This is a genomic window from Pseudomonas sp. PICF141 (genome assembly GCF_002286815.1).
Classification (GTDB): domain Bacteria; phylum Pseudomonadota; class Gammaproteobacteria; order Pseudomonadales; family Pseudomonadaceae; genus Aquipseudomonas.
This window is the reverse complement of record NZ_MUNM01000041.1, coordinates 1-52480: the sequence shown is the minus strand read 5'-3', so window position 1 is coordinate 52480 and position 52480 is coordinate 1. Positions and strand designations below refer to the sequence as shown.

The window sequence follows — 52480 nt, the reverse complement described above, 5'->3', positions numbered from 1 at the left end:
CTGGTAGGCCTTGAACTCAGGCTGCAGCGCTTCCTTGAAGCAGATCGCCTTGGCAGCGATCACGTGTTCCAGCGGGCCACCCTGGGCGCCCGGGAATACCGCGGAGTTCAGTTTCTTCTCGATGTCGGCGTTGGCGCGAGCCAGGATCAGGCCGCCACGTGGACCGCGCAGGGTCTTGTGGGTGGTGGTGGTGACCACGTCGGCGAATGGAACCGGGTTCGGGTAGACGCCAGCGGCGACCAGACCGGCCACGTGAGCCATGTCGACGAACAAGTAGGCACCGACTTTGTCAGCGATTTCGCGGAAACGCGGGAAATCCAGAATCTGCGAGTAGGCAGAGAAACCGGCCACGATCATTTTCGGCTTGTGCTCAAGCGCCAGACGCTCGACTTCGTCGTAGTCGATCAGGCCGTTGGCGTCGATGCCGTATTGAACAGCGTTGTACAGCTTGCCGGAGGACGAAACGCTGGCACCGTGGGTCAGGTGACCGCCATGGGCCAGGCTCATGCCCAGGATGGTGTCGCCCGCTTGCAGCAGGGCCAGGTAAACGGCGCTGTTGGCTTGGGAGCCGGCGTGTGGCTGAACGTTGGCGTAATCGGCACCGAACAGTTCTTTGGCGCGGTCGATGGCCAGTTGCTCAACCACGTCGACGAACTCGCAACCACCGTAGTAGCGCTTGCCCGGGTAGCCTTCGGCGTATTTGTTGGTCAGTACCGAGCCTTGAGCTTCCATCACCGCTGGGCTGGTGTAGTTTTCCGAAGCGATCAGCTCGATGTGTTCTTCCTGGCGCTGAGCTTCTTGCTCCATGGCGGCAAAAAGGTCGGCGTCGTACTTGGCAATAGTCAAATCACGGCTGAACATGGCGGTCCTCAAGGATCGGGGCAGAAAAGGGGGGCATTCTAACCCAACCGCTTTTAGATGGCATATGAAAGGACATCATGTCGCAGACAAGTGGTGTTCATGGCGCAGGATTTTCGGTGTCTGGGCGGACGCCTTCGCGGGCAAGCCTCGCTCCTACAGACGTTGATATCCGTAGGAGCGAGGCTTGCCCGCGAAGGGGGCGCCCGCCTCACTACTAAATCAGTCAAACATGAACAGCGCATCATTGCTGAACTGCGCCTCAAACCGGTTCGCCGGCATCGGCCGCCCAAACAGATACCCCTGAACCTCATCGCAACCATGCTCACGCAGGAAGTCGAGTTGCTCATGGGTTTCCACGCCCTCGGCGATCACCGCCAGATTGAGGCTGTGGGCCATGGCGATGATCGCCCGGGCAATTTGCGCGTCCTGTTCACCCGAGGGCAGGCCATCGACGAAGGTACGGTCGATTTTCAGCACATCGATCGGGAATTGCTTGAGGTAGTTGAGCGATGAATAACCGGTGCCGAAGTCGTCGACCGCAATGCTCAGGCCGAGGTTTTTCAACCCGGCGAGGATCTGCATCGCCTCGCTGACTTCGCGCATCAGAATACTTTCAGTCAACTCCAGCTCCAGGCACGCCGGCGGCAGGCCGGTTTCCTTGAGGATGGTGGCGATCCGCGTGCCGAGCTGACCGTCGGAGAACTGCCGGGCCGAAATGTTCACCGAAACCTTCGGCACCCGCACTTTGGTTTGATGCCAGGTCTTGAGCTGACGGCAGGCCTCGCTGATCACCCAGTCGCCGACGTCCACCACCAGCCCGAGCTCTTCGAGCACCGGAATGAAATCCCCCGGCGGCACCAGGCCGCGGCGTGGGTGACGCCAGCGCAGCAGGGCTTCGGCACCGGTCAGGCGTTTGCCATCGCCGCTGAATTGCGGCTGGTAGTACAGGACGAATTCATTTTGCTCCAGGGCATGGCGCAAGTCGCTTTCCAGTTCCAGGCGCTCCAGGGCACTGGCGTTCATGTCGGCCTGATAGAACTGGAAGTTGTTTTTGCCACGCTCCTTGGCGTGGTACATCGCGGTGTCGGCGTTTTTCATCAACTGACTGAGTTCGCTGCCGTCTTGAGGGCTCAGCGCGATGCCGATGCTGGCGGTGACAAAGAACTCGCGGCCTTCCAGCACGAACGGTTTCACCAGGCTGGCGAGGATCTGTTCGGCCACATGAATCGCCCGGTTTAGTGCGATCTCCCGGTTGACCCGGGGCTGCAGCAGCAATGTGAACTCATCGCCACCCATGCGCGCCACGGTGTCGTCATCATCGACACAACCGAGCAGGCGCGTGGCCATTTCCTTGAGCATGCGATCACCGGCGGCATGGCCCAGGGAGTCATTGATCGGCTTGAACCGGTCAAGGTCGAGGAACATCAGCACCACCCAGGCCTTCTGCCGCTCAGCCGATTGCAGCGCGGTGTGCAGGCGATCCTGGAACAGTGTGCGGTTGGGCAGGTGGGTCAAGGCGTCGTAATAGGCCAGGCGATGAATCCGTTGCTCACTGGCCTTGCGCTCGCTGATGTCGCTGAAGAAACACACGTAGCTGGCCAGATCGCCTTCATCGTCGAGCACCGCGGTAATCCCGACCCAGGCCGGGTAATGCTCGCCGTTGCGCCGCTTGAGCCAGACTTCGCCTTCCCAGGTGCTGTGCTGATGCAATTGCTTAAGCACATAGCGCAGATGGGCTTCCTGCTGCTCATCGACGGTGAGCATGTTCGGCAACTGGTCGAGGACCTGGGCCACCGCATAGCCGCTGACGCGACTGAACGCTTCGTTGGCCTGGACGATGTAGCCCGCCGGGTCAGTGATCAGAATCGCCGAGGTTGAGTGCTCGAATACCGTGGCCGCCATCCGTAGGTCTTTTTCGGCCCGGCGTTGCTGGCTGATGTCGCGGCCGACCCCCAGCACACCTTCAAAGGCGCCGTGTTCGTCCCAGACCAGCACCAGACGCAACTCGATGGGAATCTTGCGCCCGTCGGCCCGCAGGCAGTCGAACAGAAACAGCTGGGTCTGCACCTGACTGCGCAGCAGCGCCAGTTGTTCGGGTTTATTCAGCGCTTTGCTGACCCGGTCCATCAGGCTGTAGATGCCGGTCAGTTGTTGCGGATTGGCGATGGTCGTTTGCCAGCCGTTCTGGAATATCCAGTCGGCGTCGAAACCCAGCACGGCTTGCACCGAGGGGCTGACGTAGTTGAGCGACATTTTGCTGTCGGTGGAGAAAATCACATCGCTGATGCTTTCGGCGAGCATCCGGTAACGCTGCTCGCTGTCGCGCAGGGACTCGCTGGCTTCAATCTGGTCGGTGATGTCTTTGGCCACGCCGATGATGCGCGTGACCTGATTGTGTTTGTCCCGCGCCAGGGCCTGTTCGCGAATGTCGAAACGCCGCCATTTGCCATCGCGATGGCGGAAGCGCAGCTGGCATTGCATCAGTTGGGTGTAACCCGCGTGCCGTTGGGACTGGCGTGATCGGTGGTAGTAATCGGCATCTTCGGGGTGCAGGAGGATTTCCCAGAAGTATTCGCCCATCTGGTGCAGTTCTGTGCGGTTGTAACCCAGCGTTTGCCCCAGGTGATGGTTGCTGAAGATCATCCGCTGGCTGATTACATCCTGCACATACAGATGATCCGGCACGGTGCGCACCACATCGGACCAGAACCCTTCACGCTCCAGCAGCGACAATTCGATGAGCTTGCGACTGGTGATGTCGCTGATGCTCAGGATCACCGCTTTATAGTCGGCCTGATCTTCCGGCAAGCGCAGCACCAGCCACAAATGCTGGTCGCGGCCATTGGCGTCCTGGAGTTTGATTTCCAGTTCAAGCTGTTTTTGCTGGTGCAGCACTGTTTCAAGTACTTGATTGCCGATGGCCGTACAGTCCGATGGGCAGCCGTCGATCAGCAGTTTCCAGGCCTGGTCGCAGGAATTGACGTTGAGCAATTGCAGGGCAACCTGGTTGACCTCGGTAATGCGTAATTCCTGCAGCAGTTGCTGACGTTGTTCCGGTGTCTGGAGCCAACTCTGCAACTGTTCACTGCTGTTGAGCTGAGCCTTGTCGAAGATACTGTTGAGCCCGGAGAGGTCCAGCACGCACAGGGCAACGCCGGTGCCTTCGAAAATGTCCTGATAACGTCGGCGGCCCTCATGCAACTGGCGTTGACGGCGACGAATGTTCAGCAGGGCGATGAACGGCAACAACGAAAAGGCCAGGCCCAGCAGGCATTTGCCGATGAACGCCGGCAGCAGTTGTTCGATCACCCGTTGCCGGTCGAACAGCCCACGCAATTGCCAATCGCTACTGCTCAGCGGAACGGTCAGCACACTGTTGGCCAGCTCGTCGGCTGTCAGCCTGGCCGGCTTGGCCGAGGGCTGGGTGTCATCGCGGCTGATGATCTGATGATTGATACGGTTTTCCACCAGCCACAGGGGGCGGATGCCGGCATCGCCCTGTTTGGTCAGTGAGGAGAAAAACGTCGGTGTCAGGCGCAGGGCCCAATAACCGCGACTGCTGCCGCTGGCCTGATGCAGGAGCAGGTGCACCATCGAGCCGTCATCGGCATTGCTGAAATAATGGGCCTGGGCGCGGCTACGCTGAACCAGTTCGCCAAGGTAACTGGCGTCCTGGCTGTCGGCAGCGCTGTCGCTGAGGATTTTTCCGGAGGGACTGAGCAACGCCAGGCTGCGCAGATCGGGCAGCGATTGTTGCAGTTTGCGCAATAACGCCTGTTGTTCGTCGGCGCTTTGCGGTTGTTCGATGATCGGTAGCAGATTAAGGGCGATCTGCGCATTGAGCGCCATGTTAAGGCTGACTTGCGCAGCCAGGTCGGCGGAGTAGTCGATGGTGTACTGGCGCTGGTTTTTCTGGGTTTCGCGAAACTGATCCAGAAGCTGCCAGAACAGCAGTGCGAGCAGCAACAGCACGAGGGTTGCCAGCGCGCCTTTCAAGGTTCCGCGCAGGGGCGAGCCGGTCGCAGGATTGAGCGCGCTCACGGACGATGGCGGAGAGACATTAGACAAACTGTAATCCTGCGGTTTGGCTGGACTGACGCGACGTGCACTATAAGCCGGACGCCCGAAGGGCGGCTAGCATGCCTTGAGTTGTGGCGAAGTGCCAGTCCCCGCTCGGCTGGACTGCTTTCTATCAATAAGGTAGCTTTGCCGGTTACGCGGGAGCGTTCCAGCTCCCAAACAGCGCGCACGCCTTGATACCATCAAACGAACGACGCGCATGGCCTGGCCGGGCATTGCCTGCGCTCCAATCATTCATCAGTCACTGACCCAAGGTTCTCCATGGCTCAATACGTCTTCACCATGCATCGGCTGGGCAAAGTTGTTCCGCCGAAGCGGGAAATCCTGAAAAACATTTCGCTGTCGTTCTTTCCTGGCGCCAAGATCGGCGTACTCGGCCTCAACGGTTCGGGTAAATCCACGCTCCTGAAAATCATGGCGGGCGTCGATAAAGAGTTCGACGGTGAAGCCCGTCCGATGCCGGACCTGAACATTGGCTACCTGCCGCAAGAACCGATCCTGGATCCGACCAAGACCGTGCGTGAAGTGGTCGAGGAAGCGGTCAGCGTGATCAAGGACGCTCAGGCGCGCCTGGACGAGGTTTACGCGGCTTACGCTGAACCGGATGCAGACTTCGACAAACTGGCGGCAGAGCAGGCCAAGCTTGAAGCCATCCTGCAAGCCAGCGACGGTCACAACCTGGATCGCCAACTGGAAGTCGCCGCCGATGCGCTGCGCCTGCCTGCATGGGATGCCAAGGTCGAATTCCTGTCCGGTGGTGAAAAACGTCGCGTGGCCCTGTGCCGTTTGCTGCTGTCTGCGCCGGACATGCTGCTGCTCGACGAACCGACCAACCACCTGGACGCCGATTCCGTCGCCTGGCTGGAGCACTTCCTGCACGATTTCCCGGGTACCGTGGTTGCGATCACGCACGACCGTTACTTCCTGGACAACGTCGCTGGCTGGATCCTCGAGCTCGACCGTGGCGCCGGTATCCCGTACGAGGGCAACTATTCGGGCTGGCTCGAAGCCAAATCCGATCGTCTGGCGGCCGAATCCAAGCAGCAATCGGCTCACGAAAAGGCCATGAAGGAAGAGCTGGAGTGGGTGCGCAAAGGCGCCAAGGCCCGTCAATCCAAATCCAAGGCGCGTCTGCAACGCTTCGAAGAAATGCAATCGCAGGAATTCCAGAAGCGCAGCGAAACCAACGAGATCTACATCCCGGCCGGTCCGCGCCTGGGCGACAAGGTCATCGAGTTCAAGAACGTTTCCAAGGGTTACGGCGATCGCGTGTTGATCGACAACCTGTCGTTCTCCATGCCTAAAGGCGCCATTGTTGGCGTGATCGGCGGTAACGGTGCCGGTAAATCGACCCTGTTCCGTATGTTGATGGGCAAGGAAACGCCGGACTCGGGCACCATCGAAGTCGGCGAAACCGTGCAACTGGCGTGTGTTGACCAGAGCCGTGAAGACCTGGATGGCAGCAAGACTGTGTTCCAGCAGATCTCCGACGGTTCCGATCAGATTCGCATCGGCAACTACGAGATCCCGTCGCGCACCTACGTCGGTCGTTTCAACTTCAAGGGTGGCGATCAGCAGAAGTTCGTCAAAGACCTGTCCGGCGGTGAGCGTGGTCGCTTGCACCTGGCCCTGACTCTGAAAGAGGGCGGCAACGTCCTGCTGCTCGACGAACCGTCCAACGACCTCGACGTTGAAACCCTGCGTTCCCTGGAAGAAGCCTTGCTCGACTTCCCGGGCGCCGCCATTGTGATCTCTCACGATCGGTGGTTCCTGGACCGCGTCGCGACTCACATCCTGGCGTATGAAGACGACTCGCAAGCGGTGTTCTTCGAAGGCAACTACACCGAATACGAAGCCGATCGCAAGAAGCGCCTCGGCGAAGCGGCTTCCCAGCCGCACCGTGTACGGCACAAGAAACTGGCCTGATACAGACTGTGTGAAAACGCACTGATGGTGGTTCCAGCAAACGCCCCGACTTGTCCGGGGCGTTTGCTTTTGTGCTCACAGCAGACGAAAAAAGCTTTTCAGCCCATCAACGCCATCAACTGACGTGCGCCAAGCACGTTAATCGCTCTTTTCAGGTTATAGGCGTTCACCGCCAGGGCCATTTCAGCCCTCGTGCCCTCAAGCTGTCGCAGCAAGAAGCGAGCGTTACCAAATAACCACTGTTTAAGATTGCCGAAGGGATGCTCGACGATGGATCTTCGGCTGACCATCATTTCGGGATGCGCCTGCATTCGCTGTTCCATTCGCTCAAATGCCTTTTCGTGCAGGTGGCGTGAGATATATCGGCGTTGGGCGTCGGTGCATTGCGCTTTTAACGGGCAGCTTGAGCAGTCGCTGACCGCCGCTTGGTAGATCCGGCCTTTCTTGCTGATCTGTTTAAAGATCAGCCATTTTCCGGCAGGGCATTTATATCGATCTTGCGACGTATCGTAGGCAAATGCTGTTCGATCGAAAAATGCCTGTTCCTTACCGCAGGAGTTGAGTGATCGCGCCACAGGTACATAAGCCGTGATGTTCTCATCCTCACATGCCTGGAACTGCTTGCCATTGGAGTAGCCCGCATCCGCGGTGACCGTTAGTTCATCCTGCGAAAGTTGTTCCTTGGCGGCTTTGGCCATCGGTTCAAGTTGCTTGCGATCATCGCTGTCCTGAGTCACTTCATGATGCACGATCATGCAGTTCTCAGCGTCCACAGCTGTCTGCACGTTGTACCCGACCCGAGGTCCTTTGTGCGTTCGCAACATTCGCGCATCGCTTTCGTGGGTATTGAATTGCTCAAGCTCCATGGATTCCATCAGCGCCTGGCACGTCAGGTTATTGGAATGCCTGACCTCAAGTTGCGCCAAAGTCGTCTTGATCGCACTGCGGTCAATCTTCTCGCCGGCTTCGGTTTTATCTGCCTCGTCCAGCTCGGCCAAATAGTGGGCGATGCGCTTCTCCAGCTTCTTTTCTTGATGTTGGAGCCGCTTCAAATTCATATGACGCCGTGAAGAGGCGACCGCCTGAAATTTGCTGCCATCAATGGCCACCAACTCGCCGGTTATCAGCCCCGCTGTGCGGCAAAACTGCACGAAGGCCCGGCACGTCGCGATGAAAGCGGCTTTGTTGTCTTTACGGAAATCAGCGATGGTCTTGAAATCAGGCTTGAGTCGATTGATCAGCCATATCACTTCGACGTTGCGCTGGCACTCGGCTTCGAGCCGACGTGATGAGCGAATCCGCTGGAAATAGCCGTAGAGGTAGAGTTTGAGCTGATCCGCTGGATCGTAAGAGGGACGGCCGGTGCTTTTGGGAAGTGCTTTATCAAAGCCCAGTCGGGCCAGATCCAGCTTGGCAACGTAAAGGTCGATAACGCGAACGAGGTGATCCTCGGGGATCAACTCTTCCAGCGAGACCGGAAACAGACTGGTCTGGCTGCGGGACTGTCCCTGGATGTAGGCCATAACGAAAAATGCTCCGTATCTTTCGATACGGAGCACTACGCAGATTGCTAGGTTTCCACACAGTCTGTGATAGGCCGGTTATATGAAAAACGGAGCCTTCGGGCTCCGTTTTTTTGTGCGCCTAATATGGGCTCAATCTTGCGGGTAAAAGTCCAGTCGTCAGCTGACCACCGCTAACGAAATGAAGCACCTCTGCACGAGGGCGTGTGGATAGGAGGCGATGGATACGGCGCTGACGCAGGACGATTCAACTCAATCAGTGGAAGCGGGGAACGACGGCTAATTACCCTCCCAACCACGACCATACTTTTTAATGTTTTCATCGCGCATTGCAATGCTCGATGATGGGGTAGTTGTTGCGTTCAGCGTTGCAAAGTCCGTTATATAATGACGGGACCATAGTCTGGGCCCGACCTCAAGTCCCGGTCTGAAAGATCCCATTTGGAAGTGGCTGCGTTAAAAATAAATGAATAAACGTGGTGGTCAGAAAGCCATCTTTCGCCCCCAGGTACGCCCCCGAGCTTGGCCTGAGGTGAAATGTTAATATTTTTATCCACAAAGGACCCACTTTCAGCGTGTTGCGTGACAATTCTGACGGTTGCGCCATCTGGGGCAGTAGCAGGAAAGTTGAATGGGCCACATCTCATTGTGTACACCAACATGATGTATTGTTCGGGGGCGCTGCCTGAGATATTAAATCCGCTATCTACTTGGTTTCCAAATGTTGAGGCCATGATGAGTCATCCTTATTGAAAATTATAATATTTCGGTGTTTTTTAAGAGTGTCGTTTTCAGGTTGGTGCATTTAGAAATTAGCTTTCATTGTTTGCTTTAGAAACTGGTAGATTTAACAGTTCGCTATACTCGTTAGCTATATTAAATGTGCTTTTAGCAACGAGTGCCTGTGTTGCGTCGGTGGGCGCGTACTGGTTGGTCTCGCCAGGCTTGGTAGGGTGAATGCTTTTGATCGATATGCTCCTTTTAGGAGCAGAAAATCTCCTTTTGTCTGCTTTTTTATATCTAGCGCGCCATTTAAATTCAAAAAAGGCGACATTTTGCCCTGTCGCGGTGTGACATGAATTGCTAAGGTCCGGCTCAATTTCCTTTAAAAACAATCAATTTGCCGAGACTTTTTCAGGATCGAATCCGTTGAATCTTTCCTCGCCTGCCTCAGAAAACGCGACCCCGACCAGCCGGAATTCCACCAAACCGTAGAAGAAGTCCTACGCAGCCTGTGGCCGTTTCTTGAAGCCAACCCCCACTACTTGACCTCGGGCATTCTGGAGCGGATCTGCGAGCCGGAACGCGCGATTACCTTCCGGGTGTCGTGGGTGGATGATCAAGGCAAAGTGCAGGTCAATCGCGGTTTCCGTATCCAGATGAACAGCGCGATCGGTCCCTACAAGGGCGGGCTGCGTTTCCATCCTTCGGTGAACCTCGGGGTGTTGAAGTTCCTCGCCTCCGAACAGACGTTCAAAAACTCGCTAACGTCGCTGCCCATGGGCGGAGGCAAGGGTGGTTCGGACTTCGATCCCAAGGGCAAGAGCGACGCTGAATCATGCGCTTCTGCCAGGCCTTCATGAGCGAGTTGTACCGTCACATCGGCGCGGACGTTGACGTGCCAGCCGGTGATATCGGCGTCGGTGCCCGCGAAATCGGTTTCCTGTTCGGGCAATACAAGCGCCTGAGCAACCAGTTCACCAGCGTGCTGACCGGCAAGGGCCCCAGCTATGGCGGCAGCCTGATTCGTCCAGAAGCCACTGGTTTTGGCTGTGTGTACTTCGCCGAGGAAATGCTCAAGCGCAGCGGTGACACCGTCGAAGGCAAGCGCGTGGCGATCTCGGGCTCCGGTAACGTCGCGCAATATGCGGCGCGCAAGGTCATGGATTTGGGGGGCGTAGTGGTTTCGCTGTCCGACTCCGAAGGCACGCTCTACCGCGAAAGCGGTTTGACCGAAGAGCAATGGCTGGCAGTCTGGAGCTGAAAAATGTCCAGCGCGGACGCATCAGTGGACTGGCTGGCCGTTTTGGTCTGGAGTTCCTGCCGGGCCATCACCCGTGGGCGCTGAGCTGCGATATCGCGCTGCCATGCGCGACACAAAACGAACTGGACGCCGAGGCGGCGCGTACGTTGCTACGCAACGGCTGTATCTGTGTGGCGGAAGGGGCAAACATGCCGACCACCCTGGAGGCCGTGGACCTGTTTATCGAAGCGGGGATTTTGTTCGCGCCGGGCAAGGCTTCCAACGCGGGTGGTGTGGCGGTGAGCGGGCTGGAGATGTCGCAGAATGCCATGCGCCTGCTGTGGACCGGTGGTGAAGTTGACAACAAGCTCCACGCGATCATGCAGTCGATTCACCATGCTTGCGTGCATTACGGTGAAGAGAACGGCCGGATCCACTATGTCAAAGGCGCGAACATCGCCGGCTTCGTCAAAGTCGCCGACGCCATGCTCGCCCAAGGCGTGGTTTAAGCCGGTTCGATGCGGATGATTTTGATCAACTGATCACCGGCCGGTCGCTGCCAGAGCACTTCGTCGTTCAGCTGTGCGCCGAGCAGCGCCCGCCCCAGTGGTGAGCTCCAGTTGATCAGGCCTTTGGCGGCATTGGCCTGATCTTCGCCAACCAGTTGCACGCGTTGCTGATGATCGTGTTCGTCGGCAAAGGTCACCCAGTTGCCGATCTGCACTTTGTCGGTCGAGGAGGCCTGGGTGACCAGCTGCGCACTTTGCAGGCGATGCTTGAAATAGCGCCAGTCGCGATCGAGGTCGGCCTGGCGCTGCTTGTCGGCCAGGTCACCTTTGGCGCTTTCCTGATCCAGCAGCTTTTGCAGCTCGGCCACTTTTGCCTGAAGCTGGGCCAGGCCCGCTGGCGTGACGTAATTGGGCTGCGCACTGACCTGCCGTTCAACTGGCAGGTCGGCTTGCGCGGCGGCGTTATCTTCATTGACGAAGGCGCGACTCATGCTTTTCTCCCATTAATAGGGTTTGGGCCATGGTCGCAGGCTTTAAGTTTCAACGAATGTCTGTAAACGACTTATGGCGAGCGATAGGCTTGCGCGGCGTCCCGGTTTTTCTCTTGTTGCCCGGCCCGTTTCGCGCTCGACCGTTCAACGGCCTATAAGGAAAGTCTAGAAGCGGATTTGTCGGCTGGGAGTGAAAGAGGTCAAAAGATCAATAGTGATACCACTTCACTTCAAGCATCACTTCGTTTTCGGGTGAGGCGATGTGGCTGAATTCGCGTTGGGCGCTCAGGCGCACGCCCAGATTGCGCGACAGTTCCCATTGCTGATTCAGGCTCATGCTGCGGCGCACTTCGCCATTGGTGAAGTAATCACCCTTGGCTTCCAGGCTGAAATTGCCCAGCGGGTTTTTCCACAGCAGGCCGCTGTTGAAACCCGCCGCCGGAGCGATGAAACCCGCGAAGTCGTTGTTATGCTCCACACGCACCGTGCCCAAGGCGAAACCGAGCATGTCGTCACCCAGTTGCCAGGTTCCGCCGCCACCGCCGTTGACATGGCTGACCAGGGTTTCGTCATCATGCTTGCCCGGTACGCGCTCCAGGCCGCCGGTGACTTGCCACGACAGCGGCTGCAACAACTCATTGCGCGGCGTCAGCGAGCGGATGGTCGCCAGGTCCAGTTGCTGCAACTGCCAGTCATTGCCTTCGTATTGACGCAGCTTCATCTGCAGAATTTCGATCTGCGCACCATGGGGGAAGCTTTCCATGTTGTCATTGAGGTCGTGATAGGCCATGCGCAGGCCATATTCGCCGAAGGCCTTGTCGCCTCGAGTGCCGATGCCGGCCTGCCAGGTGCGGGATTGGTGACCGTCCTCGGGCAAGCCGGGTTGCGGGATTTGCAGTTCCGGAGGCGGGTTTCGATTGATTGCGCGCAGCAATTCGAAACTGCGTTGGGCTCGTTGCGGGTCGCGTTCCTGACCATTGGCGCGATAACGCTCCAGACGATAAGCCGCATCGATGATCAATGCCTGACGGGCGCGAGGTAGAGCCTTGAATGCCGGAGTCTGCAATTGCTTCTGGTCGGCGCTGACGTTCAACACCCATTCCTGTTCTTCAACAGTTAATGGCTCGGCACGGCTCAGCAGTTCACGCTCGCGGGAGGGGCGATATTCGATCGATTGCACCAGCCCGGCTTCTTTTACCGCTTTGACCGTGTCGGTGGGGATAGCGGTCAACGGGAATTGCTCGGTCAGATTCAGGTTCGGTCGTGCCACTTGCAGCAGCTCAAGCAGGCGGTAAGAGCAGTTTTCGTCGAAGAAAAAGTAGTCGAACTGGATCTGCTTGAGTTCCCAGACGTGTTCGACCATGCGCTCGGTTTCCTGCTGCGTCAGGTTCAGGCGGTATTCCCACAGGTCGCGGTTCTCGAGGCTACGGTATTCCGAAAGCTTTTCCTGGTATGGCACCAGCGCAAACAGCCCGGGATAACCGCCCATCAGGCCTTTCCAGGCATACAGAATGCTGTTGTCCGAACCTTCGATGTAGGCGCCGAAGTTGATCGCATAACTGAGTAGCGAGGTCTTGTCGCTCTGCACATTGGCCTGATCGATGCGCAGCAAGGTGTGGCCAAACATCGACGATGGACTGTTCAGGTAGGCCGCCGGGAAAATCATTACCGCGCTGTGGGGCGCAACATCCTTGAACCATTGCTTGAACTCGGCGCAGTCCGGCGATGGCAGATCCGCCAGCTCAAGTTGCGCCTTGAGCCAGCGGGTGCGGGCCGGGTAAACGCATTGGGCATGCTGCTCACCGGCGCTGGCCGGGGCATACAGTGCCTGCACGGTCGCCGTCAGTTCACGGTCGGGGTGTTCGTTGCCATCGGGGGCGAGAAAGAACTTCTTGTCGCTGATATAGCTGCGCCAGCCAGCACCGAGCTTGGCGGTTTCGTAATGACCCAGGGAAATCCAGAAGGGGTCATTGGCCAGTTGCTGCAAACGTTGATTGTCGATAAGTGGCGCGGCGGACAGCGGGGCGCAGACACAGAGCGCCAGCCAGGCAAGGCGTTTGAGCATAGTGGGCAACTTAAGCCGAAAGAAACAAAGACCCGGAGGGGCAGGCCAAAAGGGTCAGGTTCAAAAAATAAAACCCGCTCCCCAACGAGAGCGGGCCGGTCGAGCTTAAGCTTGAGTGGCGTACTTGGCCAGACGTGGGTCGCTTTTCAGCACGGCCAAGGTGTTGGTATGCACGTCATCAGCGGTCACGTCAGCATTGCTGAAGATCTGCTGGAAGTGCTGATGAGTCACGGCGGCGAAGTGCGCACGATCTTCCGGCGCCACGCCCAGTACCACGGCGTAAGTGGTCAGCGCTTCGCCCTGACCTTTAGCCATGTCTTCGGACAGCTCGTTCATCATGCCATTCATGGCAATCCAGGATTTGCCGCCATAGGTCAGCGCCGAATTGGTCGAGCAACCATTGGTGCCGGAGGTCATGCCGAAGGTTGCGTTACCGGAAGTGCCGTTGGTGGTGGATGCCAGGAAGTGTGCCGGGGTGCCACGCTGACCTTCGAACAGCATGTTGCCCCAACCACAGTCCGGACCGCCTGGCGCCTGAGCCATGGCGTTGATGGATACAGCGGTGAAGAGAGTACCGAGAAGAATCCGTTTCATAGCTATGTTCTCTTTGTGTGCATACCAATGGACAAGGTGCTGGCCCCCTAATGGTGCCAGTGGGCCGGTTATCATCCAGCCGCGCAGTTTGGAGTTTAGGCAGGTTCGGCGGGTTCCGTTACTTTTTGCGAAACATTAGTTGAAAACACCGATTTTGAGCCTCCAGGGCGAAGGCGCAGGGATTGTCAGAGCTTTGGCTCGAGGCGCGCCTTGCCAGTGAGGTGCGGGCAGCGCCAGAATGCCGCTATCTGCCCCGCCTGATGTAAGGAAGCCCGATGCCTGATCCTGTTGCTGCCAGCTTGCGTTTAGCGCCTGAAGCGCTGACCCGTCCGTTTTCCGCTGAACAGTTCAGCTTCTCTACCACCAATGATCTGGAGCCCTTCCGCGGTGTGCTTGGCCAGGAACGTGCGGTCGAAGCCTTGCAGTTCGGTGTGGCCATGCCACGCCCCGGTTACAACGTATTCGTCATGGGCGAGCCCGGCACTGGCCGGTTTTCGTTCGTCAAACGCTACCTCAAGGCTGAAGGCAAACGCCTGCAGACCCCGGCGGATTGGGTTTACGTCAATAATTTCGATGAGCCGCGCGAGCCGCGTGCATTGGAATTGCCGTCTGGCACCGCCGGTGCCTTCATCGGCGACATCAACGGTTTGATCGACAACCTGTTGGCGACCTTTCCGGCTGTATTCGAACACCCGTCCTATCAGCAGAAGAAAAGCGCCATCGACCGCGCTTTCAATCAGCGTTATGACCGTGCCCTGGATGTGATCGAGCGTCTGGCGCTGGAGAAAGAGGTCGCGCTCTACCGCGACAGCAGCAACATCGCCTTCACCCCGATGAGCGAAGGCAAGGCACTGGATGAGGCGGAATTCGCCCAGTTGCCGGAAGCCGAGCGCGAACGTTTCCATGATGACATTGCCGGGCTGGAAGAGCGGTTGAACGAAGAACTCGCCAGCTTGCCGCAATGGAAGCGCGAGTCGAGCAATCAACTGCGTCAGCTCAACGAAGAAACCATCACCCTGGCCTTGCAGCCATTGCTGGCGCCACTGTCGGAAAAGTACGCGGAAAACGCAGGCGTTTGCGGTTACCTGCAAGCGATGCAGGTGTACCTGCTCAAGACGGTGGTCGAGCAACTGGTCGACGACAGCAAGACCGACGCCATCGCCCGCAAATTGCTCGAAGAGCAATACGCCCCAAGCCTGGTGGTCGGTCATCCGTTCAGCGGCGGCGCGCCGGTGGTGTTCGAACCGCACCCGACCTATGACAACCTGTTTGGCCGCATCGAATACAGCACCGATCAGGGCGCGCTCTACACCACCTATCGGCAGCTGCGACCGGGTGCGCTGCACCGGGCCAACGGCGGTTTCCTGATCCTCGAAGCGGAAAAAATGCTCAGTGAGCCGTTCGTCTGGGATGCGCTCAAGCGTGCCCTGCAATCGCGCAAGCTGAAAATGGAATCGCCGCTGGGTGAATTGGGCCGGCTGGCCACTGTGACGCTGACACCACAACACATTCCGTTGCAGGTCAAAGTCGTGATCATCGGCGCCCGGCAGTTGTATTACACGTTGCAAGATCTCGATCCGGACTTCCAGGAGATGTTCCGTGTCCTGGTGGATTTCGACGAAGACATCCCGATGGTCGACGAGAGCCTGGAGCAGTTCGCTCAGTTGCTCAAAACCCGTACATCCGAGGAAGGCATGGCGCCGCTGACCGCCGATGCGGTGGCGCGTCTGGCGACTTACAGCGCGCGTCTGGCCGAACACCAGGGGCGATTGTCGGCGCGGATCGGCGATTTGTTCCAACTGGTCAGCGAAGCGGATTTCATTCGCGACCTGGCGGGTGACAACATGACCGACGCCGGGCACATCGAGCGTGCGCTCAAGGCCAAGGCCACTCGCACCGGGCGCGTTTCAGCGCGGATTCTCGATGACATGCTGGCAGGGATCATCCTGATCGACACTGACGGCGCGGCTGTCGGCAAGTGCAACGGGCTGACGGTACTGGAAGTCGGCGATTCGGCTTTCGGGATACCGGCGCGGATTTCTGCCACGGTTTATCCAGGAGGCAGCGGCATCGTCGACATCGAGCGCGAGGTCAACCTTGGCCAGCCGATCCACTCCAAAGGCGTGATGATCCTGACCGGGTATCTGGGCAGCCGTTATGCCCAGGAATTCCCGCTGGCGATTTCCGCGAGCATCGCCCTGGAGCAATCTTACGGTTACGTCGACGGTGATAGCGCGTCTCTTGGCGAAGCGTGCACGCTGATCTCGGCCTTGTCGAAAACCCCGCTCAAGCAGTGTTTCGCAATTACCGGTTCGATCAATCAGTTCGGTGAAGTGCAGGCGGTGGGAGGGGTCAACGAAAAAATCGAAGGTTTCTTCCGGCTCTGCGAAGCCCGTGGTTTGACCGGTGAGCAAGGGGCAATCATTCCTCAGGCCAACGTCGCTACGCTGATGCTCGACGAGAAGGTGCTGGCGGCGGTGCGCGCTGGGCAGTTTCATGTCTATGCGGTGCGCCAGGCCGACGAGGCGCTGAGCCTGTTGGTCGGCGAGCCAGCCGGCGCGCCGGATGAGAATGGCGCATTCCCTGAAGGCAGCATCAACGCGCGGGTAGTGGAGCGCTTGCGGGTGATTGCGGAAATGATCAGTGAGGAAGACCTCAAGGAAGCCGAAAAGGAATTGGCGCAGGAAGCGATGCTGGAAATCAAACCGGCCTGAGTTGTCCGCCAAAAGTGGTAAGCTCCCTGTGGCGAGGGGGCTTGCCCCCGTTCGGCTGCGAGGCAGTCGTAAAATCGATTGATACGGTCTTTCTGATAAACCGCTTCACGCTTTCCGGGCCGCTTGCCGGCCCAACGGCGGTAAGTCCGCTTGCCATAATTCTGGCGTCAATATTTGCGCAGTGACCACTCGGCACCTTCTGATGCCGGTTCGCGTGCGAGCCAGACTTTTCTTCTATTATCTGCTCAAGGATATCGACAGTAATCACTGGATCGAGACAGCCTTCCCGTGGAGGCTGAATACCGGATCTACCGAGGGTCGCCGCCATGTCGCGCAACCTCTGTCTCACCCGTCAATGCCTGGGCCTTGTGACCCGTATCGAATGCGCTATCCGCCCGCTGGCGGGAGATACGGGGATGTGGACCTTGCTCTTCGCCGCCGGCATGGCCGGCGAGCAGCCTTCTGCCATCAAGGCCCAAGGCCCGTTTCGTGGGCCGGTCGTGGCGGAATCGATCCTCGACACCATCGTTGAAAGCCTGACTCTGCATGGTTACGAGCTCGCCGATGATCCGCAAATCTGGTGCCTGCATTTGCAAGCCCAGTTGCGAGAGATCAATGGAGGCCGTTACCGCAACCTTAGCGGACCCGAGTTTCGGCCTGATCACTGAACAGGCTATTGCCCAGGGTTGCCTGGCTCAGCCTTCTCGAGTTTGACCTCAAACCCATATTGCACGGTGGTGAGGTTGGTTCGCTGATAAGTTTCCAGACGTGTGGGCTGGCCATAGAAGTAATGCACTGAAAATAACGCCGGGCCTTGCGCGCTCGCGTCGTGGCTGACTGACAGAATTTCTTTCAGATAATTGCCGCTGTCGTCTTTGGCAAAAAAACGCCAGTCCTGAGCGGGAAACAGTTTCAAATCCACCACCAACGCATTCCCTTTGAGCACCAGGCCTTTGGGTAACTGGCGGGCGTCGTATGTTTGCGGGTCGATGGTCGCCAGAAAGTGCGGCATGGAACCCACGGCATAGGCCGGTGTTTGTGCAAAAAGGGTCAGATCATAGGTGATGACGCCGCGTATCGGATCGACCTGATACGCCTGCGGCGGCAGCTCGATCGGCCCATCGCGCTGGCCCTTGCGGTCTTGGGTAAAGAACGTCACCGGGCTTTCGCCGGGATTGAAAGAGGTGCCGAGCAGTTCGTCATTGAAGCTTCTGGGGTGATTGAATTCGATGCGCGCGGCACTTGGGTCATCGACCGACTGACTGATGCTGATGCTTTTTTTCAGTTGCTCCTCGCTCAACGTTGCGCCCTTGAGCCAGGTCGCAGCCTGGTCGTCATACACCACCACTGGCAAGGTCAGCGGCTGAATGGTTTTTTTCGTGGTGTGCGGGTCGAAGCGGCGTATTGGCAGGTCCAGTTCCTTGCGGGTTACCGCGACCGCCGAGAAGTCCAGCAAGGTGGCTTCGACGGTGTCGATCGGGCCGTTGAAGTAGACCTTGGTGTAATGCCGGGTTTGTTGTTGTTCAAACGCACGCTGTTCGTCATCGAGCTGTTTTTCGAACGCTTCGCTCCAGGCCTTCTGCTGTTGCATCTGCGCCAGTTGTTGTTGATAAAACGCAATTTGCGCGGCGGTTTCGTTGATCGCACCTGAGCGAGAGAGGTATTGCCCGGTGACATCCCTGGCCTGAACGATCAGTGGGTTGAGTGAGATGTCGCGTAACTCGGGAGCCAACGGCGCGCTGTTGCTGAATTCGATCTCAGCGTAGTTCTGGGTCAGTTTCAGCAGGGTGACACTCAGATTGTCGTGAGTGCGAGACTGGCCAATGTCCTTCTTCGTCAGGTAGAAGCTGTAGAGCCGGCGCGGGGCGATGACTTCCACCTTGCCTTGCAGGCTCACCGGTTGTGGCTGGCTCTTCTTGTCCGCCGTCAGGTCTTCAATGAAGGGGTAGGTCACCGTCAAATCATCGGGCTGGTTCAGGTTGGAGCTCGACGGGCTCAGCTGAATGCCGGGATCGGTTTCCGACCATTCGGGCTGGAACGGGATAACGCGCTTGTTGCTCAGGGTTACCGATTGCCATTCCAGGCCGTGAGGAAAAAAGAACATGCCCGGAATGTTGAAGTTGAAGGGGAATACCGGTTGCAAGTCGATCAGGTAATCCGAGCTGGTCTCCTTGTGCAGCACGAACAGGCCGTTGATGTAGGTGTCGACCAGCGCCTGGGGCACGGGATAGTGCTTGAGCACGGCGAGGGCGTCTTCGCCGTATTCGGTGAGCGCTGGTTTGGTATCGAGCTTGAGTTGCGCGCGCTCGAGTAACAATAGGGAGCCGCCTAACTCGGCCACGGCATTCTTGAGTTTGGGGTCCTCGATCATCTCCAGGGATTGTTCGAACTGTACGATCTTTTCTTCGAGGCTGACCTGGCGTTTCTCATCGCTGGGAGAGCAGCCGCCGAGCAATAATGCGAAGCAAAGTCCGGCACTCGTTAACGGCAATCGCCCATCCATTTCCAGTCTTCCTGTCCGATGTCGCTGACCTGTCAATCATCTGGACACTAGCAGAAAAAATTTGTCACACACACGCAGGTTACGGATTTTTCGGCGGTTTCTGGGTGTAACAGGTGGCTGTTATACTCGCCGCCATTTCCAGCCGCTTGTGTGAGATTCAATGGAACGCTTTATCGAAAATGCAATGTACGCCTCCCGCTGGTTACTGGCGCCGATCTATTTCGGTTTGTCCCTGGGCTTGCTGGCATTGGCACTGAAATTCTTCCAGGAAGTCTTCCACGTCATCCCTAACGTATTCTCGATGGCCGAATCGGATCTGATTCTGGTACTGCTGTCGCTGATCGACATGGCGCTGGTGGGCGGCTTGCTGGTGATGGTGATGATTTCCGGTTACGAGAATTTCGTGTCTCAGCTGGATATCGACGACAGCAAGGAAAAGCTCAACTGGCTAGGCACCATGGATTCGTCCTCGTTAAAGATGAAGGTTGCGGCGTCCATCGTGGCGATTTCGTCGATTCACCTGCTACGGATCTTCATGGACGCCAAGAACGTCGATCCCGAGCATTTGAAGTGGTACGTGGTCATTCACATGACGTTCGTGGTGTCGGCGTTCGCCATGGGCTATCTGGACAAGCTGACCAAGCACTGATCTGCACATCCTTTGCAGGAGCGAGGCTTGCCCGCGAAGAGGCCGTGTCAGTCGACAGAAGTGTTGCCTGTTACGCCGCCTACGCGGGCAAACCTCGCTCCTGCAAAGGGGGGGGAAACAGACGGGCGGTGTTGTTTGTAGCTTGTGCTTTGGCGCGTCGAGGCATATCCATGTAGAAATACTGGCTCGTCACTGCGTGAGGTGCGCTTATGACTTTGCAAGAATTGAATGCATATGCCGTCGCCGGAAAGGTTGATGAGCTGAACCTGATCTCGATGGAAGGCGTGTTCTACGTGCTGGAGGCCCGGGTGCATGGCGCGTCGCATCGATTGCTCGATGCCCACGGGCAAACATTGCAGCTGCGCTCGGTCGAGCATGCACGTGATGTACTTCACGCCTTTCCCAAGTTGTCGTTCAACGTTGTGCATACCTCGGTCCATGACGAAATGTGCGGTGCCAGCACCGAGGAAAGCCTGAAAGTACCGATCACCTTCCGTTCCGTGTGACAGCGCTGATGCCGTTCATCAATGTGACGGCATCTGTGCTAGTCTGCTCGCCCTTTTTTATGAAGGGCTCTTCTGAAAGTGCTGTAAGAATATTTACCTTTCAGGCGTGCCCCACAGCGGAGCAGTGTCATGTCCGAAGTAAATCTGTCCACCGACGAAACCCGCGTCAGCTACGGCATCGGCCGTCAGTTGGGCGACCAGCTGCGTGACAATCCGCCGCCGGGCGTCAGCCTGGACGCGATCCTGGCTGGCCTGACCGACGCGTTCGGCGGCAAGCCAAGCCGTGTGGGTCAGGAAGAAATGTCCGCCAGCTTCAAGGTGATCCGCGAAATCATGCAAGCCGAAGCTGCAGCCAAGGCTGAAGCCGCTGCTGGCGAAGGCCTGGCTTTCCTGGCAGAAAACGCCAAGCGCGAAGGCATCACCACGCTGGCTTCCGGCCTGCAATTCGAAGTGCTGACCCAAGGTGAAGGCGCCAAGCCAACCCGTGAAGATCAAGTGCGCACTCATTACCATGGCACGCTGATCGACGGCACCGTGTTCGACAGCTCTTACGATCGTGGCCAGCCTGCAGAATTCCCGGTGGGCGGCGTCATCGCTGGCTGGACCGAAGCCCTGCAACTGATGAACGCCGGCAGCAAATGGCGCCTGTACGTGCCGAGCGAACTGGCTTACGGCGCTCAAGGCGTTGGCAGCATTCCGCCGCATAGCGTATTGGTATTCGACGTCGAACTGCTCGACGTTCTGTAACGCCCGGCCTGTCGTTATGACGGGCTAATGTGGGAGCGAGCCTGCTCGCGATGCAGTCAACCCGGTTTTTCTGTGAAACCGAGGTGATGCCATCGCGAGCAGGCTCGCTCCCACAGTTTTTTGCGTTGTCTCATAGTTCGATCTTATGGTTCAGATCGCTGGTCGGGCGCAACGCCCGGGCATAGCAGAACAGAAACAGGTTACGCACCAGTTCCTTGAGCACCACCGGCTCGCTGGAACTCAGGCCGTTGACGTCCAGATCCCCCTGATCCTGCAGCTCGTTCAACGCTTCTTCTTCAAGCACCGCACAGACTTCCCCGGTTTCCCGATGCAGGATTCTGAGATAGGGATGTGGGCGGTCCAGCCAGGCATCGATCAAATAAGTCATGAGTCTCATCTCCATTGACAGGGTTCAATGAGAATAATTCTTATTCGTCAAATAGCAAGGGCCTATTGGCGGTTTGTGTTTTTTTCTGCGGGGAAATGGTTGGGCTGTCAAAGCGACTGGACTTTGGTGACCCGCGCGGGAAATACTTGGTGATGGGGGAGGGGAAAGCACCATCCCACGCTAAGCGCGGGATGGAATACGGCAGATTCAGACTTTTCTGACAAACTCGGATTTGAGTTTCATCGGACCGATGCCATCGATCTTGCAGTCGATGTCGTGGTCGCCATCGCAAAGACGGATGTTCTTGACCTTAGTGCCGACCTTGACCACCAACGACGTGCCTTTGACCTTGAGATCCTTGATCACGGTGATGGTATCGCCGTCCTGCAGCACATTGCCGACCGAATCCTTTTTTACAGTGTCATCGGAAGCCACTTCAGCTTCGCCGCTGGCGGACCACTCGTGGGCGCACTCCGGGCAGATCAGCAGTGCGCCGTCTTCATAGGTGTATTCGGAATTGCATTTCGGGCAGGGTGGCAAAGTGCTCACTAAAGCTCCTTGGGTTCAGGATGGCTAAAAAGCGCACATTATATAGGGTTTATACGGGGAGGGGGCGACACATGATTTGTAGGAGCGAGGCTTGCCCGCGAAGGCGGCGTAACAGACAACACTTATGTCGACTGACACGGCCTCTTCGCGGGTAAGCCTCGTTCCTACAGGGCGCAGATTAATGCGTGCGGGCGACCGCAAACTCACTGAGCTCGACCAGCGCATCGCGGTATTCGCTGGCGGGCAGGGCGTCCAGGCATTTGATCGCCCGGGCCACGTAATCGCGGGCCAGTTGAGCGGTGTAATCCAGCGAGCCGGACGCTTCAACAGCTTCACGAATGCGTTCCAGATCTTCGATACCACCTTTCTGAATCGCCTGGCGAACCAGTGCAGCCTGCTCCGCAGTGCCTTCGCGCATGGTGTAGATCAGCGGCAGCGTCGGTTTCCCTTCGGCCAGATCGTCACCGACGTTCTTGCCCAGGGTTTCGGCATCGCCGCGGTAATCCAGCAGGTCGTCGACCAATTGGAACGCCACCCCAAGGTGATCGCCAAAGGTGCGCAATGCTTCGCTCTGTTCCGGCGTGGCGCCGGCCAGGGCGGCGGCGCTGTGGGTCGAGGCTTCGAAGAGCATCGCGGTTTTGCCGCGAATGACTTCCATGTAGGTTTCTTCGGTAGTGCTGGCGTCGCGGACCTTCGACAGCTGCAGCACTTCGCCCTCGGCGATAATTCGCGTGGCTTGGGAAAGGATCTTCATGACCGGCATGGAGCCCAGTTCGACCATCATTTCGAAAGAGCGCGAATACAGGAAGTCGCCCACCAGCACGCTTGGCGCATTGCCCCACATGGCGTTGGCGGTCGAGCGGCCACGGCGCATGCCGGACATATCGACAACGTCGTCATGCAGCAGGGTGGCGGTATGCAGGAACTCGATGGTCGCGGCCAACAGGCGCAGGTCATCGCCTTCGCGGCCCAGTGCCTTGCCACACAGCAGTACCAGCAACGGGCGCAGGCGTTTCCCGCCAGCCGAGGTAATGTAATCGCCGATTTTCGATACCAGCGGCACTCGGGAAGTCAGCTGTTTCTTGATGATGCCGTCGACGGCGCTAAAATCGTCCGCCACCGCGCGGTAAAAAGCTTGGGGTTGCATCAGCGACAGTTGCTCCAGAAGGGTTGCGCGGCATGCTAGGACCCACGTCGGCGGGTGTCAAGGCACGATAGACAGCCACTTGCAACGCTCAAGCAGCTTGCGTACAATCGCGCACCCTGAACTTCCTGGGCAGCACCTGCCTTACGCAATTGCAAACAGGCCTTCCAGCCTTATGCAGCCATGCCAGCCAATACCTCTTCTTATAAAGAGCTGGGTGAGCAGGATTATCGGAGAAATACCATGTCTTATGCAGTAATCGTTACTGGTGGCAAGCAGTACAAAGTTGCTCCAGGTGAATACCTGAAGATCGAAAAACTGGAAATCGCTACCGGCGAATCCGTTACTTTTGATCGCGTTCTGTTGGTTGCCAATGGCGACGACGTGAATATCGGCGCTCCAGTTGTTCCTGGCGCTACCGTTGTGGCTGAAGTGATCTCCCAAGGTCGTCACGATAAAGTCCGCATCATCAAGTTCCGTCGTCGTAAGCACCACATGAAGCGTATGGGCCACCGCCAGTGGTACACCGAGATCAAAATCACCGGTATTCAGGCTTAATTTCAGCCTAATTCCTCACTAGGAGAATTGAACTCATGGCACACAAAAAAGCTGGTGGTAGTACCCGTAACGGTCGCGACTCAGAAGCCAAACGCCTTGGCGTGAAGATGTATGGCGGCCAGGTTATCATTCCGGGCAACATCATCGTGCGTCAGCGCGGCACCCAATTCCACGCTGGCTACGGCGTTGGCATGGGCAAGGATCACACTCTGTTCGCTAAAATCGACGGCGTGATCAAGTTCGAAGTAAAGGGCGCCTTCGGTCGTCGTTACGTAAGCATTGTTCCGAAGACTGACGTCGTCGCGGCATAATTACGTAGTTGCTGGAAAAGCCCTGTCTTGCGACGGGGCTTTTTCGTTTGTGGGGTGAGTCTCTTGCAAAGCTGTTTGTGATGGGCTCCAGCGCTGGATTTGCGGTCGTTGTTGAGGTCGCTGCGCTCATTTTTGCAAGAGTCTTATGTCTGGTTTTTTTCGGCTCGTCCGTATGGCGAGAGGCGTTTTGTTATGAAGTTTGTTGATGAAGTATCGATTCGAGTAAAGGCCGGGGACGGCGGCAACGGTTGCATGAGTTTCCGTCGCGAAAAATTCATTGAAAACGGCGGCCCGAACGGTGGTGACGGTGGTGATGGTGGCTCGGTCTACATGGTTGCCGACGAAAACCTCAACACCCTGGTGGATTACCGTTACACCCGACACTTCGACGCCGAGCGCGGTTCCAACGGCGGCAGCACTGACTGCACCGGCAAGAAAGGTGAAGACCTGGTGCTGCGCGTTCCGGTCGGCACTACGGTCATCGATTCCGCGACTCAGGAAGTCATTGGCGACCTGACCAAGGCCGGCCAGCGTCTGCTGGTGGCTCATGGTGGCTGGCACGGTCTGGGTAACACGCGTTTCAAATCCAGTACCAATCGGGCGCCGCGCCAGACCACGCCGGGCAAGCCGGGTGAGCAGCGCGACCTGAAGCTGGAAATGAAGGTGTTGGCGGACGTCGGTCTGCTCGGTTTGCCGAATGCGGGCAAAAGTACCTTTATTCGCTCGGTATCGGCCGCCAAGCCGAAAGTCGCCGACTACCCGTTCACCACGTTGGTGCCGAACCTGGGTGTGGTCAGCGTCGATCGCTGGAAGAGCTTTGTGGTGGCGGACATTCCTGGTCTGATCGAAGGTGCTTCCGAGGGCGCGGGCCTGGGGATTCGTTTCCTCAAGCACTTGTCCCGTACCCGTCTGCTGCTGCACCTCGTCGACATGGCGCCGCTGGATGACACCAGTGCTGCGGATGCTGCTGAAGTGATCGTCAGCGAGCTGACCAAGTTCAGTCCGTCCCTGGCTGAGCGTGATCGCTGGCTGGTACTGAACAAGTGCGACCAGATCCTTGAAGAAGAGCACGACGCTCGCGTCAAGGAAATCGTTGATCGTCTGGAGTGGACCGGTCCGGTCTACGTGATCTCCGCAATTGCCAAGCAAGGCACCGAGCGTCTTTGCCATGACATCATGCGTTACCTGGAAGATCGTGCCGATCGCCTGGCTAACGACCCGGCCTACAAGGAAGAGCTGGCCGAGCTCGATCAGCGCATCGAAGACGAGGCGCGCGCCCAGTTGCAGGCGTTGGACGATCAGCGTGCCCTGCGTCGCAGTGGTGTGAAGTCGGTCCATGATATCGGTGACGACGATTGGGACGAAGAAGATGTGGAAGACGAAGACGGTCCGGAAATCATTTACGTGCGTGACTGATCCGTTGCGATAAACTTGAACGCCGCTCACTGGAGCGGCGTTTTAGTATCTGGAAATCAGTAGTCACGAATAACGTCATGGGCAGCGCTGGGTCGTGCTGTCCTCAAGCTAAGGTTGAAGATGATGCGGAGCAAGGTGACAGGTGCGCAGCGTTGGGTCGTGAAGATCGGCAGCGCTTTGCTGACGGCGGACGGCAAAGGCCTGGATCGCGCGGCAATGAGTGTCTGGGTCGAACAGATGGTTGCCCTGCATGAGGCGGGTGTCGAGCTGGTGCTGGTGTCCTCCGGGGCGGTAGCGGCGGGTATGAGCCGTCTGGGCTGGACGGTGCGACCCAGTGCAATGCATGAGTTGCAGGCTGCTGCCGCCATCGGTCAGATGGGGTTGGTGCAGGCTTGGGAGTCCAGCTTCGCCGAGCATGGCCGGCATACCGCGCAGATTCTCCTGACGCACGACGATTTGTCTGATCGCAAACGCTACCTGAATGCTCGCAGTACGTTGCGCGCGCTGGTCGAGCTCAAGGTGATCCCGGTGATCAACGAGAACGATACCGTGGTCACGGACGAAATCCGTTTCGGCGACAACGATACTCTCGCGGCGCTGGTGGCGAACCTGGTCGAAGCCGATTTGCTGGTGATCCTCACCGATCGCGACGGCATGTTCGATGCCGATCCGCGCAACAATCCCGATGCCAAGCTGATTTACGAGGCGCGTGCCGATGATCCGGCGCTGGATGCGGTGGCTGGCAGCACGGGCGGTGCGCTGGGCCGTGGCGGTATGCAGACCAAGTTGCGTGCTGCGCGTCTGGCGGCGCGTTCCGGTGCGCACACCATCATCGTCGGCGGGCGCATTGATCGCGTGCTGGATCGTCTCAAAGCAGGTGAGCGCATCGGCACCTTGCTGTCGCCAGAGCGCGGCATGCTGGCGGCGCGCAAGCAATGGCTGGCCGGGCATCTGCAAACCCGCGGCACGCTGGTGCTGGATGCGGGTGCGGTGACGGCGTTGTCCCAAGGCAACAAAAGTTTGCTGCCGGTGGGCGTCAAACTGGTCCAGGGCAGTTTCCGTCGTGGCGAAATGGTGGTCTGTGTGGCGCCGGACGGTCGTGAAATCGCCCGTGGCCTGGCTAACTACAGTGCTCTGGAGGCACAAAAAATCATCGGTCAGTCGTCTGAGGCGATTGTCGGTTTGTTGGGTTACATGGCGGAGCCCGAGCTGGTTCATCGCGATAACCTGATTCTGGTCTGAAGGAATACCTGAATGCGTGTGGCAAAAGGATTGTTGGGCTTGTTATTGGCGATGCCGCTGCTGGCCTCGGCCGATGAAATTGGCCAAGTGTCGACGGTGTTCAAATTTGTTGGCCCGAACGACCGTATCGTTGTCGAGGCATTCGATGATCCGAAAGTGGAGGGCGTGACCTGCTACCTGTCCCGCGCCAAGACTGGTGGCGTAAAGGGTGGCCTGGGTCTGGCTGAGGATCGCGCAGAAGCATCCATTGCGTGCCGTCAGGTCGGGCCGATCAACTTCAAGGGGGAGCTCAGGGACGGCGAGGAAGTGTTCAAGGAGCGCACGTCTCTGGTGTTCAAGACCATGCAGGTGGTGCGGTTCCTGGATGAGAAGCGCAATACGCTGGTGTATCTGGTTTATAGCGATCGTTTGATCGAGGGCAGTCCGCAGAATGCGGTGACGGCGATTCCGATTTTGCCGTGGGCTCATCAGTGATCTGAGAATCGCTTTCGCGGGCAAGCCTCGCTCCTACGGAATAGAGTCTTTCGCACAATAAGCGATCAATCCGAGCCTGTAGGAGCGAGGCTTGCCCGCGAAGACGCCAGATTGGGCGCAGCAAATCTCTCTGAATAAATGAAATCGCAGGCAATAAAAAACCGACCCTGAGGTCGGTTTTTTAATGAGCGTGTCGCTTAGGCAGCAGCGGCAACGTTCAGGGCCTTTACGTGGCCATTCAGGCGGCTCTTATGGCGAGCAGCTTTGTTCTTGTGGATGATGCCTTTATCGGCCATACGGTCGATAACTGGCACAGCCAGAACATAAGCAGCTTGAGCTTTGGCAGCGTCTTTTGCGTCGATGGCCTTAACTACATTCTTGATGTAGGTACGAACCATGGAACGCAGGCTGGCGTTGTGGCTGCGACGCTTCTCAGCCTGTTTTGCACGTTTTTTGGCGGAAGGTGAGTTGGCCACCGTCGAGCTCCTCGAAAGACTTTTTAGGAAATAGCAAACAAAATAGGCCGCGAATCATGCCGATGAGTTGATGGCTTGTCAAGGGCGGGAGAGACGTTCCGCTAAGTGGCCGGTTCCGACCCCATGAAAACTACTGCGCTCGGCAATACAGCGTTGAAAGCTCACTCGAAATGCTCATTGACTGAAGTCAACTCACTTTCTCGCCTGCTTTCGCCTTGTCTTGCCTTCACTCGCTACGTTTTCAAGTGGGCGGTGCGCTGGATATTTCTTTCCGGCGTGCGACCTGTAAACTCGCGAGCTTTGGCTCTGTGCTGTTGCGGCGCGGAGTATCGCATAAGTGGGCGCGTTGTTCGCCTGCTGTTTATCGACAGGCAAAAACTCTTTCAATGAATCTGCTCAAATCGTTGGCCGCTGTCAGCTCTATCACGATGCTTTCCCGGGTATTGGGGTTTGTTCGCGACACCCTTATCGCTCGTGCATTTGGTGCCGGAATGGCGACCGATGCCTTCTTTATCGCCTTCAAACTGCCCAATCTGCTGCGGCGGATTTTCGCCGAGGGAGCATTTTCTCAGGCCTTCGTGCCGATTCTGGCCGAATATAAAAGCCAGAAGGGCGAGGAGGCGACACGTACCTTCATTGCCTACGTCTCGGGCCTGCTGACGCTGGTATTGGCGTTGGTCACCGCGCTGGGCATGCTCGCCGCGCCCTGGGTCATCTGGGCCACGGCACCGGGTTTCGTCACAACCCCGGAAAAATTCGAGCTGACCACTGATCTGCTGCGGGTCACCTTCCCTTATATATTGCTGATTTCCCTGTCTTCATTGGCAGGCGCGATTCTCAATACCTGGAACCGCTTTTCCGTCCCGGCCTTCGTGCCGACCCTGCTCAATGTCAGCATGATCATCTTTGCGGTGTTCCTGACGCCGTATTTCGATCCGCCAGTCATGGCGCTGGGCTGGGCCGTTCTGGTGGGTGGCCTGGCGCAATTGCTGTTTCAACTGCCGCACCTGAAAAAAATCGGCATGTTGGTGCTGCCGCGCCTGAGCCTGCGCGATAGCGGTGTCTGGCGGGTCATGAAGCAGATGCTGCCAGCAATTATCGGCGTTTCGGTGAGCCAGATTTCGCTGATCATCAACACCATATTTGCTTCGTTTCTGGTGGCCGGTTCCGTGTCCTGGATGTATTACGCCGATCGCCTGATGGAATTGCCATCCGGTGTGCTGGGTGTGGCGCTGGGCACGATTCTGCTGCCAACGCTGGCCAGGACCTATGCCAGTCAGGACCGCCATGAATATTCGCGGATCCTCGATTGGGGGTTGCGCCTGTGCTTCATGCTGGTATTGCCGTGCGCCCTGGCGCTGGGGATTCTGGCTGAGCCGCTGACGGTTTCGTTGTTCCAATACGGCCAATTCAGCGCATTGGATGCGGCCATGACCCAGCGCGCGTTGATTGCCTATTCTGTCGGCTTGCTGGGGATTATCCTGATCAAAGTGCTGGCGCCGGGCTTTTATGCGCAACAAAACATCCGCACCCCGGTAAAAATCGCGATTTTCACCTTGATCGTCACTCAGCTGTTCAACCTGTTGTTGATCGGTCCGCTGGCTCATGCCGGTCTGGCCCTGGCCATCAGCGCGGGCGCATGCATCAACGCCGGGCTGTTGTTCTATCAACTGCGCAAGCAGCAGATGTATCAGCCGCAACCGGGCTGGGCGAAGTTCGGTCTCAAACTGCTGGTGGCGGTGGCGGTGATGTCCGCGGTATTGCTGGGCGCAATGCACTTTATGCCGGCTTGGGCGCAAGGGCATATGCCAGAGCGTTTACTGCGACTGGGCGCATTGGTGATCGCCGGCGTGGTGGTCTATTTCGGCATGTTGCTGTTGATGGGCTTCCGTTTGCGCGACTTCAATCGCAAGGCTTTGAACTGAAGCTTTTGCCTCGATAAAACACGGGCGGGCCGATGGTTTTGTCGGCTCGATCATTTTGGGTTACGGTGTTGCCTGTCGTCGGCCGCCGGGTGTGGTTATAATCGGCCACTTTATGAGCAAGAAGCGCGTTATGCAGCTGGTTCGAGGCCTCCACAACCTGCGCCCCCAGCATCGGGGCTGTGTCGCCACTATTGGCAACTTTGACGGTGTTCACCGTGGTCACCAGGCTATCCTGGCACGGCTGCGTGAGCGTGCGCTCGAGTTGGGCGTGCCCAGCTGCGTAGTGATTTTTGAGCCGCAGCCGCGAGAGTTCTTCGCCCCGGACACCGCTCCGGCGCGTCTGGCCCGCTTGCGAGACAAACTGCAGCTGCTGGCCGAAGAGGGCGTCGACCGGGTGCTGTGCCTGGCGTTCAATCAACGCCTGAGCAAACTCAGCGCCCGTGAATTCGTCGATACTATTCTGGTGGACGGCCTCGGTGTGCAGCATCTGGAGGTCGGCGACGATTTCCGTTTCGGCTGCGACCGGCTAGGGGATTTCGATTTCCTGCAACAGGCCGGCGTCCTTCAGGGGTTTACCGTCGAAGCGGCGCAGACCGTTGTGCTGGACGGCATACGTGTCAGCAGCACTCAGGTGCGTAACGCCCTGGCCGCTGCCGATTTTGCCTTGGCCGAGCGGCTGCTCGGTCGTCCGTACCGGATTGCCGGGCGGGTGCTGCATGGCCAGAAGCTGGCGCGCCAATTGGGTACGCCCACAGCCAACGTGCAGCTCAAGCGTCGTCGTGTGCCGCTGAGCGGGGTTTACCTGGTCAGCGTCGACATCGACGGCAAGACCTGGCCGGGCGTTGCCAATATTGGCGTGCGGCCAACGGTCGAAGGGGATGGCAAAGCCCACCTCGAAGTACACCTTTTAGATTTTGCCGGCGATCTGTATGACCGGCGTTTGACGGTGGTTTTCCACCACAAGCTGCGTGAAGAGCAGCGTTTCGCCTCTCTGGAGGCGCTTAAGACGGCGATCAATGCGGATATCGCCGCCGCCCGTGCCCTGTCGCACCTAGCGCCAATCGCTAATGAAGAGCCTTAAATGACCGACTATAAAGCCACGCTAAACCTTCCGGACACCGCCTTCCCAATGAAGGCCGGCCTGCCTCAGCGCGAACCGCAGATTCTGCAGCGCTGGGACAGCATTGGCCTGTACGGTAAGTTGCGCGAAATTGGCAAGGATCGTCCGAAGTTCGTACTTCACGACGGTCCTCCGTATGCCAACGGCACGATTCACATCGGTCATGCGCTGAACAAGATTCTCAAGGACATGATCATCCGCTCGAAAACCCTGTCGGGTTTCGACGCGCCTTATGTGCCGGGCTGGGATTGCCACGGTCTGCCGATCGAGCACAAAGTCGAAGTGACCCACGGCAAGAACCTGGGCGCGGACAAGACTCGCGAACTGTGCCGTGCCTACGCCACCGAGCAGATCGAAGGCCAGAAGTCCGAATTCATTCGTCTGGGCGTGTTGGGCGACTTCGCCAACCCGTACAAGACCATGGACTTCAAAAACGAAGCCGGTGAAATCCGCGCCCTGGCGGAAATCGTCAAGGGTGGCTTCGTGTTCAAGGGCCTGAAGCCTGTGAACTGGTGCTTTGACTGCGGTTCGGCCCTGGCTGAAGCGGAAGTCGAGTACGAGAACAAAAAATCCGCGACCATCGACGTGGCCTTCCCAATCGCTGATGAAGCCAAACTGGCTGCCGCGTTCGGTCTGCCATCGCTAAACAAACCTGCTTCGATCGTGATCTGGACCACCACCCCGTGGACTATTCCGGCCAACCAGGCGCTGAACGTTCACCCAGAGTTCAACTATGCCCTGGTCGACGTGGGCGACAAACTGCTGGTACTGGCTGAAGAGCTGGTCGAATCGTGCCTGGCCCGTTACAGCCTGGAAGGCTCGGTCATTGCGACCACCACCGGTAAGGCACTGGAGCTGATCAATTTCCGCCACCCGTTCTACGATCGTCTGTCGCCGGTTTACCTGGCTGATTACGTTGAACTGGGCGCAGGCACTGGCGTGGTTCACTCCGCGCCAGCCTACGGCGTCGACGACTTCGTGACCTGCAAAGCTTATGGCATGGTCAACGATGACATCCTCAATCCGGTGCAAAGTAACGGCGTGTACGCGACGTCGCTGGAGTTCTTCGGCGGCCAGTTCATCTGGAAGGCCAACCCGGCCATCGTCGACAAACTGACCGAAGTCGGCGCGTTGCTGCATACCACCACCATCGAACACAGCTACATGCACTGCTGGCGTCACAAGACCCCGCTGATCTATCGCGCCACCGCGCAATGGTTCATCGGCATGGACAAAGAGCCTGCAACCGGCGAAACCCTGCGCAAGCGGGCAATCAAGGCCATCGAAGAGACCAAATTCGTTCCGGCCTGGGGCCAGGCGCGTCTGCACTCGATGATCGCCAACCGTCCGGACTGGTGCATCTCCCGTCAGCGCAACTGGGGCGTACCGATCCCGTTCTTCCTGAACAAGGAAAGCGGCGAGCTGCATCCACGCACGGTCGAATTGATGGAAATCGTCGCCCAACGGGTCGAAGTCGAAGGCATCGAAGCCTGGTTCAAGATGGACGCCGCCGAATTGCTCGGGGAAGAAGCGCCGCTGTACGACAAGATCAGCGACACCCTGGACGTCTGGTTCGACTCGGGCACCACGCACTGGCACGTCTTGCGCGGCTCGCATTCGATAGGCCACGAAACCGGTCCGCGTGCCGACCTGTACCTGGAAGGTTCGGACCAGCACCGTGGCTGGTTCCACTCCTCGTTGCTGACCGGTTGTGCCATCGATGACCACGCGCCGTACCGCGAACTGCTGACCCACGGTTTCACCGTCGACGAGTCCGGCCGCAAAATGTCCAAGTCCTTGGGCAACGTGATCGCGCCGCAGAAGGTCAACGACACCCTGGGCGCCGATATCATGCGTCTGTGGGTCGCTTCCACTGACTACTCGGGTGAAATGGCGGTTTCCGAGCAGATCCTGCAACGTAGCGCGGATGCCTACCGGCGAATCCGTAACACCGCGCGTTTCCTGCTTTCCAACCTGACCGGTTTCAACCCGGCTACCGACATCCTGCCGGCCGAAGAAATGCTGGCGCTGGACCGTTGGGCCGTGGATCGCACCCTGCTGCTGCAACGCGAGTTGCAAGAGCACTACGGCGAATACCGCTTCTGGAATGTTTACTCCAAGATTCACAACTTCTGCGTGCAGGAGCTGGGTGGTTTCTACCTCGACATCATCAAGGACCGTCAGTACACCACTGGCGCCAACAGCAAAGCCCGTCGTTCGGCGCAAACCGCGCTGTATCACATCAGCGAAGCGCTGGTGCGCTGGATCGCGCCGATCCTGGCGTTCACCGCCGACGAGCTGTGGCAGTACCTGCCGGGCGAGCGTAATGAATCCGTCATGCTCAACACCTGGTACGAAGGCCTGACCGAACTGCCGGAAGGCTTCGAACTGGGGCGCGCCTACTGGGATCGCATCATGGACGTGAAGGTGGCGGTCAACAAGGAAATGGAAATCCAGCGCGCGGCCAAGGCCGTCGGTGGCAATCTGCAAGCCGAAGTGACGCTGTTCGCCGAAGAGTCCCTGAGCGCCGACCTGGCCAAGCTGAGCAACGAGTTGCGCTTTGTGCTGATCACCTCGACGGCCGCCGTTGCACCGTTCGTGCAGGCTCCGGCCGACGCAGTGGTCACCGAAGTTGGCGGCCTGAAGCTTAAAGTGGTCAAGTCGAGCCATGCCAAGTGCGCCCGTTGCTGGCATTGCCGTGAAGACGTTGGGGTAAACCCGGAACATCCGGAAATCTGCGGTCGTTGCGTCGACAACATCAGCGGCGCTGGCGAGGTCCGTCACTATGCCTAACGCCGTTGGCCGTTTCGGACGGCTGAGCTGGCTCTGGTTGAGTTTGCTGGTCCTGGTCATCGACCAGGCCAGCAAGTTCTACTTCGAAGGCTCGCTGAGCATGTACCAGCAAATCGTGGTGATCCCCGATTACTTCAGCTGGACCCTGGCCTACAATACCGGCGCGGCGTTCAGTTTCCTGGCTGACAGCTCGGGCTGGCAGCGCTGGCTGTTCGCCCTGATCGCGGTGGTGGTCAGTGCCGTGCTGGTGGTCTGGCTCAAGCGCCTGGGACGTAACGAAACCTGGCTGGCGGTCGCCTTGGCGCTGGTGCTGGGTGGCGCGCTGGGCAACCTGTACGACCGCATAGCCCTGGGCCATGTGATCGATTTCATTCTGGTGCATTGGCAGAACCGCTGGTATTTCCCGGCGTTCAACTTTGCCGACAGTGCAATCACTGTCGGTGCCGTAATGCTTGCACTGGATATGTTCAAAAGTAAGAAAACCGGAGAAGCCGTTCATGACTGAACAGTTATTGGCTGAGCATCGCATCGGCCAGAACACGGAAGTCACCTTGCACTTTGCATTGCGCCTGGAGAACGGCGACACCGTCGACAGTACCTTCGACAAAGCCCCGGCGACCTTCAAAGTTGGCGACGGCAGCCTGTTGCCAGGTTTCGAAGCGGCGCTGTTCGGCTTCAAGGCCGGCGACAAACGTACCTTGACCATTGCGCCGGAAAACGCCTTTGGTCAGCCGAACCCGCAAAACGTACAGAGCATCCCGCGCTCGCAGTTCAAGGATATGGAACTGTCGTCTGGCTTGCTGGTGATCTTCAACGATGCGGCCAATACTGAGCTGCCCGGTGTGGTGAAAGAATTCTGTAACGCCCAGGTGACCGTCGACTTCAATCACCCGCTGGCTGGCAAGACGCTGACCTTTGACGTGGAAATCATTTCCGTCAAAGCACTGTAAGAAACAAAGCAGACCTGTGGGAGCGGGTTTGCCCGCGATAGCGGTACATCAGCCGACATCCGAGTTGGCGATCAGGCCCTCATCGCGGGCAAGCCCGCTCCCACAGGGATTGCAATGATCCAATTTTTCGCGCGCAAGACACGAGGCACAGCATGCAAATCAAACTCGCCAATCCCCGTGGCTTCTGCGCCGGTGTGGACCGGGCGATCGAAATCGTCAACCGCGCCCTGGAAGTCTTCGGGCCGCCGATTTACGTGCGCCACGAAGTGGTTCACAACAAATTCGTCGTCGAAGACTTGCGCGCCCGTGGGGCGATCTTCGTCGAAGAACTGGATCAGGTACCGGACGACGTAATCGTGATCTTCAGCGCCCATGGCGTTTCCCAAGCCGTGCGTACCGAAGCCGCTGGCCGTGGTCTGAAGGTATTCGACGCGACCTGCCCGCTGGTGACCAAGGTGCACATCGAAGTCGCGCGTTACAGCCGCGACGGCCGTGAATGCATCCTTATCGGCCATGCCGGTCACCCGGAAGTCGAAGGCACCATGGGCCAGTACGATGGCAGCAATGGTGGTGCGATCTATCTGGTCGAGGACGAGAAAGACGTCGCCGCGTTGCAGGTGAACAACCCTGAGAAACTGGCCTTCGTTACCCAGACCACCCTGTCCATGGACGATACCAGTCGCGTGATCGACGCCCTGCGTACACGTTTCCCGGCGATCGGCGGTCCACGCAAGGACGACATCTGCTACGCCACGCAAAACCGCCAGGACGCCGTGAAGCAACTGGCGGACGAATGCGACGTGGTGCTGGTGGTCGGCAGCCCGAACAGTTCCAACTCCAATCGCCTGCGTGAACTGGCGGAGCGCATGGCCACTCCGGCCTATCTGATCGATGGCGCCGAAGACCTGCAAAAGAGCTGGTTCGATGGTGTCGAGCGTATTGGCATCACCGCTGGTGCCTCCGCGCCGGAAGTTCTGGTGCGTGGCGTGATCCGACAGTTGCAGGCTTGGGGGGCCACCGGGGCTGACGAGCTGGCCGGTCGCGAGGAGAACATCACGTTCTCCATGCCTAAAGAGTTGCGCGTGCGCTCTTTGCCTTAACGCTTTTTTGCTTAGCGCACAGCACCTGTTCAGTTTTATCGCTGCGCAGGCTGACGCGACCGGTCCGGGCCAGTACCACCTGGAGCTGACTCACCGGTTCGTGGCGTGCGCATAAGTGCAATGTCCCCGCTTGAAAGGCCCGTCCGGGCATCAACGGTTCGCCCAGACTGCTGAAGCGCACGAAACGTTTGACCCCCCAATTGCCGACAATCGGCAACCGGGTGCTACTCGCGTGCTCTATCAGTAGCGGATTGCTGCTGTCCTCCGGGCCTTTACCGCTGACATCCAGAATGATCCGCCAACCCTGGCCCCAGTCGCCGTTGATGCCGTGTATCACCACGCTCTGATTGCGGGTGATAGCCGCGGTTCTGGCAGTACGCATACCGCTGACAATCGACTGCGCGGCCTGCTCTCGATGGTTTGATTCTGTCAGTGCAGCGAATGCCGGGCTGACCAACAGCAGAACAATCCCGACAATTGTCAGTCCCATGAGCAGTTCGATCAGGCTGAAACCTTGCTGATGCATGTTATCTCCCTCCCTGGAGTACTGCGGCCCGCGCGATCCGCGCGCGGTAATGGCAAAACAACCGTACATCTGCCGGTCGAATGTTCTAGCGTGTAGAAGCAGGTATAGCCGACGGCAACGGAGGGCACCGATGGATCATCGTACAAAAGGTTTCACGCTGATCGAGCTGCTGATCACGCTCGCCGTGTTTCTGATTCTGATTACCCTGGCCGTTCCGGCGTTTAACCGCTCGGTGCAAAACACCAAGGCCGATACCGAAATCGGCGACCTGCAACGCGCGCTCAATTTCGCCCGGCTTGAGGCGATTGACCGGGGTCTGACCACCCGGGTTCGCCCGACAGCCGGCGGCAGCGTCTGGACCGGCGAGCTGGCCGTTTATGACGGTACTGGCAATCCGGCTAATGTATTGCGGGTTGTTCCAGCGATGAGCAGTGGTGCAACTCTGACGCTAACCTCAGGAGTGACCGCTATTGATTTCAACAATCTGGGCGGTTTGTCGGCACCGTCCACGGCCGTCGTGATCAGTTATGTACTGGGGGCACAGAACAGGACGCTGAATGTGTGTTTGAACGGACGAATTCTATTGGGTGGAAGCTGCGGATGAGGGGTTGGAGCAAGCGCGCACAGGAGGGCATGACGCTGATCGAGGTATTGGTCGCGTTGTTGGTTTTGGCCGTGGGGTTATTGGGCGCGGCGGCGATTCAGCTCAATGCGCTGAAGTACACCGACAGCTCGCGGATGACCAGCCAGGCGAGTTTTATCGCTTACGACATGATGGACCGCATTCGTGCCAACTCCGGCGCCGATTACACCATCACGCCACCGACCTCCGGCAACCTGAGCGTGGCCCGGGATCAGGACCTTTACGACTTCACCTCCAACATCGTCAATTTCGGCGGCGCCACGGCGACCGGCAGCATTACCCGCAACCAGCGGGTATACACCATCACCATTACCTGGGACGACTCACGGGCCGCCAATAGCGCCGACTCGCGCCGCAGCTTCGTCCTCACCAGTCGCGCCACCGTCGATCCGGCCACAACACCATGATCAGAACCAGCAAAGGCTTCGGCCTGATCGAGTTACTGATCGCCCTGGCGTTGAGTCTGGTCGTGGTTCTTGGCGTGGCGCAGATCTTCATCGCCGCTAAAAATACCTACGTCAGCCAGAGCACTGCCGCCGGCATGCAGGAAGATGCACGGTTCGTCCTGAGCAAGATGATTCAGGAAATCCGCATGGTCGGCATGTTCGGTTGCCTGGGCACGATTATCGATGCCAGCTCGGCAGGGAGCTTCAATGCCAGTCAGATCACGCCGATCAGTTGGGACAATGCCAACCTCAAATTAACGCTTGTCACCGCCGATGTCGGCGGCAGTGGCGGAACGCCGACCTGGACGGTCATTTCGGACTGTCGTAACACTGCAACGGCCTACTCCGGTCCACGAACGACCACATCCGGGCAGTTGGCGTTTCCGATCCGGCGGTTGGTCTACAGCTTCAGCAACAACCAACTGCTGATGGGCTCTGGTGCCGGCACGCCGACGCAGCAGGTGCTGGTGAACAATGTCCGCGAGTTCAAGGTGAGCTTCGGCCTTGCCAGCTCCGCCACAGATACGGCCGCTTCCAGCTACAGCAGCAACCCGTCCGATCCGGCACGGATCCGAAGTGTGCGACTGACCCTGACACTGAGCGACCCGAACCACCGGGTCAGCGATCAAACCTTCAACGTGGTTGCCGCCTTGCGCAACCGGTTGCCATGAGGGGAGGGCCGATGAATATTTCTCCCACGCCCCCTCACGCCCAGCGCGGCATGGCGCTGTTGGTCAGCCTGGTGTTTCTTCTGGTGCTGACCTTGATTGGTCTTTCGTCGATGCAGAGCGCTACGTTGCAGGAAAAAATGGCCGGCAGCGTGATCCTGCGCAACCAGTCATTCCAGGGGGCGGAAGCGGCATTGCGTATCGGCGAAAGCGCGGTGCAACTGAACACCTATTCATTACCGGTTTGCAGCGGTACCAGCCAATGCGCGCCGCCGGCCGAGGCCTCGATCATTACCGCCGCCGGCTTCAACTCCACCTCGGGAGTGACCTGGATCGCCGCCGGCAACGGCTTTTACGGGGTGCAGAACATTGGGACGACCCTGACGGCCGTGAACGTACCGAGCAACACGTCGGCAACGCTGTACCGGGTGACCGCCGTGGGCATCGCGGGCAATTCGCGCAGTGTGGTGGAGAGTATCTATGCGAAGTACTGAGACCCGCCCAGGCTGGCGCCGCTGGTTATTGCAGCTGTTTTTCGGCGCGGCATCGAGCCTTTATCTGGCAGCGCCGGCTTACGCCTTCACGCCCTCGGATTCGCCGCTGTTGAACGCCGCCGCCGTGGCACCCAATGTAATGCTGTTACTTGATGATTCGGCGAGCATGAACAGCATTATCTGGGCGGCAGGTTTCGATCCGACCCTCTCACGCCCCCCGGTGGCTATTTGCCTTTCGAATGGTTCGTGCTTGAAAGGTCGCGAACTCGACATGACCGATAACAATATTGCCCTGTCGAGTTTGACTCATGGGACATGTACGAAGGATGGATGGTACGGGTTTTATAAAAACAGCCTTCTCGGTCTGGAATCACTTTGCCTGAAGCTTCCCGATCCGGTGGGGCGCGAAGACACGCTCTATTCGGCTAAATACTTGTCGTACCTGATCAGCCTGGCCAACAACGCCGACCGGGATTTCACCGATGGTTCGATTCCCAATGATTACCGGATGAACGTGGCGCGCAACGTTTCCAAGACGTTGGTGACCAGCAACCGCTCGCTACGCATCGGTCTGGCAACATTCAACCTGGCGGTCGGCAACCATAAGAATGACGGCGGTTACATCGTCCGCTCGATCAGTGATTTGTCGGCCGCCAGCGGCACCGTGACCCAGGCTGAGGCCGATGCCAACTACAATGAATTGATTGCCGGAATCGATGAACTGAGCGCCCAGGCCAGTACACCCCTGGCTGAAGCCTATTACGAGATCACCCGTTATTTTCGTGGCATGACGCCGTACAACAACTCGACGCCCACCACCTACACCAGCCCGATTCAGTATCGCTGCCAGAGAAATTATGGCGTGGTAATCACAGGTGGTTTGCCAACCTTCGACCATACCTTTCCGACTGACGATCCGCTGGGTGGCAACCAGTTACCGAACTGGGATGGTATCAGCAGTAATGACGGGGCCGATCGTTTCGGCGACAAGGAGGGCGATACCCTGTTCCTGGATGACATCGCCAAGTTCGCCTTCGACATCGACATGCGCTCCACTGGAACCGATGCCACGGGCAAGAGCTGGAATGCCCCGGATTTTTCAAAACAAAACATGAATACCTATACCCTGGGTTTCACTGCGGCAAACCAGATGCTGGCGGACGCCGCGACCTATGGGCAGGGCAAGTATTACCAGGCGATCGACGGCGCCGAGCTCAACAGCGCATTGTCTTCAGCCTTGAGCGATATCACCTCCAGAGCGGGCTCTGGCGGCAGCGGTGTGACCAATGGCACGACCCTGACCAGCAATTCGAACTACTTCCAGACCAGCTACGACCCCAAGGACTGGCGCGGCACCGTGAAATCTTTTGGCTTCACCTCGGCGGGTGCGGTGAACACAGCCGCGGTGCTGTGGACGACCGATACCACCATCGTGCCCGGTGCTACCGCCCCGACTTACCAGTCCTGGAATACCCTGACCAACTCCGTTGTTAGCTTGGCCTACAGCAATTTCTCCCCGGCGCAGCAAGCTTCTCTAAGCCAGAGCCTGCCCGTCGGTATTACCGGCAGCGATCTGGTGGAGTGGAGCAAGGGCATCCACAAAAGCGGGTTGAGAGCGCGCAGTGTATTGCTTGGCGATATCATCAATTCGCCTCTCGTACTGGCTGCACCCACGGACCAGACCGCGTCCGATCTGGTGGGCGATACCACCTACAGCGCTTACCTCGCCACCAAAGCCGCCAATATGAACGCCAGCCTGGTGGTGAACGCCAACGATGGCTTTGTAAACGTCATCAACTCGACCAACGGTACAAGGCGTTACGGCTATATGCCCTCCAGCGTGTTGCCGTCATTGCGCTACATTGCTGATCCCACTTATATCAACGGTGTGAGCCACAAATATCTGGTCGACGGTCAGGTCGGCGTGTTCGATGCCCAACTTGACAGCACCTGGAAAACCCTGGCGATGGGTGGAACAGGGGCGGGCGGAAAAACCTTCTATGCGTTGCAATTGTTCGACGCCTCGGCCGGTAATTCGACTAAGGCGTTGTGGGAAATCAGCGCGCCGGCCACGCCCAGTACGGCAAACGTTTTCAATGATCTGGGTTATGCCTATGCGCGCCCAGAAGTGGCACGCTTGGCCGATGGTCGCTGGGCCGCGTTTATCTCCAATGGTTATGGCAGCAACTCCGGGGTGGCTGCACTGTATGTGGTGGATATCCGCGATGGCTCGCTGATCAGGAAAATCGTGGTCGACAGCACAGAAACCACTAACGGTCTGTCGTCGGTGAAGCTCAGGGTCAATTCGCAGAATGTGGTGCAGGCTGCCTATGGTGGCGACCTGAAAGGGCGGTTGTGGAAGTTCGATTTGAGTGGCACCACCACCGAAACCTGGGGGGTGGGGTTTTCCGGCAAGCCGTTGTTCACCACGGCGGGCGGCGCAACCCAGCCGATCACCGTACAACCGCTGCTCGCCGATCACGCATTGGGCGGCAAGCAAGTGTTTTTCGGCACCGGCAAACTCAATGAAGCCGCCGACAAGACCAGCAAGGATCTACAGGCGTTTTATGCGGTATGGGATGCCGAAGGAGGCGCGGGGCAATTCACTACTTCCAGCCTGCAGGCGCAGGCGGTGACCGGCGTGTTCTCTGGCAGCAGCGGGCAATTCATCACCACCAGCCAGAACGAAGTGATCTACCCGGCAAAAAAAGGCTGGTACTTGCCGCTGGTCTACAACAACGTACTGACCGGGGAGCGAGTGATCAATCAGGCCAGCCTGGTGTCGGGGCGAATCGTATTTACCACGGCCAGTATGGATACCGTTGACCCTTGCGCCAGCTTCGGCTCTGGCAAACTGGTCGAACTCGATGCGTTCAGCGGTAAAATGCTCAATTACGCTGTGCTCGATACCAATGCCGACGGGGTGGTCGACAGCGCCGACACGATTTCCAGCGGGGTGATTTTCACCGGTGGTATCCCGACCCTGAACGCGGTCGTCAACGACGCAACCCGCAAGGTTGTAAACGACTCCAGTGGTGGCGTGACCACACTGGTGGAAAAATCCGGTGGCGGCAGCGGCCGTCGCATCATGTGGCGACAAATACAGTAAGTGAGAGTTGAGGCATGCGCAGATCCAACCGAGGCTTTACCCTGATCGAAATCATGATCGTGATTGCGATCATCGGGATCGTCATCACCATTGGCTATCCAAGTCTCACCGAGTACGTGAAAAAGGGGCGCCGAGCGGAAGTGGCCGGGCTGCTTTCCGAGCAGGCACACATCCTTGAGCGCTTTTATTCGAAGAATAATGTCTACACCAATGCCACCGGTCTGAGCGCCGGCAATGATTTCTACACCATCACTCCGACCCTGACCGATCAGACCTTCCTGCTGACGGCAACACGCAAGGCCGGTTCGACCATGGCGAGTGACAAGTGCGGTGATTTCACTCTCACCAATACCGGCGTCAGAAGCATGGTCAATGCCACGTCCGGTCTGACCACCAAGGATTGCTGGGGTCGTTGAGGTTATCTTTCCGGGCGCCCTTTACGCCCTCTGTCTATTGAACGGTTGGATCAGAACATGAGCAGGCAACAGCAAGTGGTGATTGTCGGCGGCGGGGTGATTGGCCTGCTGACGGCGTTCAATCTCGCGTCCGAAGTACAGAGCGTCGTGCTGCTGGACCGCTCGAATGTCGGTCAGGAGTCGTCCTGGGCCGGGGGCGGGATTGTTTCGCCACTCTATCCGTGGCGCTACAGCCCGGCAGTCACTGCACTGGCTCATTGGTCCCAGGATTTTTATCCACAGCTGGCGGAACGCCTGTTCACCGCCACGGGTGTCGATCCTGAAGTGCATACCACCGGATTGTACTGGCTGGACCTGGATGACGAAGCCGAAGCGCTTGCCTGGGCCAAACGGGAAAACCGCCCGTTGCGGGCTGTGGATATCTCCGCCGCACACGATGCGGTGCCGGTATTGGGCGCCGGTTTTTCCCGGGCGATCTACATGGCCGATGTGGCCAATGTGCGTAATCCACGGCTGGTGAAGTCCCTCAAGGCAGCGTTGCTGGCGCTGCCGAACGTGACGATTCATGAGCAGTGCGAGGTCAGCGGATTTATCCGTGAAGGTGCTACGGTGGTCGGGGTACAGACCTCGATGGGCGCCATTACGGGGGATCAGGTGGTCCTGACGGCTGGGGCCTGGAGCGGTGACTTGCTGAAAAAACTGGGCCTGGAATTGCCGGTCGAGCCGGTCAAAGGCCAGATGATTCTCTACAAGTGCGCGGCCGACTTCCTTCCGAGCATGGTCCTGGCCAAGGGGCGTTATGCCATTCCTCGGCGTGACGGGCACATCCTGATCGGCAGTACGCTGGAGCATGAAGGCTTCGATAAAACGCCGACTGACACAGCGCTTCAAAGCCTGAAGGCGTCAGCGGTGGAATTGATTCCGGCGCTGGCGGATGCCGAGGTGGTGGGGCATTGGGCCGGGCTACGGCCGGGGTCGCCGGAGGGGATTCCCTATATCGGTCGGGTGCCGGGGTTTGAGGGGCTTTGGCTCAACTGCGGGCACTACCGAAACGGCTTGGTGCTGGCGCCGGCGTCGTGTCAGTTGTTTGCCGATGTGATGCTGGGGCGGGCACCGATTATCGATCCGGCGCCGTATGCACCGGCTGGGCGTATTTGACCGCATGATTTTTGTTGTCGGGCAGAACGCCTTCGCGGGCAAGCCTCGCTCCTACAGGTTTGAGTCGATCAATAAGTTTGTGAACGATATCAACCTGTAGGAGCGAGGCTTGCCCGCGAAGAGGCCCTCAATCCAGCCCCAATTTCTTGAGCCTGTAACGCATCGACCGAAACGACAGATTCAACCGCTGAGCCGCCGCTGTGCGGTTCCAGCGGGTTTCTTCCAAAGCCTGGAGGATGAGTTTGCGTTCGACGTTTTCCAGATAAGCTTCCAGGTTGTCGATCTGCGTCAGGTCTGGCACATCGCCGTCCGGGTTGCAGTTGCCCTCGGCCAGCCGCAAGTCGCTGGCGTCAATTTGTTTGTTTTCGCATAAGGTGTGAGCCCGCTCAAGCATGTTCTCCAATTCCCGCACGTTTCCTGGGAAACGATAGTTTTTCAGTGCTTCGAGGGCTTGCGGGTGGAGTTTTGTCGCGGGTTGGCCAGTGCCAGTTACCAACCGCTTGAGCATATTGTTGGCCAGAAGCTCAATGTCGTCGCGGCGTTCGCGCAAGGGCGGCACCCGCAATTCGATCACATTAAGGCGATAGTACAAGTCTTGGCGAAAGCGTTCGGCGGCGACTTCTGTATCGAGGTCTTTGTGGGTGGCGCAAAGAATGCGTACATCCACCACGGTTTCCTGCTGTCCACCGATGCTGCGCACGGCTTTCTCTTGAATGGCGCGCAAAAGTTTGACTTGCATTGCCAATGGCAGGTCTGCCACCTCATCGAGAAACAAAGTACCGCCATGGGCGGCCTGAAATAACCCGGGTTTGTCTTCGATAGCGCCGCTGAAACTGCCTTTTCGATGGCCGAAAAATTCGCTTTCCATCAATTCTGACGGGATCGCCCCGCAGTTCACTGGCACGAACGGTCGGCTGGCGCGCGGGCCTTGGTCGTGGATCAGTCGGGCAACCAGCTCCTTGCCGCTACCGGATTCGCCGCTGATGTACACCGGAGCCTGGCTGCGGGCGAGTTTGTCGATTTGTTTACGCAGGCTGCGCATCGGCAGTGAGTCACCCAGCAGCCGCCGGTCAATGGCGCTGCTGGCACCGCTGGGTGCCGGCAAACTCAAAGCGCTGGTGACCAGTTCGCGCAGGCGGGTGAGGTCAACGGGTTTGGTCAGAAAGTCGAAGGCGCCAGCCTTGAGGGCGTTGATTGCCGTTTCCAGGCTGCCATAGGCGGTAATCATCGCCACTGGCACTTGCGCATAGCGCTGCTGGATGTGCTGTACCAGCGCCAGACCGGTGCCGTCGGGCAGGCGCATGTCGGTCAGGCACAGATCGAACGCCTCCCGCGCCAGCAGTGCTTGCGCTTCTGCGAGGTTGCGCGCACTAAAGGTGTCAAGTTTCATCCGTCCCAGGGTTATTTCCAGGAGTTCGCGGATATCCGGCTCATCGTCGACGATCAGGATTTTTTGCCGTGGGCTCATGTTCAACTTTGTTTCCGTCCGTGAGCAAAGGTGATGCGAAAGCAGCCGCCGCCTTGGCGTGGGTTGAAGTCTAGGCGGGCTTGATTGCTTTCGCACAGCTCACGGGACAGATAAAGCCCCAGGCCAGTACCCTGGCTGCTGGTGGTGAAGAACGGTTCGAACAGATGCGAACGCTGGTCCGGCGCCACGCCGGGGCCATCGTCCAGGACTTCAAGGATCGGCAACTGGCTGTCCGAGTCAATAAACAACTCGAGCCAGACCTGCGCCTGATAATGGTGCAGGGCACTATGGTGCCAGGCGTTGCGCAACAGATTGTCGAGAATCTGTGTCAGCTGATTCGGATCCATCAAGGTTCTGAAGTCTCCGCCACCGATTCGCAGGTGAATGTGCTGACGCTCGGTTGCCCCCTCGCGGACTTCGGCCACGAAGTGCTCCAGCCATGGTCGCAAATTCAGCCGTTGCGCCACGGTTCGCTGGCGACGGGACAGCTGCAGGACGTTTTCGATTACCCGATTCATTCGCTGAGAGTGGTCTTGAATAATCTGCGTCAGACGCCGATCCGTGCTGTTCAGTTCCTCGGATTCCTGCAGTAACTGCGCGGCATGACTAATGGCGCCTAGTGGATTGCGGATCTCATGGGCAATACCGGCAGTCAGGCGGCCGAGGGCGACGAGTTTAAGTTGTTGGGCCTGCTGGGCGATTTGGGCAATGTCTTCGAGAAAAACCAGCGTCTGGTGGTGTGGGCTTTGGTCCAGGGCAATGAAGCTCGGTTGCAGCTCCAGGCCGTTGCTGGCGATTTTCAGGCTTTGCGGGCGCAAAGTCGGATTGTTGAACCACAGTTGGAGTCGTTCGACCAACGGCATCGAATGGTCGTCGATCAGTTGTCCATCGAGTTTTTCCCGACCCAGCAAGGTCAAGGCGCTGTGATTGGCCAATTGCACACGCCGTTGCTCGTCGAGCACCAGAATGCCCGTGCGCATACGTTGCAAAATCAACGCGTTGAGGGCTTCAAGGCCGAGCACTTCACTGGCTCGCTGCTCGGCCAGGGTTTCGCTGACTTCAATTCTTCGGATCAAGCCTTGCACCAGCAAGGCCGCGATAAAACACAGGGCGCCGAGCGTGCCGATTTGCAGGTAGTCGTTGGGGCTGGTGGGGTGGCTGAAGCTCAGAAGGAAGCTCAAACCCACGATGCCGAGGGCGCCAACAGCCGCAATCAGCAGGCCGATGCGCCCGCGCAGCAGGGTATTGCTGATGACCACCGACACGATCAACAGGTTGCCAATGGCGCTGGGCATGCCGCCAGCGGCATAAAACAGACCGCATAGCAGCAGGACATCGACCAGCGCCAGACCGAACAACTGCGCCGGGCGCCGGGTGTTCTCCAGAAAGACCACCAGCAGGATATTCAGCACCAGGTACAACCAGCTGCCGTTGCGCAGCAAGTCGTCATTGGCAAACGTCAGCAACTGGTTGTCCATGTTGCTGGAGATCAACAGCACCAAAGTGATACCGATGCTTAATCGGTAGAGGTGATAGAGGCGCAGCAGTCGCTGGGCCTGTTTGTTGCCTGGACTGGGCGTCTCAGCGATCACTGGAGCCCGGGCCTTGCTCAAGGTGAGCCTGGCTGCAATACCACTGTTGTTGAAGGCTCAGCGCGCGGTCGCGGGGAAGATGTACGCCGCAATGAGCGCAGCGGACCATGGGTGGCGCGTCTTGCTCTCGCGGCGTGTTGGCGCCCGAAACCGGCGCCTTGAATTTGCGCCAGAGCCATACCGCAGCGGCAATCAGGGCGATCCAGAATAATAAACGAAGCATGGTGAGCTGCTTTTTGACGAGTGAATTGGCAGTTTAGCCAAGGACATGGCAGGCGCACAGTGCAATTGAAGAGCGGAAATAAAAAAGGGAGACCCGAAAGTCTCCCTTTTATGCACAACCTGGTATGTCAGTCGAACACGCCGAAAGTCATGTAGCTGAACCACGAGCGGTCGGTGTTGTTGGCTTCGGACTCGTGCTGCTCTTCTTCGATCACCTCGCCGTCTTCATCTTTAGGCTTGAGCTCGTTCGGAATCGCGTCCTTGGCGTCCTGGAACTGTCGCTGCACGTCCTGGTTGGCGCGGGTTTCACCTGGCGGCAGCGGTGGGCGGGATTCGATCAGGCCCAGCGTGGCCTTGCTCAGCCATGAACGGTTGTCGGCTTCGTCCTTCGAAGGCACGAACTGACCGTCCACCAGGCTTGGGTGGTTCGGGTAGTTGAGCTTCAGGGTTTCGAGGGTGGTCGCGGCCAGTTCGTCCAGGTGCAGACGCTGGTAGGCTTCAGTCATCACTGCCAGGCCGTCACCGACCGAAGGGGTTTCCTGGAAGTTTTCCACCACGTAACGACCACGGTTCGCGGCGGCGACATAGGCCTGACGGGTCAGGTAATAGTCGGCAACGTGAATCTCGTAGGAAGCCAGCAAATTGCGCAGGTAGATCATGCGCTGCTTGGCATCCGGCGAGTAGCGGCTGTTCGGGAAGCGGCTGGTCAGCTGGGCAAACTCGTTGTAGGAGTCGCGAGCGGCGCCCGGGTCACGCTTGGTCATGTCCAGCGGCAGGAAGCGCGCGAGCAGGCCGACGTCCTGGTCGAAAGACGTCAGACCTTTGAGGTAATAGGCGTAATCGACATTCGGATGCTGCGGGTGCAGGCGGATGAAACGCTCGGCGGCGGATTTTGCAGCCTCTGGCTCGGTATTCTTGTAGTTGGCGTAGATGAGCTCAAGTTGAGCCTGATCGGCGTAGCGACCGAACGGATAACGCGACTCCAGGGCCTTGAGCTTGGCTGTGGCGGCGGTGTAGCTATTGTTGTCCAGATCGTGCTGAGCCTGCTGGTACAGCTCGACTTCGCTCAGGTTTTCGTCTACGACTTCCTTCGATGAGCAAGCAGCGGTCAATGCGAGGATGGCGATCAGCAGCAGGTGTTTCACTTGCATGGCGGCTTGCGTCCCTATGACGGCCGCTGTCTTGGGCGGGGCCGTCCTGTTATGATGAGTGCCCCGTTGAAAAGCCTCGGGGCAAAAGACGCCGTATTTAACCACAAGCGCGCAGCCGAAACCAAAGGCTGTGCCGACGCCTAGTCTGAGCATGTCCGATAAAATTGAACTTCGCGCAGAGGTGCCGTCCGAATTGGGCGGCCAACGCCTCGATCAAGTCGCCGCACAACTATTCGCTGAGCACTCGCGCTCGCGCCTTTCCGCCTGGATCAAAGACGGCCGCCTGACTGTGGATGGGGCGGTAATCCGCCCGCGAGACATCGTTCACGGTGGCGCCATCCTTGAACTCACTGCCGAGCAGGAAGCTCAAGGCGAATGGATCGCTCAAGACATCGAGCTGGACATCGTCTATGAAGACGACGACATCCTGGTGATCAACAAGCCTGCAGGCCTGGTGGTGCATCCTGCCGCCGGTCACGCCGATGGCACCTTGCTCAACGCCTTGCTGCACCACGTGCCGGACATTATCAATGTGCCCCGCGCCGGTATCGTGCATCGCCTGGACAAGGACACCACCGGGCTGATGGTGGTGGCCAAGACCATTCAGGCACAAACACAACTTGTCACGCAATTGCAGAGCCGCAGCGTAAGCCGGATCTATGAATGCATCGTGATCGGTGTGGTGACCGCCGGCGGCAAGATCAACGCGCCGATCGGTCGTCATGGCCAGCAACGCCAGCGCATGGCCGTAATGGAAGGTGGCAAGCAAGCCGTCAGCCACTACCGCGTGCTCGAGCGTTTCCGTTCCCACACCCACGTGCGGGTCAAGCTGGAAACCGGTCGTACGCACCAGATTCGCGTGCACATGGCGCACATCAACTACCCGTTGGTCGGGGATCCTGCCTACGGCGGTCGTTTCCGAATTCCACCGGCTGCCAGTGTGACCATGGTCGAATCCTTGAAGAATTTCCCGCGTCAGGCGCTGCATGCGCGATTCCTGGAGTTGGATCATCCGACCACCGGTAAACGCATGAGCTGGGAATCGCCATTGCCGGATGACTTCGTCTGGTTGCTGTCGCTGCTCAAGCAAGACCGTGAGGCGTTCATCGGATGAGTGACTGGCTGATTCCCGACTGGCCTGCGCCTGCCGGGGTAAAAGCCTGCGTTACCACCCGTGCGGGCGGCGTCAGCCTGGCGCCGTTCGACAGCCTCAACCTGGGCGATCACGTTGACGACAGCCCTGAAGCCGTCGCCGAGAACCGCCGTCGCCTCACCGATCACTTCTCTATTCAACCGGCCTGGTTAAAGCAGGTTCACGGTATTGTCGTGGTCCAGGCTGACCCAGGCCTGGTAGCCACTGCCGATGCGAGCTGGACGTCAACACCCGGTATCGCCTGCACCGCGATGACCGCTGATTGCCTGCCAGCGCTGTTCTGCGACCGTGCCGGCACTCGCGTAGCAGCGGCCCACGCCGGTTGGCGCGGGTTGGCGGCGGGTGTGCTGGAGGCGACGCTCGACAGTCTGGCCGTGCCGCCTCAAGACGTGCTGGTCTGGCTTGGCCCGGCCATTGGCCCACAAGCCTTTGAGGTCGGCCCGGAAGTGCGCGAAACCTTCGTCGAGCAATTGCCCGAAACCGCCAAAGCCTTTGTACCAAGCCACAACGCCGGCAAGTTCATGGCCGACATTTATGAGCTGGCGCGTTTGCGCCTGGCCGCTCGCGGTGTTACTGCTGTTTATGGTGGCGGTTTTTGCACCGTGACCGATCCTCGTTTCTTTTCTTACCGCCGCAGTCCACGCACCGGTCGGTTTGCCTCTCTGGTCTGGCTCGAACGCTAAGCTTCTCTGATCTGCATCAATATCTCGACGCTTGAATCTTCCAGAATCGACCGCATCTATAGCGGTATCTGGCAGGTTTCTTCATTCAGGATGTTTATAGGTCCGGCCTGCTCAAAAGGAAGGTGACCCATGCGTATAGACCGTTTAACCAGCAAGTTGCAGTTAGCCTTGTCCGACGCCCAATCCCTGGCCGTCGGCCTCGACCATCCGGCCATTGAGCCGGCGCATTTGATGCAGGCTATGCTTGAGCAGCAAGGCGGTTCGATCAAACCCCTGCTGATGCAAGTGGGTTTCGACGTCAACAGCTTGCGCAAGGAGCTGACCAAAGCTCTCGATCAGCTACCAAAAATCCAGAACCCCACCGGCGACGTGAACATGTCCCAGGATCTGGCGCGCCTGCTCAACCAGGCTGACCGCCTGGCCCAGCAGAAGGGTGACCAATTCATCTCCAGCGAACTGGTGCTGCTCGCCGCGATGGACGAGAACAGCAAACTCGGCAAATTGTTGCTGAGCCAAGGCGTAAGTAAAAAAGCCCTGGAAAATGCGATCAACAACCTGCGCGGCGGTGAGGCCGTCAATGACGCCAACCACGAAGAGTCACGCCAGGCGCTCGACAAATACACCATTGACCTGACCAAGCGCGCCGAAGAAGGCAAGCTCGATCCAGTGATCGGCCGTGACGACGAAATTCGTCGCACCATTCAGGTTCTGCAACGCCGCACCAAGAACAACCCGGTCCTGATCGGTGAGCCTGGCGTGGGTAAAACCGCCATCGCCGAAGGCCTGGCCCAGCGCATCATCAATGGCGAAGTCCCGGATGGCCTGAGAGGCAAGCGTCTGTTGTCCCTGGACATGGGGGCTTTGATTGCTGGTGCCAAATACCGCGGCGAGTTTGAAGAACGCCTCAAGTCCCTGCTCAACGAACTGTCGAAGCAGGAAGGGCAGATCATTCTGTTCATCGACGAACTGCACACCATGGTCGGCGCCGGCAAGGGCGAAGGTTCGATGGATGCGGGCAACATGCTCAAGCCAGCGTTGGCCCGTGGTGAGCTGCATTGCGTCGGCGCGACCACGCTCAACGAATACCGCCAATATATAGAGAAGGACGCGGCCCTCGAACGGCGCTTCCAGAAAGTCCTGGTGGATGAGCCGAGCGAAGAAGACACCATCGCCATTCTGCGTGGCCTGAAAGAGCGTTACGAGGTTCACCACAAGGTGGCGATCACCGACGGCGCGATTATCGCCGCGGCCAAGCTCAGTCATCGCTACATCACTGACCGCCAGCTGCCGGACAAGGCCATCGACCTGATCGACGAAGCCGCCAGCCGCATCCGCATGGAGATCGACTCCAAGCCCGAAGTGCTGGACCGTCTGGAGCGTCGTTTGATTCAGCTGAAGGTGGAATCCCAGGCGCTGAAGAAAGAAAGCGACGACGCGGCGAAGAAACGTCTGGAAAAACTGCAGGAAGAAATCGCCCGTCACGAGCGTGAGTATTCGGACCTCGAGGAAATCTGGAACTCGGAAAAAGCCGAAGTCCATGGTTCGGCGCAGATCCAGCAGAAAATCGAGCAATCCCGTCAGGAGCTGGAAGCCGCACGCCGTAAAGGCGACCTGAACCGCATGGCCGAGCTGCAATACGGCGTGATCCCGGACCTGGAGCGCAGCCTGCAAATGGTCGACCAGCACGGCAAAAGCGAAAACCAGTTGTTGCGCAGCAAGGTGACTGAAGAAGAGATCGCTGAAGTCGTGTCGAAGTGGACCGGCATCCCCGTGGCGAAAATGCTCGAGGGCGAGCGCGAAAAACTGATGAAGATGGAAAGTCTGCTGCATCAGCGTGTGATTGGTCAGGACGAGGCGGTGATCGCTGTCTCCAACGCGGTGCGACGTTCCCGCGCCGGGTTGTCCGACCCGAATCGCCCGAGCGGCTCGTTCATGTTTCTCGGCCCGACCGGTGTCGGTAAAACCGAGCTGTGCAAGGCGCTGGCCGAGTTCCTGTTCGATACCGAAGAAGCGATGGTGCGGATCGACATGTCCGAGTTCATGGAGAAACATTCCGTGGCTCGACTGATCGGTGCACCACCGGGCTACGTCGGCTATGAAGAGGGCGGTTACCTGACCGAGGCCGTGCGTCGCAAGCCTTACTCGGTGATTCTCCTGGACGAGGTCGAGAAGGCCCATCCGGATGTGTTCAACATTTTGCTGCAAGTGCTCGAGGATGGCCGTTTGACCGACAGCCATGGCCGCACGGTGGATTTCAAGAATACCGTGATCGTCATGACCTCCAACCTCGGCTCGGTGCAGATCCAGGAACTGATCGGGGATCGCGAAGCGCAACGCGCCGCGGTGATGGATGCGATTTCCACGCACTTCCGGCCGGAGTTCATCAACCGGGTCGACGAAGTGGTGATTTTCGAGCCGCTGGCTCGTGATCAGATCGCCGGCATTACCGAGATCCAGTTGGGTCGCCTGCGTAGCCGCCTGACTGAGCGCGAGCTGAAGCTTGAGCTGAGCCCGGAAGCGATGGACAAGCTGATTGCCGTCGGTTACGACCCTGTGTATGGCGCACGGCCGCTGAAACGGGCGATCCAGCGCTGGATCGAGAACCCGTTGGCCCAGCTGATTCTGTCCGGTCGATACATGCCAGGCGAGACGGCCAAGGGCACGGTGGAAAACGACGAAATCGTTTTCGTCTGATTCCCGCTGGCAGCAAATTGAAAGAGGCCTCGCGTTGTGAGGCCTTTTTTTCGCCAGGCTGTTGAACTCAAAGGAAAAGGCTTGTAAAGTGCGCCCCGCAGTAAGTCGCCCTGAAGGGTTTCTGCTCCCCAAGCAGGAATCTGAAATAAGTTGCAAATCATTAACTTGAAAGCAATTTAGGGGGTTGACAGAGGTGCTTAAGATTGTAGAATAGCGCGCCTCAGACACACGAACGCAGCGATGCGAACGGGTCGAAGAGGTGAAGCAAGCTTCACAGTTGTAAATTGAAATACCAGTTGTAAATTGAAATATGTAGTTCCGTGATAGCTCAGTCGGTAGAGCAAATGACTGTTAATCATTGGGTCCCAGGTTCGAGTCCTGGTCACGGAGCCAATTTCAAACCGGGGTATAGCGCAGTCCGGTAGCGCGCCTGCTTTGGGAGCAGGATGTCAGGAGTTCGAATCCCCTTACCCCGACCAT

The 52480-nt window shown here is 58.2% G+C and carries 43 protein-coding genes, 2 tRNA genes and 1 pseudogene; 30 read left to right on the top strand and 16 right to left on the bottom strand.

Annotated features, from left to right (window positions below):
* A partial coding sequence (gene glyA / locus BZL43_RS10970; protein WP_095632326.1) for a serine hydroxymethyltransferase occupies window positions 1–861 on the bottom strand: 861 nt, incomplete at its 3' end.
* A 219-nt stretch (window positions 862–1080) separates the two neighbouring features.
* Window positions 1081–4929 (bottom strand): bifunctional diguanylate cyclase/phosphodiesterase, encoded by a 3849-nt coding sequence (locus BZL43_RS10965; RefSeq protein ID WP_095632325.1) that lies wholly within the window; start codon window positions 4927–4929, stop codon window positions 1081–1083.
* 273 nt (window positions 4930–5202) lie between these two features.
* Here BZL43_RS10965 and ettA point away from each other — a divergent pair, with 273 nt between their 5' ends.
* Window positions 5203–6867 (top strand): energy-dependent translational throttle protein EttA, encoded by a 1665-nt coding sequence (gene ettA, locus BZL43_RS10960; protein ID WP_095632324.1) that lies wholly within the window; start codon window positions 5203–5205, stop codon window positions 6865–6867.
* A 98-nt stretch (window positions 6868–6965) separates the two neighbouring features.
* On the opposite strand, the gene BZL43_RS10955 is transcribed toward ettA, so the two are convergent.
* Window positions 6966–8390, bottom strand: coding sequence for an IS1182 family transposase (locus tag BZL43_RS10955; RefSeq protein ID WP_168185085.1), 1425 nt, complete (start codon window positions 8388–8390; stop codon window positions 6966–6968).
* A gap of 1139 nt (window positions 8391–9529) precedes the next feature.
* On the opposite strand from BZL43_RS10955, the pseudogene gdhA reads away from it, so the two are divergent.
* A pseudogene (gdhA, locus tag BZL43_RS10950) lies at window positions 9530–10862 on the top strand (NADP-specific glutamate dehydrogenase).
* On the opposite strand, the gene BZL43_RS10945 reads toward gdhA, so the two are convergent.
* The 3 genes from BZL43_RS10945 to BZL43_RS10935 all read right to left on the bottom strand — a co-directional run bounded on the left by BZL43_RS10945 (window position 10859) and on the right by BZL43_RS10935 (window position 14012).
* Window positions 10859–11353, bottom strand: coding sequence for a GreA/GreB family elongation factor (locus BZL43_RS10945; RefSeq protein WP_095632322.1), 495 nt, complete (start codon window positions 11351–11353; stop codon window positions 10859–10861). The pseudogene gdhA and the gene BZL43_RS10945 overlap by 4 nt on opposite strands.
* Window positions 11354–11561: 208 nt before the next feature.
* A complete protein-coding gene (locus tag BZL43_RS10940) occupies window positions 11562–13418 on the bottom strand; it encodes a DUF4105 domain-containing protein (RefSeq protein WP_095632321.1) in 1857 nt (618 codons plus the stop codon).
* Window positions 13419–13523: 105 nt separating this feature from the next.
* On the bottom strand, window positions 13524–14012 hold the full coding sequence (locus BZL43_RS10935) for a DUF3015 domain-containing protein (protein ID WP_095632320.1): 489 nt from the start codon (window positions 14010–14012) through the stop codon (window positions 13524–13526).
* Window positions 14013–14287: 275 nt separating this feature from the next.
* Between BZL43_RS10935 and BZL43_RS10930 the strand changes: the two genes are divergently transcribed.
* Complete coding sequence (locus BZL43_RS10930; RefSeq protein ID WP_095632319.1) at window positions 14288–16726, top strand: Lon protease family protein; 2439 nt, start codon at window positions 14288–14290, stop codon at window positions 16724–16726.
* A gap of 326 nt (window positions 16727–17052) precedes the next feature.
* The gene (locus tag BZL43_RS10920) at window positions 17053–17394 is read left to right on the top strand and encodes a hypothetical protein (RefSeq protein ID WP_095632317.1); all 342 of its coding nucleotides are present in this window, start codon (window positions 17053–17055) and stop codon (window positions 17392–17394) included.
* A 5-nt stretch (window positions 17395–17399) separates the two neighbouring features.
* On the opposite strand, the gene BZL43_RS10915 is transcribed toward BZL43_RS10920, so the two are convergent.
* Complete coding sequence (locus tag BZL43_RS10915) at window positions 17400–19229, bottom strand: hypothetical protein (protein WP_095632316.1); 1830 nt, start codon at window positions 19227–19229, stop codon at window positions 17400–17402.
* Between the two features lie 160 nt (window positions 19230–19389).
* On the opposite strand from BZL43_RS10915, the gene BZL43_RS10910 reads away from it, so the two are divergent.
* The 3 genes from BZL43_RS10910 (at window position 19390) to BZL43_RS10900 (ending at window position 21131) form a co-directional block, all read left to right on the top strand.
* A complete protein-coding gene (locus tag BZL43_RS10910; protein WP_007901849.1) occupies window positions 19390–19878 on the top strand; it encodes a TIGR00645 family protein in 489 nt (162 codons plus the stop codon).
* A 209-nt stretch (window positions 19879–20087) separates the two neighbouring features.
* Complete coding sequence (locus tag BZL43_RS10905; RefSeq protein ID WP_095632315.1) at window positions 20088–20384, top strand: DUF6482 family protein; 297 nt, start codon at window positions 20088–20090, stop codon at window positions 20382–20384.
* Window positions 20385–20513: 129 nt separating this feature from the next.
* A complete protein-coding gene (locus BZL43_RS10900) occupies window positions 20514–21131 on the top strand; it encodes an FKBP-type peptidyl-prolyl cis-trans isomerase (protein ID WP_095632314.1) in 618 nt (205 codons plus the stop codon).
* A 130-nt stretch (window positions 21132–21261) separates the two neighbouring features.
* On the opposite strand, the gene BZL43_RS10895 is transcribed toward BZL43_RS10900, so the two are convergent.
* The 3 genes from BZL43_RS10895 to BZL43_RS10885 all read right to left on the bottom strand — a co-directional run bounded on the left by BZL43_RS10895 (window position 21262) and on the right by BZL43_RS10885 (window position 23215).
* Complete coding sequence (locus BZL43_RS10895; RefSeq protein ID WP_095632313.1) at window positions 21262–21519, bottom strand: hypothetical protein; 258 nt, start codon at window positions 21517–21519, stop codon at window positions 21262–21264.
* A 207-nt stretch (window positions 21520–21726) separates the two neighbouring features.
* Window positions 21727–22068, bottom strand: a complete 342-nt coding sequence (locus tag BZL43_RS10890) for a zinc ribbon domain-containing protein YjdM (protein ID WP_095632312.1) — start codon at window positions 22066–22068, stop codon at window positions 21727–21729.
* Window positions 22069–22246: 178 nt separating this feature from the next.
* Entirely contained in the window at window positions 22247–23215 is a 969-nt protein-coding gene (locus BZL43_RS10885; protein ID WP_095632311.1) for a polyprenyl synthetase family protein, read from the bottom strand.
* Between the two features lie 240 nt (window positions 23216–23455).
* Here BZL43_RS10885 and rplU point away from each other — a divergent pair, with 240 nt between their 5' ends.
* The 5 genes from rplU (at window position 23456) to BZL43_RS10860 (ending at window position 27213) form a co-directional block, all read left to right on the top strand.
* The gene (gene rplU / locus BZL43_RS10880; RefSeq protein ID WP_007901869.1) at window positions 23456–23770 is read left to right on the top strand and encodes a 50S ribosomal protein L21; all 315 of its coding nucleotides are present in this window, start codon (window positions 23456–23458) and stop codon (window positions 23768–23770) included.
* A 35-nt stretch (window positions 23771–23805) separates the two neighbouring features.
* A complete protein-coding gene (gene rpmA / locus BZL43_RS10875; RefSeq protein WP_007901871.1) occupies window positions 23806–24081 on the top strand; it encodes a 50S ribosomal protein L27 in 276 nt (91 codons plus the stop codon).
* 192 nt (window positions 24082–24273) lie between these two features.
* Window positions 24274–25497, top strand: coding sequence for an Obg family GTPase CgtA (gene cgtA, locus BZL43_RS10870; protein WP_095632310.1), 1224 nt, complete (start codon window positions 24274–24276; stop codon window positions 25495–25497).
* A gap of 123 nt (window positions 25498–25620) precedes the next feature.
* A complete protein-coding gene (proB, locus tag BZL43_RS10865; RefSeq protein ID WP_095632309.1) occupies window positions 25621–26739 on the top strand; it encodes a glutamate 5-kinase in 1119 nt (372 codons plus the stop codon).
* A 12-nt stretch (window positions 26740–26751) separates the two neighbouring features.
* Complete coding sequence (locus BZL43_RS10860; protein ID WP_095632308.1) at window positions 26752–27213, top strand: CreA family protein; 462 nt, start codon at window positions 26752–26754, stop codon at window positions 27211–27213.
* Window positions 27214–27410: 197 nt separating this feature from the next.
* Here BZL43_RS10860 and rpsT read toward each other — a convergent pair whose 3' ends face one another.
* The gene (gene rpsT, locus BZL43_RS10855) at window positions 27411–27689 is read right to left on the bottom strand and encodes a 30S ribosomal protein S20 (RefSeq protein WP_007970922.1); all 279 of its coding nucleotides are present in this window, start codon (window positions 27687–27689) and stop codon (window positions 27411–27413) included.
* Window positions 27690–28075: 386 nt separating this feature from the next.
* On the opposite strand from rpsT, the gene murJ reads away from it, so the two are divergent.
* From murJ to ispH, 6 genes are all read left to right on the top strand, one after another.
* The gene (gene murJ, locus BZL43_RS10845) at window positions 28076–29614 is read left to right on the top strand and encodes a murein biosynthesis integral membrane protein MurJ (protein ID WP_095632307.1); all 1539 of its coding nucleotides are present in this window, start codon (window positions 28076–28078) and stop codon (window positions 29612–29614) included.
* 130 nt (window positions 29615–29744) lie between these two features.
* Window positions 29745–30695: a bifunctional riboflavin kinase/FAD synthetase gene (ribF, locus tag BZL43_RS10840; RefSeq protein ID WP_168185084.1), complete on the top strand. Its 951-nt coding sequence runs from the start codon at window positions 29745–29747 to the stop codon at window positions 30693–30695.
* Window positions 30696–33527: an isoleucine--tRNA ligase gene (ileS, locus tag BZL43_RS10835; protein WP_095632305.1), complete on the top strand. Its 2832-nt coding sequence runs from the start codon at window positions 30696–30698 to the stop codon at window positions 33525–33527. It begins immediately after the preceding gene.
* Window positions 33520–34032 carry a signal peptidase II gene (gene lspA / locus BZL43_RS10830; RefSeq protein ID WP_095632304.1) on the top strand — a complete coding sequence of 171 codons (513 nt, stop codon included), beginning with the start codon at window positions 33520–33522 and terminating at the stop codon, window positions 34030–34032. Before ileS ends, lspA begins: the two co-directional genes overlap by 8 nt.
* Complete coding sequence (fkpB, locus tag BZL43_RS10825) at window positions 34025–34477, top strand: FKBP-type peptidyl-prolyl cis-trans isomerase (protein ID WP_095632303.1); 453 nt, start codon at window positions 34025–34027, stop codon at window positions 34475–34477. The genes lspA and fkpB overlap by 8 nt, the downstream gene beginning before the upstream one ends.
* Window positions 34478–34629: 152 nt before the next feature.
* A complete protein-coding gene (gene ispH / locus BZL43_RS10820) occupies window positions 34630–35577 on the top strand; it encodes a 4-hydroxy-3-methylbut-2-enyl diphosphate reductase (protein WP_095632302.1) in 948 nt (315 codons plus the stop codon).
* On the opposite strand, the gene BZL43_RS10815 is transcribed toward ispH, so the two are convergent.
* Complete coding sequence (locus BZL43_RS10815) at window positions 35546–36103, bottom strand: GspH/FimT family pseudopilin (protein ID WP_095632301.1); 558 nt, start codon at window positions 36101–36103, stop codon at window positions 35546–35548. The genes ispH and BZL43_RS10815 overlap by 32 nt on opposite strands.
* A gap of 130 nt (window positions 36104–36233) precedes the next feature.
* Here BZL43_RS10815 and BZL43_RS10810 point away from each other — a divergent pair, with 130 nt between their 5' ends.
* From BZL43_RS10810 to thiO, 7 genes are read left to right on the top strand one after another with little or no spacing between them, the layout of a single operon-like run.
* On the top strand, window positions 36234–36707 hold the full coding sequence (locus tag BZL43_RS10810; protein ID WP_095632300.1) for a GspH/FimT family pseudopilin: 474 nt from the start codon (window positions 36234–36236) through the stop codon (window positions 36705–36707).
* A complete protein-coding gene (gene pilV, locus BZL43_RS10805) occupies window positions 36704–37153 on the top strand; it encodes a type IV pilus modification protein PilV (protein ID WP_095632299.1) in 450 nt (149 codons plus the stop codon). The genes BZL43_RS10810 and pilV overlap by 4 nt, the downstream gene beginning before the upstream one ends.
* Complete coding sequence (locus BZL43_RS10800) at window positions 37150–37863, top strand: PilW family protein (protein WP_095632298.1); 714 nt, start codon at window positions 37150–37152, stop codon at window positions 37861–37863. Before pilV ends, BZL43_RS10800 begins: the two co-directional genes overlap by 4 nt.
* 11 nt (window positions 37864–37874) lie before the next feature.
* The gene (locus BZL43_RS10795) at window positions 37875–38354 is read left to right on the top strand and encodes a PilX N-terminal domain-containing pilus assembly protein (protein ID WP_095632297.1); all 480 of its coding nucleotides are present in this window, start codon (window positions 37875–37877) and stop codon (window positions 38352–38354) included.
* Window positions 38341–41463 (top strand): pilus assembly protein, encoded by a 3123-nt coding sequence (locus BZL43_RS10790; protein WP_095632296.1) that lies wholly within the window; start codon window positions 38341–38343, stop codon window positions 41461–41463. Before BZL43_RS10795 ends, BZL43_RS10790 begins: the two co-directional genes overlap by 14 nt.
* A 14-nt stretch (window positions 41464–41477) precedes the next feature.
* Window positions 41478–41879 (top strand): type IV pilin protein, encoded by a 402-nt coding sequence (locus BZL43_RS10785; protein ID WP_095632295.1) that lies wholly within the window; start codon window positions 41478–41480, stop codon window positions 41877–41879.
* Between the two features lie 57 nt (window positions 41880–41936).
* On the top strand, window positions 41937–43037 hold the full coding sequence (gene thiO, locus BZL43_RS10780) for a glycine oxidase ThiO (RefSeq protein ID WP_095632294.1): 1101 nt from the start codon (window positions 41937–41939) through the stop codon (window positions 43035–43037).
* A gap of 127 nt (window positions 43038–43164) precedes the next feature.
* On the opposite strand, the gene BZL43_RS10775 is transcribed toward thiO, so the two are convergent.
* The 4 genes from BZL43_RS10775 to BZL43_RS10760 all read right to left on the bottom strand — a co-directional run bounded on the left by BZL43_RS10775 (window position 43165) and on the right by BZL43_RS10760 (window position 47470).
* Window positions 43165–44505, bottom strand: a complete 1341-nt coding sequence (locus tag BZL43_RS10775) for a sigma-54 dependent transcriptional regulator (protein ID WP_095632293.1) — start codon at window positions 44503–44505, stop codon at window positions 43165–43167.
* Between the two features lie 2 nt (window positions 44506–44507).
* A complete protein-coding gene (locus BZL43_RS10770; RefSeq protein WP_095632292.1) occupies window positions 44508–46097 on the bottom strand; it encodes a PAS domain-containing sensor histidine kinase in 1590 nt (529 codons plus the stop codon).
* Window positions 46087–46320, bottom strand: coding sequence for a PP0621 family protein (locus tag BZL43_RS10765; protein WP_007901926.1), 234 nt, complete (start codon window positions 46318–46320; stop codon window positions 46087–46089). The genes BZL43_RS10770 and BZL43_RS10765 overlap by 11 nt, the downstream gene beginning before the upstream one ends.
* Window positions 46321–46447: 127 nt before the next feature.
* A complete protein-coding gene (locus BZL43_RS10760; RefSeq protein ID WP_095632291.1) occupies window positions 46448–47470 on the bottom strand; it encodes an outer membrane protein assembly factor BamD in 1023 nt (340 codons plus the stop codon).
* A gap of 151 nt (window positions 47471–47621) precedes the next feature.
* Between BZL43_RS10760 and rluD the strand changes: the two genes are divergently transcribed.
* The 5 genes from rluD to BZL43_RS10735 all read left to right on the top strand — a co-directional run bounded on the left by rluD (window position 47622) and on the right by BZL43_RS10735 (window position 52479).
* On the top strand, window positions 47622–48584 hold the full coding sequence (rluD, locus tag BZL43_RS10755) for a 23S rRNA pseudouridine(1911/1915/1917) synthase RluD (RefSeq protein WP_007901932.1): 963 nt from the start codon (window positions 47622–47624) through the stop codon (window positions 48582–48584).
* Window positions 48581–49306: a peptidoglycan editing factor PgeF gene (pgeF, locus tag BZL43_RS10750; protein ID WP_095632290.1), complete on the top strand. Its 726-nt coding sequence runs from the start codon at window positions 48581–48583 to the stop codon at window positions 49304–49306. The genes rluD and pgeF overlap by 4 nt, the downstream gene beginning before the upstream one ends.
* A 129-nt stretch (window positions 49307–49435) precedes the next feature.
* On the top strand, window positions 49436–52000 hold the full coding sequence (clpB, locus tag BZL43_RS10745) for an ATP-dependent chaperone ClpB (RefSeq protein ID WP_095632289.1): 2565 nt from the start codon (window positions 49436–49438) through the stop codon (window positions 51998–52000).
* A gap of 317 nt (window positions 52001–52317) precedes the next feature.
* A tRNA-Asn gene (locus tag BZL43_RS10740) sits at window positions 52318–52393 on the top strand.
* Window positions 52394–52402: 9 nt separating this feature from the next.
* Window positions 52403–52479, top strand: a tRNA-Pro gene (locus tag BZL43_RS10735).
* Window position 52480: the final 1 nt, after the last annotated feature.

Coding starts and splice junctions, on each gene's coding strand:
- murJ (WP_095632307.1), top strand. CDS start 28,076: ATGAATCTGCTCAAATCGTTGGCCGCTGTCAGCTCTATCACGATGCTT.
- BZL43_RS10885 (WP_095632311.1), bottom strand. CDS start 23,215: ATGCAACCCCAAGCTTTTTACCGCGCGGTGGCGGACGATTTTAGCGCC.
- BZL43_RS10940 (WP_095632321.1), bottom strand. CDS start 13,418: ATGCTCAAACGCCTTGCCTGGCTGGCGCTCTGTGTCTGCGCCCCGCTG.
- BZL43_RS10785 (WP_095632295.1), top strand. CDS start 41,478: ATGCGCAGATCCAACCGAGGCTTTACCCTGATCGAAATCATGATCGTG.
- pgeF (WP_095632290.1), top strand. CDS start 48,581: ATGAGTGACTGGCTGATTCCCGACTGGCCTGCGCCTGCCGGGGTAAAA.
- BZL43_RS10935 (WP_095632320.1), bottom strand. CDS start 14,012: ATGAAACGGATTCTTCTCGGTACTCTCTTCACCGCTGTATCCATCAAC.
- BZL43_RS10795 (WP_095632297.1), top strand. CDS start 37,875: ATGAATATTTCTCCCACGCCCCCTCACGCCCAGCGCGGCATGGCGCTG.
- rplU (WP_007901869.1), top strand. CDS start 23,456: ATGTCTTATGCAGTAATCGTTACTGGTGGCAAGCAGTACAAAGTTGCT.
- fkpB (WP_095632303.1), top strand. CDS start 34,025: ATGACTGAACAGTTATTGGCTGAGCATCGCATCGGCCAGAACACGGAA.
- BZL43_RS10810 (WP_095632300.1), top strand. CDS start 36,234: ATGGATCATCGTACAAAAGGTTTCACGCTGATCGAGCTGCTGATCACG.
- BZL43_RS10775 (WP_095632293.1), bottom strand. CDS start 44,505: ATGAGCCCACGGCAAAAAATCCTGATCGTCGACGATGAGCCGGATATC.
- BZL43_RS10905 (WP_095632315.1), top strand. CDS start 20,088: ATGACTTTGCAAGAATTGAATGCATATGCCGTCGCCGGAAAGGTTGAT.
- BZL43_RS10930 (WP_095632319.1), top strand. CDS start 14,288: ATGCCTGATCCTGTTGCTGCCAGCTTGCGTTTAGCGCCTGAAGCGCTG.
- ispH (WP_095632302.1), top strand. CDS start 34,630: ATGCAAATCAAACTCGCCAATCCCCGTGGCTTCTGCGCCGGTGTGGAC.
- BZL43_RS10760 (WP_095632291.1), bottom strand. CDS start 47,470: ATGCAAGTGAAACACCTGCTGCTGATCGCCATCCTCGCATTGACCGCT.
- proB (WP_095632309.1), top strand. CDS start 25,621: ATGCGGAGCAAGGTGACAGGTGCGCAGCGTTGGGTCGTGAAGATCGGC.
- BZL43_RS10915 (WP_095632316.1), bottom strand. CDS start 19,229: ATGGATGGGCGATTGCCGTTAACGAGTGCCGGACTTTGCTTCGCATTA.
- BZL43_RS10860 (WP_095632308.1), top strand. CDS start 26,752: ATGCGTGTGGCAAAAGGATTGTTGGGCTTGTTATTGGCGATGCCGCTG.
- clpB (WP_095632289.1), top strand. CDS start 49,436: ATGCGTATAGACCGTTTAACCAGCAAGTTGCAGTTAGCCTTGTCCGAC.
- ileS (WP_095632305.1), top strand. CDS start 30,696: ATGACCGACTATAAAGCCACGCTAAACCTTCCGGACACCGCCTTCCCA.
- ettA (WP_095632324.1), top strand. CDS start 5,203: ATGGCTCAATACGTCTTCACCATGCATCGGCTGGGCAAAGTTGTTCCG.
- BZL43_RS10945 (WP_095632322.1), bottom strand. CDS start 11,353: ATGAGTCGCGCCTTCGTCAATGAAGATAACGCCGCCGCGCAAGCCGAC.
- thiO (WP_095632294.1), top strand. CDS start 41,937: ATGAGCAGGCAACAGCAAGTGGTGATTGTCGGCGGCGGGGTGATTGGC.
- BZL43_RS10900 (WP_095632314.1), top strand. CDS start 20,514: ATGTCCGAAGTAAATCTGTCCACCGACGAAACCCGCGTCAGCTACGGC.
- ribF (WP_168185084.1), top strand. CDS start 29,745: ATGCAGCTGGTTCGAGGCCTCCACAACCTGCGCCCCCAGCATCGGGGC.
- lspA (WP_095632304.1), top strand. CDS start 33,520: ATGCCTAACGCCGTTGGCCGTTTCGGACGGCTGAGCTGGCTCTGGTTG.
- BZL43_RS10815 (WP_095632301.1), bottom strand. CDS start 36,103: ATGCATCAGCAAGGTTTCAGCCTGATCGAACTGCTCATGGGACTGACA.
- BZL43_RS10920 (WP_095632317.1), top strand. CDS start 17,053: ATGTCGCGCAACCTCTGTCTCACCCGTCAATGCCTGGGCCTTGTGACC.
- rpmA (WP_007901871.1), top strand. CDS start 23,806: ATGGCACACAAAAAAGCTGGTGGTAGTACCCGTAACGGTCGCGACTCA.
- BZL43_RS10955 (WP_168185085.1), bottom strand. CDS start 8,390: ATGGCCTACATCCAGGGACAGTCCCGCAGCCAGACCAGTCTGTTTCCG.
- BZL43_RS10895 (WP_095632313.1), bottom strand. CDS start 21,519: ATGACTTATTTGATCGATGCCTGGCTGGACCGCCCACATCCCTATCTC.
- pilV (WP_095632299.1), top strand. CDS start 36,704: ATGAGGGGTTGGAGCAAGCGCGCACAGGAGGGCATGACGCTGATCGAG.
- BZL43_RS10765 (WP_007901926.1), bottom strand. CDS start 46,320: ATGCTTCGTTTATTATTCTGGATCGCCCTGATTGCCGCTGCGGTATGG.
- BZL43_RS10800 (WP_095632298.1), top strand. CDS start 37,150: ATGATCAGAACCAGCAAAGGCTTCGGCCTGATCGAGTTACTGATCGCC.
- rluD (WP_007901932.1), top strand. CDS start 47,622: ATGTCCGATAAAATTGAACTTCGCGCAGAGGTGCCGTCCGAATTGGGC.
- cgtA (WP_095632310.1), top strand. CDS start 24,274: ATGAAGTTTGTTGATGAAGTATCGATTCGAGTAAAGGCCGGGGACGGC.
- BZL43_RS10910 (WP_007901849.1), top strand. CDS start 19,390: ATGGAACGCTTTATCGAAAATGCAATGTACGCCTCCCGCTGGTTACTG.
- BZL43_RS10790 (WP_095632296.1), top strand. CDS start 38,341: ATGCGAAGTACTGAGACCCGCCCAGGCTGGCGCCGCTGGTTATTGCAG.